Source organism: Azorhizobium sp. AG788 (assembly GCF_943371865.1).
Classification (GTDB): Bacteria; Pseudomonadota; Alphaproteobacteria; order Rhizobiales; family Xanthobacteraceae; genus Azorhizobium.
The window spans coordinates 115,139-172,809 of record NZ_CALRWL010000001.1 but is presented as its reverse complement, the minus strand read 5'-3'; the positions used below and the strand labels follow the sequence as shown (position 1 = coordinate 172,809).

The 57,671-nt window shown below is 67.1% G+C and carries 47 protein-coding genes (2 of these 47 running past the window's edge); 23 read left to right on the top strand and 24 right to left on the bottom strand.

What is annotated here, in order from left to right:
* The 8 genes from AAG816_RS00735 to AAG816_RS00700 form a co-directional block, all read right to left on the bottom strand.
* On the bottom strand, window positions 1-416 hold the 5' portion of the coding sequence (locus tag AAG816_RS00735; protein WP_341987380.1) for an SRPBCC domain-containing protein. Its footprint begins 97 nt before the window's first position; only the first 416 of its 513 coding nucleotides appear in the window; it begins with the start codon at window positions 414-416; its stop codon lies off the left edge, out of view.
* Window positions 417-482: 66 nt separating this feature from the next.
* Window positions 483-1,736, bottom strand: a complete 1,254-nt coding sequence (locus tag AAG816_RS00730; RefSeq protein WP_341987379.1) for an RNA polymerase sigma factor — start codon at window positions 1,734-1,736, stop codon at window positions 483-485.
* A gap of 22 nt (window positions 1,737-1,758) precedes the next feature.
* Window positions 1,759-2,127, bottom strand: a complete 369-nt coding sequence (locus AAG816_RS00725; RefSeq protein WP_341987378.1) for a YciI family protein — start codon at window positions 2,125-2,127, stop codon at window positions 1,759-1,761.
* A gap of 82 nt (window positions 2,128-2,209) precedes the next feature.
* Window positions 2,210-3,526, bottom strand: coding sequence for a four-carbon acid sugar kinase family protein (locus tag AAG816_RS00720; protein ID WP_341987377.1), 1,317 nt, complete (start codon window positions 3,524-3,526; stop codon window positions 2,210-2,212).
* Window positions 3,523-4,806 (bottom strand): ribulose-bisphosphate carboxylase large subunit family protein, encoded by a 1,284-nt coding sequence (locus AAG816_RS00715; protein ID WP_341987376.1) that lies wholly within the window; start codon window positions 4,804-4,806, stop codon window positions 3,523-3,525. Before AAG816_RS00715 ends, AAG816_RS00720 begins: the two co-directional genes overlap by 4 nt.
* An 8-nt stretch (window positions 4,807-4,814) precedes the next feature.
* The gene (locus AAG816_RS00710; protein WP_341987375.1) at window positions 4,815-5,354 is read right to left on the bottom strand and encodes a VOC family protein; all 540 of its coding nucleotides are present in this window, start codon (window positions 5,352-5,354) and stop codon (window positions 4,815-4,817) included.
* Between the two features lie 31 nt (window positions 5,355-5,385).
* A complete protein-coding gene (locus AAG816_RS00705) occupies window positions 5,386-7,254 on the bottom strand; it encodes a TRAP transporter large permease subunit (protein WP_341987374.1) in 1,869 nt (622 codons plus the stop codon).
* Between the two features lie 43 nt (window positions 7,255-7,297).
* Entirely contained in the window at window positions 7,298-8,314 is a 1,017-nt protein-coding gene (locus AAG816_RS00700; protein WP_341987373.1) for a TRAP transporter substrate-binding protein, read from the bottom strand.
* A gap of 104 nt (window positions 8,315-8,418) precedes the next feature.
* Here AAG816_RS00700 and AAG816_RS00695 point away from each other — a divergent pair, with 104 nt between their 5' ends.
* Window positions 8,419-9,471: a LacI family DNA-binding transcriptional regulator gene (locus AAG816_RS00695; RefSeq protein WP_341987372.1), complete on the top strand. Its 1,053-nt coding sequence runs from the start codon at window positions 8,419-8,421 to the stop codon at window positions 9,469-9,471.
* Between the two features lie 7 nt (window positions 9,472-9,478).
* Here AAG816_RS00695 and AAG816_RS00690 read toward each other — a convergent pair whose 3' ends face one another.
* From AAG816_RS00690 to AAG816_RS00670, 5 genes are all read right to left on the bottom strand, one after another.
* The gene (locus AAG816_RS00690; protein WP_341987370.1) at window positions 9,479-10,765 is read right to left on the bottom strand and encodes an NAD(P)/FAD-dependent oxidoreductase; all 1,287 of its coding nucleotides are present in this window, start codon (window positions 10,763-10,765) and stop codon (window positions 9,479-9,481) included.
* Between the two features lie 49 nt (window positions 10,766-10,814).
* Complete coding sequence (locus AAG816_RS00685) at window positions 10,815-11,546, bottom strand: amino acid ABC transporter ATP-binding protein (RefSeq protein ID WP_341987556.1); 732 nt, start codon at window positions 11,544-11,546, stop codon at window positions 10,815-10,817.
* A gap of 31 nt (window positions 11,547-11,577) precedes the next feature.
* The gene (locus tag AAG816_RS00680; protein ID WP_341987369.1) at window positions 11,578-12,270 is read right to left on the bottom strand and encodes an ABC transporter permease subunit; all 693 of its coding nucleotides are present in this window, start codon (window positions 12,268-12,270) and stop codon (window positions 11,578-11,580) included.
* Window positions 12,271-12,273: 3 nt separating this feature from the next.
* Complete coding sequence (locus AAG816_RS00675; protein WP_341987368.1) at window positions 12,274-13,005, bottom strand: amino acid ABC transporter permease; 732 nt, start codon at window positions 13,003-13,005, stop codon at window positions 12,274-12,276.
* A gap of 75 nt (window positions 13,006-13,080) precedes the next feature.
* A complete protein-coding gene (locus AAG816_RS00670) occupies window positions 13,081-13,962 on the bottom strand; it encodes an amino acid ABC transporter substrate-binding protein (protein ID WP_341987555.1) in 882 nt (293 codons plus the stop codon).
* Window positions 13,963-14,404: 442 nt separating this feature from the next.
* Here AAG816_RS00670 and AAG816_RS00665 point away from each other — a divergent pair, with 442 nt between their 5' ends.
* The 6 genes from AAG816_RS00665 (at window position 14,405) to AAG816_RS00640 (ending at window position 20,346) form a co-directional block, all read left to right on the top strand.
* A complete protein-coding gene (locus AAG816_RS00665; RefSeq protein WP_341987367.1) occupies window positions 14,405-15,106 on the top strand; it encodes a helix-turn-helix domain-containing protein in 702 nt (233 codons plus the stop codon).
* Window position 15,107: 1 nt separating this feature from the next.
* Window positions 15,108-16,343 carry an amidohydrolase family protein gene (locus tag AAG816_RS00660; protein WP_341987366.1) on the top strand — a complete coding sequence of 412 codons (1,236 nt, stop codon included), beginning with the start codon at window positions 15,108-15,110 and terminating at the stop codon, window positions 16,341-16,343.
* A 62-nt stretch (window positions 16,344-16,405) separates the two neighbouring features.
* A complete protein-coding gene (locus AAG816_RS00655) occupies window positions 16,406-17,626 on the top strand; it encodes an ABC transporter substrate-binding protein (RefSeq protein ID WP_341987364.1) in 1,221 nt (406 codons plus the stop codon).
* 208 nt (window positions 17,627-17,834) lie between these two features.
* Complete coding sequence (locus AAG816_RS00650) at window positions 17,835-18,701, top strand: branched-chain amino acid ABC transporter permease (RefSeq protein WP_341987363.1); 867 nt, start codon at window positions 17,835-17,837, stop codon at window positions 18,699-18,701.
* Window positions 18,701-19,588, top strand: a complete 888-nt coding sequence (locus AAG816_RS00645; RefSeq protein ID WP_341987362.1) for a branched-chain amino acid ABC transporter permease — start codon at window positions 18,701-18,703, stop codon at window positions 19,586-19,588. Before AAG816_RS00650 ends, AAG816_RS00645 begins: the two co-directional genes overlap by 1 nt.
* The gene (locus tag AAG816_RS00640) at window positions 19,585-20,346 is read left to right on the top strand and encodes an ABC transporter ATP-binding protein (protein ID WP_341987361.1); all 762 of its coding nucleotides are present in this window, start codon (window positions 19,585-19,587) and stop codon (window positions 20,344-20,346) included. The genes AAG816_RS00645 and AAG816_RS00640 overlap by 4 nt, the downstream gene beginning before the upstream one ends.
* Window positions 20,347-20,419: 73 nt before the next feature.
* Here the strand turns inward: AAG816_RS00640 and AAG816_RS00635 are convergent, their stop codons facing one another.
* A complete protein-coding gene (locus AAG816_RS00635) occupies window positions 20,420-22,033 on the bottom strand; it encodes an FkbM family methyltransferase (protein ID WP_341987360.1) in 1,614 nt (537 codons plus the stop codon).
* Window positions 22,034-22,368: 335 nt separating this feature from the next.
* Between AAG816_RS00635 and AAG816_RS00630 the strand changes: the two genes are divergently transcribed.
* Window positions 22,369-23,064 carry an ABC transporter ATP-binding protein gene (locus AAG816_RS00630; protein WP_341987359.1) on the top strand — a complete coding sequence of 232 codons (696 nt, stop codon included), beginning with the start codon at window positions 22,369-22,371 and terminating at the stop codon, window positions 23,062-23,064.
* Between the two features lie 17 nt (window positions 23,065-23,081).
* On the opposite strand, the gene AAG816_RS00625 is transcribed toward AAG816_RS00630, so the two are convergent.
* Complete coding sequence (locus AAG816_RS00625; RefSeq protein WP_341987554.1) at window positions 23,082-23,972, bottom strand: LysR substrate-binding domain-containing protein; 891 nt, start codon at window positions 23,970-23,972, stop codon at window positions 23,082-23,084.
* A gap of 107 nt (window positions 23,973-24,079) precedes the next feature.
* Here AAG816_RS00625 and AAG816_RS00620 point away from each other — a divergent pair, with 107 nt between their 5' ends.
* The 9 genes from AAG816_RS00620 (at window position 24,080) to AAG816_RS00580 (ending at window position 36,846) form a co-directional block, all read left to right on the top strand.
* On the top strand, window positions 24,080-24,829 hold the full coding sequence (locus AAG816_RS00620; protein WP_341987358.1) for an SDR family NAD(P)-dependent oxidoreductase: 750 nt from the start codon (window positions 24,080-24,082) through the stop codon (window positions 24,827-24,829).
* A 63-nt stretch (window positions 24,830-24,892) separates the two neighbouring features.
* Window positions 24,893-25,738: a transketolase gene (locus AAG816_RS00615; RefSeq protein WP_341987357.1), complete on the top strand. Its 846-nt coding sequence runs from the start codon at window positions 24,893-24,895 to the stop codon at window positions 25,736-25,738.
* Window positions 25,735-26,769: a transketolase family protein gene (locus AAG816_RS00610; RefSeq protein WP_341987356.1), complete on the top strand. Its 1,035-nt coding sequence runs from the start codon at window positions 25,735-25,737 to the stop codon at window positions 26,767-26,769. The genes AAG816_RS00615 and AAG816_RS00610 overlap by 4 nt, the downstream gene beginning before the upstream one ends.
* A 135-nt stretch (window positions 26,770-26,904) precedes the next feature.
* The gene (locus AAG816_RS00605; RefSeq protein ID WP_341987354.1) at window positions 26,905-27,786 is read left to right on the top strand and encodes an NAD(P)-dependent oxidoreductase; all 882 of its coding nucleotides are present in this window, start codon (window positions 26,905-26,907) and stop codon (window positions 27,784-27,786) included.
* Between the two features lie 123 nt (window positions 27,787-27,909).
* Complete coding sequence (locus AAG816_RS00600; RefSeq protein ID WP_341987353.1) at window positions 27,910-28,944, top strand: TRAP transporter substrate-binding protein; 1,035 nt, start codon at window positions 27,910-27,912, stop codon at window positions 28,942-28,944.
* 4 nt (window positions 28,945-28,948) lie between these two features.
* Window positions 28,949-30,832, top strand: coding sequence for a TRAP transporter large permease subunit (locus AAG816_RS00595; RefSeq protein WP_341987352.1), 1,884 nt, complete (start codon window positions 28,949-28,951; stop codon window positions 30,830-30,832).
* 62 nt (window positions 30,833-30,894) lie between these two features.
* Complete coding sequence (gene tkt, locus AAG816_RS00590) at window positions 30,895-32,904, top strand: transketolase (protein ID WP_341987351.1); 2,010 nt, start codon at window positions 30,895-30,897, stop codon at window positions 32,902-32,904.
* 19 nt (window positions 32,905-32,923) lie between these two features.
* Window positions 32,924-33,910 (top strand): D-2-hydroxyacid dehydrogenase, encoded by a 987-nt coding sequence (locus AAG816_RS00585; RefSeq protein WP_341987350.1) that lies wholly within the window; start codon window positions 32,924-32,926, stop codon window positions 33,908-33,910.
* 92 nt (window positions 33,911-34,002) lie between these two features.
* Window positions 34,003-36,846 carry a DUF4114 domain-containing protein gene (locus AAG816_RS00580; protein ID WP_341987349.1) on the top strand — a complete coding sequence of 948 codons (2,844 nt, stop codon included), beginning with the start codon at window positions 34,003-34,005 and terminating at the stop codon, window positions 36,844-36,846.
* Between the two features lie 45 nt (window positions 36,847-36,891).
* Here the strand turns inward: AAG816_RS00580 and AAG816_RS00575 are convergent, their stop codons facing one another.
* Window positions 36,892-38,475: a Na/Pi symporter gene (locus AAG816_RS00575; protein ID WP_341987553.1), complete on the bottom strand. Its 1,584-nt coding sequence runs from the start codon at window positions 38,473-38,475 to the stop codon at window positions 36,892-36,894.
* 507 nt (window positions 38,476-38,982) lie between these two features.
* On the opposite strand from AAG816_RS00575, the gene AAG816_RS00570 reads away from it, so the two are divergent.
* Genes AAG816_RS00570 through AAG816_RS00545 form a run of 6 tightly spaced genes read left to right on the top strand, consistent with a single transcriptional unit; the run spans window position 38,983 to window position 46,498 of the window.
* Window positions 38,983-39,903 (top strand): MoxR family ATPase, encoded by a 921-nt coding sequence (locus AAG816_RS00570; RefSeq protein WP_341987551.1) that lies wholly within the window; start codon window positions 38,983-38,985, stop codon window positions 39,901-39,903.
* 25 nt (window positions 39,904-39,928) lie between these two features.
* Entirely contained in the window at window positions 39,929-40,885 is a 957-nt protein-coding gene (locus tag AAG816_RS00565) for a DUF58 domain-containing protein (protein ID WP_341987348.1), read from the top strand.
* Complete coding sequence (locus AAG816_RS00560) at window positions 40,885-41,448, top strand: DUF4381 domain-containing protein (protein WP_341987346.1); 564 nt, start codon at window positions 40,885-40,887, stop codon at window positions 41,446-41,448. Before AAG816_RS00565 ends, AAG816_RS00560 begins: the two co-directional genes overlap by 1 nt.
* On the top strand, window positions 41,445-42,467 hold the full coding sequence (locus AAG816_RS00555) for a VWA domain-containing protein (RefSeq protein ID WP_341987345.1): 1,023 nt from the start codon (window positions 41,445-41,447) through the stop codon (window positions 42,465-42,467). The genes AAG816_RS00560 and AAG816_RS00555 overlap by 4 nt, the downstream gene beginning before the upstream one ends.
* Entirely contained in the window at window positions 42,464-44,608 is a 2,145-nt protein-coding gene (locus AAG816_RS00550; protein WP_341987343.1) for a VWA domain-containing protein, read from the top strand. Before AAG816_RS00555 ends, AAG816_RS00550 begins: the two co-directional genes overlap by 4 nt.
* 3 nt (window positions 44,609-44,611) lie before the next feature.
* Entirely contained in the window at window positions 44,612-46,498 is a 1,887-nt protein-coding gene (locus tag AAG816_RS00545) for a BatD family protein (protein WP_341987342.1), read from the top strand.
* 7 nt (window positions 46,499-46,505) lie between these two features.
* On the opposite strand, the gene AAG816_RS00540 is transcribed toward AAG816_RS00545, so the two are convergent.
* The 8 genes from AAG816_RS00540 to AAG816_RS00505 form a co-directional block, all read right to left on the bottom strand.
* Window positions 46,506-47,015, bottom strand: a complete 510-nt coding sequence (locus AAG816_RS00540; protein ID WP_341987341.1) for an acetone carboxylase subunit gamma — start codon at window positions 47,013-47,015, stop codon at window positions 46,506-46,508.
* Window positions 47,016-47,080: 65 nt separating this feature from the next.
* The gene (locus tag AAG816_RS00535; protein ID WP_341987340.1) at window positions 47,081-49,411 is read right to left on the bottom strand and encodes a hydantoinase B/oxoprolinase family protein; all 2,331 of its coding nucleotides are present in this window, start codon (window positions 49,409-49,411) and stop codon (window positions 47,081-47,083) included.
* 42 nt (window positions 49,412-49,453) lie between these two features.
* A complete protein-coding gene (locus tag AAG816_RS00530; RefSeq protein WP_341987339.1) occupies window positions 49,454-51,607 on the bottom strand; it encodes a hydantoinase/oxoprolinase family protein in 2,154 nt (717 codons plus the stop codon).
* A 210-nt stretch (window positions 51,608-51,817) separates the two neighbouring features.
* Window positions 51,818-53,764, bottom strand: a complete 1,947-nt coding sequence (locus AAG816_RS00525; RefSeq protein WP_341987338.1) for a sigma-54-dependent Fis family transcriptional regulator — start codon at window positions 53,762-53,764, stop codon at window positions 51,818-51,820.
* 249 nt (window positions 53,765-54,013) lie between these two features.
* Window positions 54,014-55,510 carry a tripartite tricarboxylate transporter permease gene (locus AAG816_RS00520; protein ID WP_341987336.1) on the bottom strand — a complete coding sequence of 499 codons (1,497 nt, stop codon included), beginning with the start codon at window positions 55,508-55,510 and terminating at the stop codon, window positions 54,014-54,016.
* A complete protein-coding gene (locus AAG816_RS00515; RefSeq protein WP_341987335.1) occupies window positions 55,510-55,974 on the bottom strand; it encodes a tripartite tricarboxylate transporter TctB family protein in 465 nt (154 codons plus the stop codon). The genes AAG816_RS00520 and AAG816_RS00515 overlap by 1 nt, the downstream gene beginning before the upstream one ends.
* Before the next feature lie 31 nt (window positions 55,975-56,005).
* Window positions 56,006-56,974 carry a tripartite tricarboxylate transporter substrate binding protein gene (locus AAG816_RS00510; RefSeq protein ID WP_341987333.1) on the bottom strand — a complete coding sequence of 323 codons (969 nt, stop codon included), beginning with the start codon at window positions 56,972-56,974 and terminating at the stop codon, window positions 56,006-56,008.
* 156 nt (window positions 56,975-57,130) lie between these two features.
* Window positions 57,131-57,671, bottom strand: partial view of a zinc-dependent alcohol dehydrogenase family protein gene (locus tag AAG816_RS00505; protein WP_341987331.1) — the 3' portion only. 587 nt of this gene lie beyond the right edge of the window; only the last 541 of its 1,128 coding nucleotides appear in the window; the start codon falls outside the window, past its right edge — the gene reads right to left on this strand; it ends in the stop codon at window positions 57,131-57,133.

Sequence of the window (57,671 nt, the reverse complement as noted above, 5' to 3'; positions counted from 1 at the left end):
GCGCTGGCCTCGAAGGGCACTGAGCGCAAGGTCAGCAGCGTCTGGTCCCCCTTCGCCTCGAAGGCGACGGTGCACAGCATCTCCGCCGGCCAGGTGGGTGCCATGGGATGGCGGGAGAGGCCGCCCTGGGGGTCGGAGAAGGCATTGAGCCATTCCAGCCGCTCCGGCGCGTCGACGGCGCGGATCACCCAGCGGCCCCACATCGTGCCGCCTATGGGCATGGCCATGCCATAATGGAACAGACCGCCGGGGCGCAGATCGAGGGTGCAACTCTGCATGGTGAGGCCGACCGGGCCCCACCACTGCTTGAGTTGCTCCAGCAGGGTGAACGCCGCCCACACCGCATCGCGCGGAGCCGGCAGAAGACGGGCGATCTCGAAGGTCTTGGATGATGGGCCTGACGCGGCGCTGGGCATGGGGCTCTCCTGATGGGGCTCGACCCGGCGCAGTGCCGGGCCGGAGGGGACGCGTTGGGTGTTGCTTTACGGTGCGGCTGCCTGTTGTTCCAGCCGGTCCAGATGCATGCGGATATGGGCCGCCTCGGCGGCGGTGCCGGCCAGGGCGATGGCCTGATCAAAGGCGGCGCGGGCGTCATCGGTGCGGCCCAGTTGCAGCAGCAGGCCGCCCTTGACCCCGAAGAAATAGAAATAGCCCGACAGGCGCGGCGCCAACGGCTCCACCAGCGCCAAAGCGGCGGCCGGCCCGGACACCTTCGCCACCGCCACCGCCCGGTTCAGCGTGATGACCGGCGAGGGATTGAGATGCTCCAGGGCGCCGTAAAGCCGCTCGATCTGCACCCAGTCGGTGTCTTGCGGCGTGGCGGCGCGCACATGCAGCGCGGCGATGGCGGACTGGATCTGATAGGCGCCGGGGGCGCGGTGGCGCATGGCCTTGTCGATCAGCGCCAGCCCCTCGGCAATGAGCGTGGTGTCCCACCGGCTGCGGTCCTGATCCTCCAGCAGCACGATGGCGCCACGCGCGTCCAGGCGCGCGGCGGCGCGGGCGTGCTGGAGCAGCATCAAAGCGGTGAGGCCCATCACCTCCGGCTCGGCAGGAAACAGCCGCAGCAGCAGCCGCGCCAGCCGGATCGCCTCCTCGCACAGGCCGGCGCGCAGCGGCACGTCGCCGCCGGTGGCGGAATAGCCTTCGGTGAAAATCAGGTAGAGCATGGCCGCCACCGCCCCCAACCGCTGCGCCCGCTCCACCGGCCCCGGCGGCTCGAACGGCACGCCGGCCCCCGCAATGCGGGCCTTGGCGCGGGTGATGCGCTGCTCCATGGCGCTTTCGCTCACCAGGAAGGCCCGCGCGATCTGCTTCACCGACAGGCCGGAGACGATGCGCAGCGCCAAAGCGATCTGCTGGGTGGCCGGCAGCTCGGGATGGCAGCAGATGAACATCAGCCGCAGCACGTCATCGCGATAATGCGCCCCATCCAGCCGCTCGGCGGCCTGGGTCTCCGCATCGTCCATTTCGGAGAGCACCGCCTCCTCCGGCAGCGGCATCTCCCGCTGGCGGCGGCGGGTACCGTCGATGCCCGCATTGCGCCCCACCATGATCAGCCAGGCGACGGGATCGCGCGGCGGGCCGTTCTCGGGCCAGTGCTTCAGCGCCCGCAGGCAGGCGTCCTGCACCGCCTCCTCGGCAAGGTCCAGATCGCGAAAATAGCGCAGCAGCGCCGCCACCGCCTGCGGCCGCGCGGCGGCCAGCGCCCCGTGGATCCAGGCCATGTCAGTCATGGGGCGCACTCATGGGAGGCGCTCACGGGGTGCCATGGGGGAAGAACAGCGCGATGGGGCGGACCTCATAGGCGCCGCCCGGATTGGCCTTGGCCAGATCCCGGGTGATGTCCAGCACCTCCTCCAGGCTCTGCGCCTCCACCACGTAGAAGCCCAGCAATTGCTCACGGGTTTCCGCGAACGGGCCGTCGATGACCAGCGGCGGATCGCTGTCCTTGCGCAGTGTGGTGGCGGTGGTGGTGGGCATCAGCCGCACCACCGGCCCCAGCCGCCCGGAGGCGGCGATCTTCTCATGGACCACTGCCAGCTTGGCCATGACCGCATCGTCCTCGGCCTTGGTCCAGCCGCAGACCACATCCTCATGGTTGTAGCAAAGGATGGCATATTGCATCAGGGCACGCTCCCGGTTTCCCCAAGGACGCCGGAGTATGCCCTGAGCCGACACGCCCCGCATGGGGACGCGACAGAAATTGTCAGCCGCCGTGGATCAGCCGCTCGAACAGATCGTCCGAGCCCATCTGGCCGCCCTTCAGCATCAGTTCGATCCCGTCCAGCGCCGCATCGTCGCTATGCACCCGGCACAGGGCCACGCCCGGCGACGGCGCGCCCAGGAATGACAGGCCCCACAGATCCAGCCCCTGCACCGCCCGGCTGGAGGTATCGCCCCCGGCAATGCCCAGACGCCCCACCGGCGCGCGCTGCAAGATCCGGGTCAGGAAGGTCGCCGTGGCCGCCGCCACCACGGCGGGCGGCACATCGGCGGCGGCGGCGCCGGCCTGCGGTGCGGTGGAGGCGAGCACCGAGCGGCCGGCCAGCAGGTGCGCGGCGATGGCCTCGGCCTGGGTGTCCCCATAAGCGGGATCGGCGGCGAGGCGGGCGGCATCCACCGGCACCTGCACATAGGACAGGGCCAGATCCCGCTGGCGGCGGGTCACCGGCGACAGGCTGCCGGCCAGCAGAAACACCGGCCCCGGCGCGGGCGCGAGCGGCGCTGCCAGGGCAACGGTTGCGCCCCAGTGCGCACACAGCGCCTGGGCCACGCTGGAGGCGCCGATGGCCAGCAGCGGCTGGCGCTGCGCCGCCTGCCAGATCAGCCGCCCCACGACCGCCAGATCCTCAGGGCGGGAGATGTCGCATAGCACCGCCTCCGGGCCGCCGGCCAGCAGCGCGGCCAGTTGCGCATCCAGCGCCGCCGCATCGTCCCCGTAGGCGGGATAATGCAGGCCGGCGATGGCGCCAAAGCCCTGGAGCGCCAGATGCCGGCGCAAGTCCGCTTCCGCCATGGGCGTCACCGGATGCACGCTCATGGTGGGGTGACGGTCGATGCGATGCACCACCCCGCCGGTGCCGGCGGCGGCAAACAGCGTGCTGAAGGTGCAATAGCGCCCGATGTTCGGCTGGCCGCCGACGATGGGCAGCAGCGCATTGGCAAACGCCCCCGGCACCGCGGCCCGCAGTGCCCGCGCCGCGACGGAGATATTGCCCACATGGGGGGCGCTGTCGAAGGTGGAGCAGCATTTGTAATGCAGCACCCGCACCCCGAGATCGGCGAAGAAGGCGCCCACCGGAGTGAGTTCCGCGGTCATCTCATCCGGCGCCATGGCCCGCGAGGCCCCGGCAATGCCCACCGCATCCAGCGGCCCCGCCCGCTCCAGTTGCGCCGCCGTCGGCAGGCCACGGAACAGCAGCGCCCGCTGCCCGCGCTGGGCCAGCACGGCGAGGGTATCGCTGGCGCCGGTGAAATCGTCGCCATACCAGCCGATCTTGGGCGCGGGCTGCACGACGATCACGCTTTGCCGAAGAAGGCCAGCGCGTGGCGCAGTTCGCTCTGGCTGGCGGCAGCGTCTTCCAGGCTTTCCCCCGCCATCACCGCTTCCCACGCCTGGCGGATGCTGGCGACGCCCGCCGCCGGCCCGTCCGGATGGGCCATGATGCCGCCCCCGGCCATGAACAACAGGTCGCCGTCGCCCGCCGCCGCATAAGTGACCGGCGCGGTTCCGGCCCATTGGCCGGAGGAGAAGGCGGGCATCACCCGGTCGTCCACCTCATCGTTCAGCAAGGCGAGGCAATCGCGGGCGCTCTCCACCACCTCCGCATCCTCCTGGGCGAACTTGCCCTGGAGGCCGTGCACATGCATGTGGTCCACCCCCGCGAGGCGCCAGAGCACCTGATAGGCCTGGAACGAAATGCCCAGCAGCGGCTGGCGCGAGAGCGCGCCAAAGCCGTTGCGATGGCCATGCAGCACCAGATCCGTGGAGCGCCGCAAGGTCTGGATGGCGGAGAAGCCGCACCAGTTGAGACTCGCCATGACGCAAGTGCCGCCCTCCCGCGCCACCAGATCCGCATGGCGGCGCATGGCGTCGGTCTCGTCGGTGATGTTGAAGGCCACCATCACGGTCTTGCCGGTGCGGTCCGCATGGTCGCGCACCCGCCGCATCACCGCCGGCACCCGTTCCGCCAAGGGGGCGTGGACGGGATCGGCGCAGATTTCGTCATCCTTGATGAAATCCAGCCCGGCGGCGCAGAGCTGGCCCACCAGATCGCCGGTCTCCTCCGCCGACAGCCCGACGTTCGGCTTGATGATGGAGCCCACCAGAGGCCCTGCCCCCACGCCGGTCAGGCGGCGGGTGCCGGCCACGCCCTGGCGCGGCAGGTCAAAGCTGCGGCGGTAGGCGCCGGGCAGCGCGAGGCGCTCCAGCCGCATGCCGGTGACTTCGCCCAGATCGAACAGATTGCCGGCCACCGTGGCGGCAAGGTTCGGCAGGTTGACGCCGATATTGCCCAGCGGAAACGACAGGGTGATGCGCGCGCGCCGGTACGGCCCCCCGGTTCCGCGCCGCGCCAGATAGGCATTGGGCAGGCTGGGTTCGCCCACCGATCCCAAGTCCTGCACCGCGACCACCGTGGCCCGCGAGCGGGCGCGCAGATCGTCGGTCTCGCCATGCACCCGGGTGAAGGTGCCGCTGGACTGTTCCCCCGCCATCACCTCCGCCACCTTGGCGGGATCGAGCGGGGTCTCGATCAGATAGGTGGCTTCCAGATGGCGCGGATCAGGATGGGTCGCGTCCATGGCCCGCCTCAGAGGGTGGAGAGATCGGGGAAGGGCCGCACCGGATCGGAGCCGTCCCAGCCTTCCGAAGCCTCGCGGATCAGCTTGAACAACTTGCCCTTGGGACCGGCCACTTCGGACAGCTCGATCACCGTGCCGGGGTGATATTCGGTATCGAAATAGACGAAGCGCCCCTTCTCGCCCACTTCGCCGCTCATCACCGCCTTGAAGCCCTGGGCGGTGAGGCGGGCGAGATCCGCATCATAGTTCTCCGTCCAATAGGCCACGTGCTGGAGGCCGGTATTCCCGGCCTGCAGGAAGTCGCGATACATGGAGGGGGCGTCGTTGCGGGTCTGGATCAGCTCCATCTGCAACGGGCCGGAATTGGCCAGCGCCACCGAGTTGTGCACCTCGTAGCGCTCACCACGATAGGTATAGTTCATAATCGGGACGCGCGGATTGTAATACCAGGGACCGATGCCGAGAGTGCGGCTCCAGTAGTCCATGGCCGCTTCGATGTCCTTGACCACATATCCGGCCTGCCGGATCTCACCGAAAAATCGGCTCATGACGCCACCTCTGTCTTGCGTGTTCTGAAAATCACAGGAAACCGGTGGAGAGCCAGGGGAAGGCGGCCACGATGATGAGCCCCACCAGCAGCGCCGCCACATAGCCCCAGATGTGCCGGAGGCCCTCGTCGGGATTGATCTTGGAAATGGCGCAGGCGCCGTAATAGCCGACCCCGAACGGCGGGGTGAACAGGCCGATGCCCATGGCGAAGATGACCACCATGGCATAGTGCACCTCGTGCACCCCCGCCGCCTTGGCGATGGGGAACAGCAGCGGGCCGAACAATACGATGGCCGGAATGCCCTCCAGGACGCTGCCCAGGATGATGAAGGCGACGATGGAGATGGCGAGGAAGCCATACGACCCGCCGGGAATGGCGGCCATGGCATGGGCCAGGTTCTGCGAGAAACCGGACTGGGTGAGGCCCCAGGCCATGGCGGTGGCGCTGCCGACGATGAAGATGATGGCGCCGGTGAGCGAAGCGGTCTCGACCAGCATGCCCGGCAGGCGGCGCACATCGAACCGGCGATAGACGAAGATGCCCATGATGGCCGCATAGACGATGCCGATGGTGGAGACTTCGGTGGCGGTGGCCACCCCTTCCACCACCGCCGCGCGGATGACGAACGGCAGCGCGATGGCCGGCACTGCCACCACCGCCAGTTTGCCCACCTCTTTCAGCGAGGGCTTGCGGATATGGCTGAGATCCTCGAAGCGATAGCGCGCCCACACCACCGTGCACAGGCACACCCCCAGCACCAGCGCCGGCACCATGCCGCCGGTGAACAGTGCGGCGATGGATACGCCGGTGACCGAGCCGATGGTGATGAGCACGATGGACGGGGGAATGGTCTCGGTCTGGGCGCCGGTGGCGGCCAGCAGGGCCACCAGATCACCCTCCTTGGCGCCGCGGGCCTTCATCTCGGGAAACAGGATCGGGGCGATGGCCGCCATGTCGGCGATCTTGGAGCCGGAAATGCCCGAGACCAGATACATGGCGCCGATCAGCACATAGGACAGCCCGCCCTTCACGTGCCCCAGCAGGCTGGCGAGAAAGGCGATCATGGCTTTCGCCATGCCGGTCATCTCGATCAGCGCGCCGAGGAAGATGAACAGCGGCACCGCAAGCAGGATGAGATGGCTCATGCCCTCATCCAGCCGGCCCACCATCACCAGCAAGGGGGTGCGGGTGGTGAGCGCCAGATAGCCGAAGGTGGCGAGCGCAAAGGCGAAGGCGATGGGCACGCCGGTGAACACGCACACCCCCACCACGCCCACGAAGAAGATGATGAGATTAAGCTGGCCCAAGGGCTTCAGCATCGGCCCGGCGAGATAGAAGGCGACCAGCATCACGGCGGTGAGGGCCACGGCCACCGCCACGGCGCGCACCGAGCCGAACCGCGCCAGCCGGGCGAAGGAGGCCAGCACCATGAGGGCGAGGCCCACCGGAATGGCGGCGGCACGCCAGACATTGCTGATTTCCAGCGCCGGGGTGACGATGAAGCGCTCCTCGCTGGCATAATCCAGCGCCGGATGCAGGATCAGCCCCAGCACCGCCAAGGGCACGATCACCGCCAGGGCCTCCAGCACCGCGCGGGTCTGCGGGCCCACCAGGCCCAGCATGCCGGTCATGCGCATATGCTCGCCCCGGCGCAGGGCCACCACGGCACCCAGCATGGACAGCCACAGGAACAGGATGGAGGCCAGCTCGTCCGACCACACCAAGGGGGCGTGGAAGACGTAGCGGGCCATCACGCCGGCGAACAGCACCACCACTTCCACTGCCACCAGCAGGGCCGCCGCCATCTCGATCAGCCCGAAAAAGGCCCGATCGAGACGCGCGCCGGCGCCGGTGGCGGCCGGTTCGGCGGCCGCCACGCTGGATAAGGTGCCGGACATGGCCACCTCCGTTCGCAAACAATGAGCAGGTGATGAACAGCGATCAGGCGAGCTTGCCCACGGCGCCTTCGAGCAGGCCCCATACCTCGTCGCCGAAGCGGCCCTTCCACTCCACATAGAAGCCGCTGTCGCGCAATTTGGCGCGGAAGCTGTCCGGCGTGGTGGTGTTGAAGGTGAGGCCGTTCTTCTCCAGATCCGCCTGCACGCCCTGGTTCAGCGCCTTGATGTCGGCGCGCTGGGCGAGGCCCGCGTCATTGATGGCGGAAGCGATGATCTTCTGCAGGTTTTCCGGCAGGCTCTTCCACTCGCGACCGTTGGCGATGAACCAGTAACCGTCCCAGATGTGGTTGGTGAGGGAGGCGTATTTCTGCACTTCGTAAAGCTTGGCCACCTGGATGATCGGCAGGGGATTTTCCTGCGCATCGACGATCTTGGTCTGGAGCGCGGAATAGACTTCCGAGAATTGCAGGCTGGCGGGGGCCGAGCCCAGCGCCTTGAACATGGAGACCGACAGCGGGCTCACCGGCACGCGGATCTTCAGGCCGTCCATGTCCTTGGCGGTGGTGATGGGCGCCTTGGACGAGGTCATCTGGCGGAAGCCGTTGTCCCACATCTTCTCGAAGGCATAGAGGCCGACCTTGGAGATGGCGTTGCGCACATTGGCGCCCAGCGCGCCATCCATGGCCTTCCACACCTGGTCGTAATCGGCGAACGCAAAGCCCACCGCATTGATGGCGGCGGAGGGCACCAGAGTGGCGATCACCAGGGCCGAGGGGGTGAAGAAGGTGACGCCGCCGGAGCGCACCTGCGCCAGCATGTCGGTGTCGCCGCCCAACTGGTTGTTGGGGAAAATCTGGATGGTGACCTGGCCCTTGGTCTCGGTCTCGACCCGCTTGGCGAACTCCTGGGCGCGGATGTTGAGCGGATGGGTCATGGGCAGATTGTTGGCATACTTCAGCTCGTATTCCGCGGCGCGGGCGATGCTGGGCATGCCGATGAGGCCGGCGGCGGACGCGGCGCCCATGGACGCAAGCAGGTGACGGCGGGACAAGATCGGCATGGCTTCCTCCCATATATGATGCTTTTTGATGTCTTCTTCTTGGCTCTAGGGAATGTTATGAACCCTGTGTCCGCGCAGTCAATTTGAAAGAATGATGGTTTTTGATGTCTTCCGATGTGCCGCCATCATCCCTGGAGCGCCCCGCTCTCGCCCGACTGCCGGATGTGGCCCGGCGCGCCGGCGTGTCCACCGCCACCGTGGACCGGGTGCTGAACGGGCGCCCGGGCGTGCGCCCGGTGACGGTGCAGCGGGTGCTCAAGGCGGCCACGGAGCTGAACTATGTTCTGGAGAGCGACCTGCCCGCGGCGCTGGCGCCGCTGCGGCTGGTGTTCCTGTTGCCGGCGGGCACCAACCGCTTTCTCGCGCTGCTGGGCCGGCTGATCGCCGCCTCCGGGCCGGATCTGGCGGAGCGCAACATCCAGGCGCGGGTGGAATTCATCAAGAGCTTCAGCCCCGAGCTGCTGGCCCGTGCCCTGACACAGCACGGCAGAAACGCCGACGGCATCGCCTTCATGGCCCTGGAGCATCCCGCCGTACGCGAGGCGGTGAACGCGCTGGCGGACAAGGGCGTGCCCACGGTGACGCTGATCTCGGACCTGGGCGGGGCGCGGCGGGTGGCCTGCGTCGGCCTCGACAACCGCTCGGCCGGTCGCACGGCGGGCTATCTCATCGCCCGCTTCATCGGCGCCCGCAAGGCCAAGGTGGCGATGATCGCCGGCTCATTATCCTATCGCGCCCATGAGGAGCGGGAGATGGGCTTCCTGCATCTGTTCGAGGAGATGTTCCCGCAGATCGAGGTGGTGGGCCTGCGCGAGGGCCAGGACGACGAAGCCCGCAACTATCGCCAGACCCGGCAGTTCCTGGCCCAGCATCCCGATCTTGCGGGCCTCTACAATATCGGCGGCGGCGCGGCGGGCGTGGGCAAGGCGCTGCGGGACATGCGCCGCTCCGACGTGGTGTTCGTGGGCCACGGCCTCACCCCCGACACCCGCGCCCTGCTGCTGGACGGCACCATGGATGCGGTCATCACCCAGAATCCGGAGAGCGCCATCGCCAGTTGCGTCGCCATCTTCTCCAATCTGCGAGCGGGGCGCGAGGCAACGGCAGGGATCGCCCCGCCGCGCATCGACATCGTGCTGCGCGAAAACCTGCCGTAGCCGGGGATCACTCCTCCGGCGGGGAGGTGCGCTCGGGGAGGCTGCGGACATCGCGCTGGGTGATGAGGCGGGCGCTGTGGTGGCCGATGAGGAAGATCCACAACCAGCTCATGGCGACGATCAGGCGGCTGCGGGCGCCGATCAGGAAATAGATGTGCGCCAGGCCCCAGATCCACCAGGCGAGCCAACCCTTCAGCCGCAAGCCGCCATATTCGATCACCGCCACGCTGCGGCCAATGGTGGCGAGATTGCCCATGTGGCGGTAGGCGAACGGCCCCGGCACCGGCTGCCCCGCCAGCCGGGCGCGGATCACCCGCGCCACGTAGGCGCCCTGCTGCTTGGCCGCCGGCGCGATGCCCGGCACCGGCTTGCCGTCGGCCGTCAGCGCCGCGGCGGTGTCGCCGATGACGAAGATCTCCGGTGCGCCCGGCACGCTCATGTCCGGCGCCACCATGACCCGGCCGGCGCGATCCGCCGGGGTGTCGAGCCAGATCGCCGCCGGCGAGGCCTGCACCCCCGCCGCCCAGATCAGCGTGCGGCTCGGCACCACCTGGGTGCCGATGGTCACGCCTTCCGCGTCGCAGGCGGTCACCGCTTCGCCGGTGCGCACCTCGACCCCGAGCCGCTCCAGTTCGCGGGCGGTATAGGTTGACAATTCGGGGCTGAACGCCGCCAGCACCCGGGGGCCGGCCTCGATCAGCAGGATGCGGGCCTGGCGGGTGTCGATGTTGCGGAATTCCGGCACCAGTGCCGTCTTGGCCAGATCGGCGATGATGCCGGCCAGTTCCACGCCGGTGGGGCCGGCGCCGATGATGCAGAAGGTCAGCAAGGCCGCGCGGCGGGCAGGATCCGCCTCCAGTTCCGCTTCCTCGAACGCCATCAGCACCCGGCGGCGGATGGTGGTGGCATCCTCCAGCGTCTTCAGGCCGGGGGCGAACGGCTCCCATTCGTCATGGCCGAAATAGGCATGCCGGGCGCCGGTGGCCAGCACCAGCGTGTCGTAGCCGATGGCCTGTCCACCGGCCAGCATCACCTGCCGCGCGGCGCGCTCCACGCCGGTCACCTCGCCCAGCAGGGTGGTCACGTCCGGGCGGTCGCGGAACACGTGGCGGATGGGCCAGGCGATCTCCGAGGTCGCCAGCAGCGTGGTGGCGACCTGATAGAGCAGCGGCTGGAACAGATGGTGATTGCGCTGGTCGATCAGCGTGATGCGCACCGGCGCGCCGCGCAGGTCCTGAACCAGTTGCAGGCCGCCGAAGCCGCCGCCGACCACCACCACATGATGCTTATCCATGCGCGCGCCCTTGCCCGCCGCCCGTTCGCGGCCGGCGCATCAGACAGGATCAATGCGACAGGATCTTGGACAGAAACGTTTGCGCCCGCTCGCTGCGGGGGCTGCCGAAGAAATCCTCCTTCAGCGCGTCCTCCACGATCTCGCCCGCATCCATGAACACCACCCGGTTGGCCACCTTGCGGGCAAAGCCCATTTCGTGGGTCACCACCATCATGGTCATGCCCTCGGTGGCCAGTTCCACCATCACGTCCAGCACCTCGGTGATCATCTCCGGATCCAGGGCCGAGGTGGGCTCGTCGAACAGCATGCACACCGGGTCCATCACCAGGGCGCGGGCGATGGCGACCCGCTGCTGCTGGCCGCCGGAGAGCTGGCCGGGATATTTCTGCGCCTGCACCTTCAGCCCCACCCGATCCAGCAGCGCCTCGGCTTTCGCCATGGCGGCATCATGGGAGCGGCCCAGCACCTTCTCCTGGCCGAGACACAGATTCTCGATGATGCGCAGATGCGGAAACAGCTCGAAATGCTGGAACACCATGCCCACCCGTGCCCGCAGCTTGGGCAGATTGGTCTTGGGGGAATTGACGGTGATGCCGTCCACCACGATCTCGCCGTTCTGGATGGTCTCCAGCGCATTCACGGTCTTGATGAGCGTGGACTTACCCGAGCCGGACGGCCCGCACACCACGATCACCTCGCCCTTGGCCACTTCCGTGGTGCAATCCTTCAGCACCTGGAACTGCGGGCCATACCATTTGCTGACATTGCGCAGAGAGATCATCGCCATGGGAGGCCTGCCTTGAAGAAACCGCTCATCGCACGATGCTGATGCGGCGCTGGAGCCGCTTCACGCACATGGATGCGGTGAAGGAGATGATGAAATAGACCGCGGCGGCGAACAGGTACATTTCCGTCAGCCGGCCGTCGCGCTGCGCCACCTTGGAGGCGGCGCCGAGAAAATCGGTAATGGAGAGCACATAGACCAGGGACGTATCCTGGAACAGGACGATGGTCTGGGTGAAGATCACCGGCAGCATGTTCCGGAACGCCTGCGGCAGCACCACATAGGTCATCACCTGGCGATAGGTGAGGCCGATGGCATAGCCCGCCCCCACCTGCCCGCGCGGGATCGACTGGATGCCGGCGCGCATGATCTCGGAGAAATAGGCCGCCTCGAACAAGGTGAAGGTGATGATGCAGGAGGACAGCGCCCCCACCTGGATCGGCCGGTCGGTGCCCAGCGCCCACTGCCCGATATAGGGCATGAGGAAGTAGAACAGGAAGATCACCAGAACGAGCGGCAGCGCCCGCATCACGTTCGCATAGCCCGCCGCGATGGCGGGCAGCACCGGCAGGCTGGAGAGCCGCAGCATGGCGATCACCGTGCCCAGCAGCACCCCGCCCACGGTGGCGATGGCGGTGAGGGTCAAGGTGAAGCTCATGCCATCCAGGAACAGATAGGGCAGTGAGCGCCAGATCACGTTGAAGTCGAAATCGCTGAACACCGCTCACCTCGCCGCGTTGAAGCCGGGCACCGCCAGACGTCGCTCCAGGGCGCGCATTCCGATGGTGACCACGGCATTGAGAGCCAGGTAGATGACGGTGGCGGCGGTGAAGGCCTCGAACACGTGGAAGGTGAATTCCTGCATGGAGCGGGCGCTGGCGGTCAGCTCCATCAGGCCGATGGTGAGCGCCACCGAGGTATTCTTGATGGTGTTGAGGAATTCCGAGGTCAATGGCGGCAGCACGATGCGATAGGCCATGGGCAGCAATATGTAGCGATAGGTCTGCGCCGGGGTGAGGCCGATGGCGGTGCCGGCCATGCGCTGGCCCTTGGGCAAGGCCAGGATGCCCGCGCTCACCTGCGTCGCCACCCGCGCCGACATATAGAGGCCGATGGCCACCACCGCCGTATAGAACGGCCCTAAGCGCAATTGCTTGACCCACACGCCCCAATCGTGCGGCAGCAGTTCCGGGATCACGAAGAACCACAGGAACAATTGCACCAGCAACGGGATGTTGCGGAACAGTTCGATATAGGCATCGCCCAGCAGCACCAGACCCTTGTGCGGCAGCGTGCGCAGCACGCCGATGGCGGAGCCGAACACCAGCGCCACCGCCCACGCGCACAGCGAGGTGACGATGGTCCAGCGCAGACCGTTCATCAGCATGTCGAAATAGGTGCCCACCCCTTCGGGGGAGGCCGCCCACAGGACACCCCAGTCCCAATGATAATTCACGCCTCAGTCCCCCGTGCCCCATCCCTCAGCGGTCCATCCGGGGCGGCGGCCCACGCCGCCCCGGATGCAGTCCGATCAATAAGCGGCGGGATCACCGCTGTCGGTGGGGGCGGCGAACGCCTTCTTCAGCGGCGCGCCCAGGGGCACGTTGAGGTTGAGGCTCTTGGGCGGGATCGGGCTCAGGAACCACTTGTTGTAGACGGTGACGATCTCCGGGCTCTTGTAGAGCGCGGCGGTGGCGCCATCGGCGACGGCCTTGAACGGGGCATCCTCGCGGCGCAGCATGATGCCGTAGGGCTCCGGCAGCGAGAACGCATCCTCGGAGATCACATAGGCCTTGGGGTCCTTGGAGCCAGCCACCAGGCTGGCCAGCAGGATGTCGTCCATCACGAACGCCACCGCGCGGTCGGTCTCCACCATCAGGAAGGCTTCCGCATGGTCTTTCGCCGGGACGATGTTGATGTTGAGGCCCTTGGCGGCATTGGCCTCGGTGACCTGCTTGATGTTGGTGGTGCCGGAGGTGGACACCACGGTCTTGCCCGCCAGATCGGCGATGGACTTGATGTTGCTCGCCTTCTTGGAGACGAAGCGGCTAGCGGTGAGGAAGTGGGTGTTGGTGAAGGACACCTGCTTCTGGCGGTCCACATTGTTGGTGGTGGAGCCGCACTCCAGATCCACGGTGCCGTTGGCGATCAACGGGATGCGGGTGGCGGAGGTCACCGGATTATACTTCACCTCCAGCTTGTCCAGCTTGAGGTTGGACTTCACCGCCGCGACGATGGCGGCGCAGATGTCCATGGCGAAGCCCACCGGCTTCTGGGCGTCATCCAGATAGGAGAAGGGCACCGAGGATTCCCGATAGCCGATGGTGATGGTGCCGGTTTCCTTGATCTTCTTCAGGGTGCCGGTGAGCTCCTGGGCGGAGGCCTGCCCTGCGACGAGGGCGCCGGCCATCATCAAAGAGCCGGCCAGCAAAAACCTGCGGATGGTCATGTGTGATCTCCTCTGGTGCATTCTTCTTGTGGAGGTCGTGGTGGGAAGGCCGTGGTGGCATGGCGGACCACGGCGGCGGCACCCGGCCGCCAACCCGTCCCGACCCGGCCGCGGGCCCTGAGGCCAAGACGCAAAGCCAGCCCTGCCGCGGGGCCACGTCGGGCCAGCGGGATCCTCAAGGCCAAGGTTGCGTCATCCATTCGCGGGCGGCGTCCTTCGACACGGGAAAGGCATGGTAGCGCAAACCCGCGCCAATGCCATGCCGTAACTGGAGGCGCCCGTCCGCGGGAACTGGCTGGGATTGAGGCAATGCCCCGTCGCCCCGCACAAATAAACAGACTTGATTGTTTGTAAGTTGCATGGCTTGCTGGGTCATCGACCACCCGCCTACCCCCTGGAGTCCCCGGTGCCGGAGCGACGCAGACGATCCCAGCACGAGCGCACCGCCGAGACCTCGGCGCGGCTGCTGACGGCGACCGTGGATCTGCTGCACGATTCCGGCTTCTCGCGCCTGTCCACGCCGCAGATCGCCGCCCAGGCCGGCGTGTCGCGCGGGGCGCTCACCCATCACTTCGCCACCAAGGAAGCCCTGGTCACCGACGCCATCAACCACATGCTGGAGCGGGTCACCCAAGATCTGCACCGCTTTGCGGAAGACTTCGCCACCCGCGGCGGCACCAGCGACGAGATCGTCGACTACATCTGGCAGATGATGTCCGATCGCCTGTTCTATGTGACCATGGAATACCTGCCTGAAGCCCGGCACAATGACGAGTTCAAGGACAGCCTGATTCCGGTGGTCAAGAACTTCCATGCGGGCCTGGACGCCATCTGGATGGCGCTGGCGGCGCGGCGCGGCGCGGAGCCGACCCACACCCGCACGGTGATGAATGCCACCATGTGCCTGGTGCGCGGCATGATCGCCCAGACCGTTCTGCGCGAGGACCCCGCTTATTACGCCGAATTGCTCGGATTCTGGAAGGCGCAAGTCCGCCAGTTGTTTCCCGACGAGCCGGCGCGCCGGACCGCGCCCGCGCCCGAACCATCCCCTGCCCGCCCCGCGTCCCGACGCGGCCGCGCGGCCGAACGCAGCCCGGAGCCCCATTGACATGACCGCCCTTCTCTTCACCAACGCCCGCATCGTCGATGGCACCGCACCCGAGCGCGGCGCGCCGATGGATGTGCTGGTCGAGGCCGGCCGCATCCGCGAGGTGGCACCCAAGATCACGTCCGCTGCGGCCGAAACCGTGGATCTGGGCGGACGCACGCTGATGCCGGGCCTGATCGACGCCCATGTGCACACCATCGCCTGCCTCGCGGATCTGGGCGCCAATGCCAAGCTGCCAGACAGCCTGGTGACCGTGCGCGCCATGAAGCTGATGGGCGAGATGCTGATGCGCGGCTTCACCACCGTGCGCGACGTGGGCGGCGCCGACCACGGGCTGAAGGTGGCGGCGGCGGAAGGCTTCTTCCCCGCTCCGCGCCTCAATATTTCCGGCAAGGCCCTGAGCCAGACCGGCGGCCATTGCGATTTCCGCGGCCCCTATGATGATCGCGAGACCATCAAGACCGGCTTTGCGCTGGGCGCGCTGGGCCGGGTGTGCGACGGCGTGCCGGAAATGCGCAAGGCGGCCCGCGAGGAGATCAAGGGCGGCGCGCAATTCATCAAGATCATGGCCAATGGCGGCGTCGCCTCGCCCACGGACCCGATCCATTTCCTGGGCTTTGCCCGCGAGGAACTGCTCGCGGTGGTGGAAGAGGCGGAAAATGCCGGCACCTATGTCTCGGCCCATCTCTATACGGACGCCGCCATCCGCCGCGCGGTGGAATGCGGCGTGCATTCGCTGGAGCATTGCAATCTGATCCAGGCGGAGACCGCCAAGTTCGCCGCCGCCCAGGGCGCCATCGCGGTGCCGACGCTCGTGACCTATGACAAGCTCTCCAGCGAGGGCGCGGCCATGGGCTTCCCGGCCAATTCGGTGGCCAAGATCGACAGCGTGCGCCTCGCCGGCATGGAATCCATCGCCATCATGCGCGAGGCCGGCCTGCCCATGGCCTATGGCTCCGACCTGCTGGGCCAGATGCATCGCCACCAGTCGGAAGAATTCGTGCTGCGCGGGCAGGTGATGCCGGCCCATGAGGTGATCGCCGCCGCCACTTTCATCGCCGCCCGCCTGCTGCGCATGGAAGGCCAGATCGGCTGCATTGCCCCCGGCGCCTTTGCCGACCTGGTGGTGGTGGACGGCGACCCGCTCGCCGACCTCGCGCTGCTCACCCACCAGGGCCGGCACATGCCGATCATCCTGCAGGGCGGCGCGTTCGTGAAGCGCACCGCGCTGAACTGACCGTCAAAACGCTGAACCATAAGAAACCAAACATCATCTTCCAGACTGAAGGGACCAAAACCGTGACCCTCTCCCGTCGCCAGACCCTCGCCGGCCTTGCCGGTGCGCTCCTGCTGCCCGCGCTGACCCGCGCCGCCAGCGCCCAGACCGCCGTCTTCCGCATCGGCGCCCTCAATCCCGTCACCGGGGCCGGCGCGCCCTACGGCTCGGGCATGCAGAAGATGATCCTGGCCGCCACCGAGATGGTGAACGCCGCCGGCGGCGCCGCCGGCCGCATGCTGGAGGTCTCTGCCGAGGACAGCCAGACCCAGCCGCAGGCGGCGGTTCTGGCCGCCAAGAAGCTGATCGAAGTCAACAAGGTGCAGGCGATCCTGGGCACCTGGGCCTCGGGCGTGTCTTTGGCCGTGGCCCCGCTGACCAATGATGCCGGCATCCTGTTGATGAACACCTCCGGCGCCCCGGCGCTCTCCGTGCCGCCCGCCAATGCCAAGGGCCTGCTATTCCGCTTCCAGGCCACCAACGACCGCTTCGGCCGCGCGTTCGCCGAACTGGCCACCAAGGAAGGCTTCAAGCGCCCCGCCACCATGGCGTTCAACAACGCCTCCGGCATCGGCAACACCGAGGGCTTCCGCAAGGCGTGGGAGGCCAAGGGCGGCAAGGTGGTGGAAAACATCGTCTATGAGCCCAACCAGCCCAGCTACCGCGCCGAACTGCAGAAGGTGCTGGCGGCCAAGCCCGACGTCATCGTCATGGGCTCCTATCTGGCCGACACCACCATCATCCTGCGCGAATGGTTCCAGACCGGCGACGCCACCAAGTTCATCATCCCCGCCTGGGCCGCCAATCCGGACCTGGTGAAGGCCCTCGGCCCCGAGGTGACGGAGGGCATCTTCTCGGTGGATTCCATCTCCAACGAGGGATCGGCCGCCTACAAGGCGTTCGACGCCGCCTATCAGAAGACCATGGGCCAGCCGGGCGCCAACAATGTCTATGCGGCCATGACCTGGGACATGGTGGTGGTGCTGGCCCTGGCCATGGAAGCCGCCGGCCCCGGCGCCGACGTGGCCGCCATCTCCGCCAAGCTGCGCGAGGTCTCCGGCCCCGGCGGAACCCAGGTGGCCACCTTCGCGGAAGGCAAGGCGGCGCTGAAGTCCGGCAAGATCGACTATCAGGGCGCCTCCTCCATCCTGGACTTCGACCAGTATGGCGACGTGACCCCGGACTTCGCGGTCTCCGTGATCTCCAAGGGCAAGATCGAGCGCAAGTCGGTCATCAAGCTCTGAGCTTTGCCTGACACCCCGACGCCTGCATCTGCGGGCGTCGGGGCCCTCTACCGGCGGCGCCCGCCCGCGCCACCGTCCTCCCCTTTGCCCTCCCCGTCCGGTCCACCGGGCGCGGGAGAAGGATGTTCGCCGTGCCCATCGCCTCGCCGCCGTCTCTCTCCTGCGCGCCGCCTCTCCAGGCCGGCGCCCCCGTGTCCGCGAGGTCCGCATGAGCGGCTTTCTCGAACTGGCCATCAGCGGCCTCATGTCCGGCTTGGTGATCGGGCTGGCGGCGCTGGCGCTGACTTTGGTGTTCGGCGTCGCCCGCTTCGCCAATGCGGCCACCGGCGATTTCATGACCACCGGCGCCTATGCCGCTTTGCTGGGAGTGAGCGCGTCCGGCTCGCTGATCGTCGGCGGTGCCGTGGGCATGATGGTGGGTGCCCTGGTGGGCATCGCCTCTTATGTGCTGGTGTTCCGCACCCTGGAGGGGCGCTCCTCGGTCTCGGCGCTCTTGGCCTCCATCGGCATCGGCTTTGTCATCCGCGCCGTGCTGGGGGTGGTCTATGGCCATGGCCAGCAGGTGTTCCAACTGCCTCTGGTGCGCCCCTGGCGCTTCGGCGACCTGCGCATCCAGCCCAATGATCTGAAGATCGGCATCACCGCGTTGCTGGCGCTGCTGGCGGTGTTCCTGGTGCTGCACGCCACCCCCATCGGCCGGCGCATGCGGGCGGTGGCGGATGATCCCATGCTGGCGCGGGTGTCGGGCATCGCGCCGCGCCAGGTGATGCTGGCGCTATGGGCGCTGGGTGGGGCGGTGGCGGCGCTCGCCGGCGTCTTGCTGGGCATCAAGACCGTGGTGTCGCCGGAAATGGGCTGGGACATGCTGATCCCGGTGTTCGCCGCCGCCATCCTGGGCGGCATCGGCCACCCGGTGGGCGCGGTGCTGGCGGGGGTGATCCTCGGCGTATTGCAGGAACTGGCCACGCCCTATGTGGGCTTCACCTACAAACTCGCATTGGCGTTCGTCATTCTGTTGGTTGTGCTGCTGGTGCGGCCGCGCGGCCTGTTCGGCCGGGTCGAGGGGGTGCGCTGATGGATGCCTATCTGACCGCCATCGCCATCATCACGGCGATCTATGTGCTGCTCGCTCTGGGGCTGAACCTCCAGTACGGCCTCACCGGCCTGATCAATTTCGGCCACGTCGGCTTCTTCTGCATCGGCGCCTATACCACCGCCATCCTGTCCGAACATGGCGTGCCGCTGGTGGTGACCTTCCCGCTGGCGGCGGCCTTCGCCATGGCGGCCGCCTGGCCGCTGGGGCTGGTGAGCATCCGGCTGCGGGAGGACTATTTCGCCATCGTCTCGCTGGGCTTTTCCGAAGTGGTGCGGCTGGTGGCCACCAGTGAGCGCTGGCTCACCAATGGCGTGCAGGGCATCGCCGGCATTCCCAAGCTGTTCGCCGGCTGGCTGACCGGGGCGGCGCAATCGTACGCGGTGCTAGGCCTACTGGTGGTATTCAACATCCTGGCCATCCTCGCCATGCTGCGCATCGTGCGCTCGCCATTCGGCCGCATGATCGAGGCCATCCGCGACAATGAGGAAGCGGTCAAAGCCCTGGGCAAGGATCCGGCGGTGTTCAAGATCCAGGTGCTGGTGCTGGGCGCGGCGCTGGCCGGCCTCGCCGGCGCGGTCTATGCCCATTACATCGGCTACATCTCGCCCGAGCAGTTCCTGCCGCTGATCACCTTCCAGATCTGGATGGCCATCATCATGGGCGGCGTCGGCCGCATCTCCGGCGCCCTGGTGGGCTCGGCGATCCTGATGCTGTTCCTGGAAGGCTCGCGCTTCCTGCGCGACGTGATGCCCTTCATCTCGGAAGTGTCCATGGCCAGCGTGCGCCTCGGCGCCGTGGGCCTGGCGCTGATCTTGTTCACCATGTACCGCCCGCAGGGCCTGATGGGGGATTTCACCCGCAAATGACCCTCTCCATCCAAGGACTGACCAAGGCCTATGGCGGCCTGCGCGTGGTGGACGACGTGCGCTTCGAAGTGCCCGCCGGCGCCCTGGTGGGCGTCATCGGCCCCAATGGCGCCGGCAAATCCACCTTGTTCTCGCTGATCACCGGCTTCCTGGCGGCGGACGCCGGGGATGTGGCTTTCGAGGGCCGCTCGGTGGGGCGGGCGTCGCCCATGGAGCGGGCGCGGGCCGGCATGGTGCGCACCTTCCAGGTGCCGCGCGAATTCACCCATCTCACCGTGCGCGAAAACCTCATGGCCGCCGCCCCCAGCCAATCGGGCGAGCGGCTGATCGACACCTTCTTCCGCCCCGGGCGGGTGAAGGCGGAGGAAGCGGCCATCGCGCTGGAGGTGGCGGAGACCATCGCCTTCCTGCGATTGGAGAAGGTGGCGGAGGTGCCCGCCGGGCGCCTGTCCGGGGGCCAGAAGAAGCTGGTGGAACTGGGGCGCGCTTTGATGACCGGCGCCCGCATGATCCTGCTGGACGAGCCCTTTGCCGGCGTGAACCCGGTGCTGATCGAGGAGCTCTCGGTGCGCATTCAGGAATTGAACGGGCGCGGCATCGGCTTCCTGATCATCGAGCACGATCTGGCGGCGCTCAACAAGCTGGTCTCCACGCTGCATGTGATGGACCGCGGCCAGCTGATCTGCTCCGGCGCACCAGACGCCGTGCTCCGCGACCCGCGGGTGCGCGACGCCTATCTCGGCGGCGCGGCGGCCTGATGCCCCGCATCGCGCCCCGCCCCTTGGAACCGTGTTCGCTGCACGCGACCGGCGGACGGGGCTCGGATGCCACTCATGAGCCCGATGGCCTCTTGCCGTCGCTCTTCCCCCAGCCGCGCAGGGGCTTGGTGATGCGCCACGACAGGCTGTCCGCGACCCGCCGCAGTATCGCCTCCAGGTGGTCGGCCCGCGCCCCATGCGCCTGGGTCCGTTCCGCCTCCTCGGCCAGACGGACCTGCAGGTCGTGCCGGACTTTCTCAAGCTCCACCACCCGCCGCATCGCCGCCTGGAGCCGTTCCTCCATGCGAGCCAGTGCCGCCTCCAACCCGGCCATCTCGCCCGCCAATTGCGCCGCCGCAGCGGTGGCCTGCCCATGCGCCTCCCGCGACGCCTGGAGCGCGGACAGCGCTTGGGCGTGGGCGACCTGCTCCTGCTCCAAGTGCATTTCGGCGGCTGCCGCCCGCGCAGCCTGCGCCGCCAGTGCCTGCCCCTGCGCGACCGCCTCCCCCTCAAGCTCGCCGACGCGCGCTTCGAGCGCCTGCACCTGGGCCGACCGGCTTTCCAGCGCCGCCTCAAGGCCGGCCTTCTCCTGCTCCAGGACGCCGACGCGCCCTTCGGCCCCCTGCGCACGTGCGACCTGCTCCACCAGCGCGGCTTCTAGCCCAGCCTTCTCCCGGCTCAGTTCAACGATCCTCGCCTCGGCCGCCCTCCCCCTGGCGTCCTCCGCCTGCACCGCTGCCGCAAGCGCGATCTTATCCTGCTCCAGTATGCCGATGCGCTCTTCGGCCCCCTGTGCACGCGAGACCTGCTCCGCCAGCGCGGCTTCAAGCCCGGCCTTTTCTTGGCTCAGTTCGACGATCTTCGCCTCGGCCGCCTGCCCCCTGGCGTCCTCCGCCTGCACCACCGCGGCAAGTCGCGCGCTCTCCTGCTCAAGCACCCGCAGGCGCTCAACCGCGCGCTCCTCGGCCGCTTCGCGGGCTTGCCGCAGGATCGTTTCGTCATGCAAGGCGCAAATGACGAAATCATCAAACACATTGGGCGGGAATTTAAATCGTTCGCGCCGCTCGGCGTGCTCGAATGCCAAATAATACCTGTTCAATCCATCTGCATAAACAAATTCGTAATTCTGAGAGAGAATCAAATGCTCCCATTCATCTGAATCTTCGATCTGCGTCATCGGCTTTGTTGCCTCGACGACGATGATCCAAGGGCGAACGGCTTGCAGGTCCATGCCCTCTAGGACATATCTCGTGCCACCCTCGACATCGATCTTCATGAAATGGACCGGAGCGTCGACATGCTTTTGGCAGATGGTGGCGAGAGTCACTGCCTCCACTTCGGTTTCGATATTCAAATAGCCATTAACCTGGTGACATTCGGCGATATCCTGTTCCGTCGTGGAGATACCGGTTCCTTCAAACTCAAAAAACCGCACCACACCGTCTCGATTCGAGACGACCGCCTTGATATTCAAATCTCGGGGACGGTCCTGGCATAGCTTTTCAAAATATGAGCTTGACGGTTCAATATTGATGCCCCGCCAGCCCAAGTCATAGAACCGCTTGGTGACCGAATGAAATCGGGGGTCATTTGCTCCCACATCGATGTAAAAGCCGCAAGCCACGTCACTCAGACTTCGATGGAGCAGAACGTCTTCAAAATTCTGAGCATAAGAAATCTGCGTCAACCTACGTCCTCCCACCCGGTCCAAGCCCGCGACTTGTCACACCCGTCCCGCATGCAGCAGCGCCAGACTAGCGGATTTTCCGATTGTCGACGCGTTTTCCGTACCGTGACCTTCAAACGTCACAACCATAAGAAGCCCAGGCAGCCCGCGGCGCTGCGTCCGCGACGAACCCGAGGAATCCCAATGCGCCCCGATCCCACGCACACCACGTCCTCTCCAGGCATCCTGGGTCGGGCCGTATGCTCTATTGGCGCGACAATCGCCCATGGCCAAAGGCGCGGCGTCACTGTGCCCCTCACAATCCCCAGTAATTTTCGCCGCGGAGGCCTTGTCTGATGCTGACCATCGAGAACCTTGCCGGCGGCTATGGCGAAGTGAACATCCTCAACGGCATCGACCTGACGCTGGCGGCCGGCGAGATCCTCACCGTGGCCGGCACCAATGGCGCGGGCAAATCCACCCTCGCAAAGGCGGTGGTGGGCCTGTTGCCGCGCGTGACCGGACGGGTCCTGCTGTCCGGCGAGGATATCACCCGCATGCCGGCGGAACGCCGGGCACGGGCCGGCATCGGCTATGTGCCGCAGGTGGCGAATGTGTTTCCCTCACTCTCCATCACCGAGAATCTGGCGGTGGTGGAAGGGGTGAGCGACCAGAAGGCCCGCATCGCCGAATTGCTGGAGATGTTCCCGGCGCTGGCGGAGCGGCGGCGTTCGCGGGCGGGAAGCCTCTCCGGGGGCGAGCGGCAGCAATTGGCGTTCGCGCGGGCCCTGATGACCCGCCCCACGGTGATCGTGCTGGACGAGCCCACCGCCGCCCTCTCTCCCGCCATGGTCGGGGAGAGCTTCGCCCGCATCGCCGCGCTGGCGAAGACCGGCACGGCGGTGCTGCTGATCGAACAGCGGGCGCGGCAGGCGCTGGCGATCTCGGCGCGGGGCGCCATCCTCGACGGCGGCAAGGTGGCCTTGAGCGGCGAGGCCGGCCCCTTGCTGGCGGATGAGCGGGCGGCCAAGCTCTATCTCGGCCAGGCCTGAACGCGAGCGCAGCGTGCTCAGGGCTTGGGCGGTTCCAGCCCCAGTTCCTGTGCCAGCCAGTCGGAAAACATGCGCACCGCCCGCCGGGGCTTGGCCTTGGGCGGGAACACCAGGAAGTGGCCCACATAGCTGACATCGCGGGCGATGCCGGCCAGCGGCGCCACCAGGCGGCCATCGGCCAGTTCGCGCTCGGCAAGGCGGGTGGATTCCAGCGTCACCCCCAGCCCGTCCACCGCAGCGGCAATGGCCATGAAGCTGCGGTCGAACCTGCTGCCGCGCGGGCTCGGCGGGCTGAGGCCATTGGCCAGGAACCAGGCATTCCAGCGCACCCGCTTGTGCTCGCTCTCGATCAGGTCCTGGTCCAGCAGGTCATCGGGCGCGCGGATGCTGGCCGCCAGTTCCGGCGAGCAGAGCGGGCGCACGGTCTCCTCGCCCAAAGGCAGCACGCTCAGGCCCTCCTGGTGCGGTGGGCCGTAGCAGATGTCCGCATCAAATTCATCAGTATGGAAGCGCGGATAGTCGGTGCTGGCGGACAGCCGCACCGTGAGGCCCGGCTGCTCGGCGATCAGCCGGCGCAGGCGCGGCATCAGCCACTGCGCCGCCATCGAGGGCGCACAGTGCAGGCGCAACACATTGCCCGAGCGCGCCCCCACCATCTCCAGCCCGTGCCGCACCTCGTCAAAGGCGCTGGAGACGCGCCGGTACAAGGCTTCGCCGCCGGGATTGAGCCGCACGGTGCGGCCCTCGCGCTCGAACAGCGCCACCCCGATCAGATCCTCCAATTTGCGGATGGCATGGCTGACCGCACTGGGGGAAATGCCCAGTTCCTCCCCGGCGCTGCGGAAGGAGCCGGTGCGGGCGGCGGCCTCGAAGGCCCGCAGATTGCCGAGGGGAAGAGTTTTCATCACCCAATAGATGAACACGATTCATCGATACGAGCAATTTTTGCGTTTTTCCTCTGCGCTCCGGCGCACCAATATGCCGGCAATCAAAAAGCATATCGGGAGGATGAGACGTGCTGCTTCAAGGCAAGATCGCCGTGATTTCGGGCGCCGCGGGACCGCGCGGCATTGGCTTTGCCACGGCGAAGACCTTCGCGGCCCAGGGCGCCACCGTGGCCATTCTCGATCTGGACGGCGAAGGCGCCAAGCGCGCGGCGGCGGAACTGGGCGCGGGCCACATCGGCCTGGCCTGCAACGTCACCGACAAGGCCGACTGTGCCCGCGCCATCGGCGACGTGCTCGCCGCCACCGGCAAGATCGACATTCTGATCAACAATGCCGGCATCACCCAGGCCATCAAGGTGTGGGACATCGATCCGGAAAGCTGGGACCGCATCCAGGACGTGAATTTGCGCGGCGTGCTCTATCTCTCGCAGGCGGTGATGCCGCACATGCGCGAGCGCAAGGCCGGCGCCATCGCCTGCATGTCGTCGGTCTCCGCCCAGCGCGGCGGTGGCATTCTCGGCGGCGCGCATTATTCCGCCGCCAAGGCCGGTGTGCTGGGGCTGGCCAAGGCCATGGCCCGCGAACTGGGCAATGATGGCATCCGGGTCAACTGCGTCACCCCCGGCCTGATCCAGACCGACATCAATGCCGGCAAGATCTCCGACGAGAACCGCGTGAAGATTCTCGAGAACATCCCGCTCAATCGCTTGGGCGTGCCGCAGGACGTGGCGAACATCTTCCTGTTCCTCGCCTCGGACCTCTCCGCTTATGTCACCGGCGCGGTGATCGACGTCAATGGCGGCATGCTGATCCACTGATCAGGCGCCGGATGTGGCCCGCGCGGCCGTCCGCGCGGGCCCCCTCTCAACGGGATCGAACCGATGACTTCTGCCTCCCTCGGGCATAATCGGCAATTGGCCGAGAAAGCCCATGACATCCGCAAGACCGCGCTGGAGATGGGCAAGGTCCAGGGCCAGGGCTATATCGCCCAGGCGCTGGACGTGGCCGACATTCTGGCGGTGGCTTATTTCCACGCCATGACCTATCGCCCGGAAGATCCCGAATGGGAGGGGCGCGACCGTTTCTATCTCTCCATCGGCCATTATGCGATCGCGCTCTATGCGGTGCTGATCGAGGCCGGCGTGGTGCCGCGCGAGGAACTGGAGACCTATGGCGGCGATGACAGCCGCCTGCCCATGTCGGGCATGGCCGCCTATACGCCGGGCATGGAGATCACCGGCGGCTCGCTGGGCCAGGGCCTGCCCATCGCCATCGGTGCCTGCCTCGGCCTGAAGCGCAAGGGCTCGAAATCGTTCGTCTACAATTTGTTGTCCGACGGCGAACTGGGCGAAGGCTCCACCTGGGAGGCGGCGCTGTCCGGCGCCCATTGGAAGCTGGACAATCTCATCGCCATTGTGGACGTGAACAACCAGCAGGCGGACGGCCCGTCCTCGCAGGTCTTGTCCTGCGAGCCTTTGCTGGACAAATGGAACGCCTTCGGCTGGTTCAGCCAGCGGGTGAACGGCAATGATCTGGACGCTCTCGTGAAGGCGTTCGATGCCGCCCGCGCCCATCCCGGCCCGCAGCCCCGCGTCATCATCTGCGACACGCTGATGGGCAAGGGCGTGTCCTTCCTGGAAGCGCGCGAGAAGAACCATTTCATCCGGGTCGATGCCGACGAATGGGACACGGCCATGACCGTCCTCGATGCGGAGTTCGCGTCATGAGCAGCAAGAAAGCCTTCGCCGCCCCGCTCGCCAAGGGGGAGGCCGGCAAGCCGCGCCTCACCACCTCGGCGATGATCGCCTCCATCGCCTCCGAGGGCCAGCGCACCAAGGCGGCCCCGTTCGGCCATGCGCTGGCGGAACTGGCGCGCAGCCGGCCGGAAATCGTCGGCCTCACGGCAGATCTGGGCAAATACACTGATCTGCACATCTTCGGACAGGCCCATCCGGAGCGCTATTACCAGATGGGCATGGCTGAGCAACTGCTCATGTCCGCCGCCGCCGGCATGGCACGGGAAGGCTGCATTCCGTTCGCCACCACCTATGCGGTGTTCGCGGCGCGCCGGGCCTATGACTTCATCTGCATGGCCATTGCGGAAGAAAATCTCCCGGTGAAGATCGTCTGCGCCTTGCCCGGCCTCACCACCGGCTATGGCCCCAGCCATCAGGCGACCGACGATCTCGCCATCTTCCGGGCGATGCCGAACCTCACCATCATCGATCCCTGCGATGCGCTGGACATCGAGCAGGCCGTGCCGGCCATCGTGGAGCATAACGGCCCGGTCTATATGCGCTTGCTGCGCGGCAATGTGCCGATGGTGCTGGACGAATATGACTATCGCTTCCAGCTCGGCAAGGCGGCCCTGTTGCGCGATGGCGCCGACGTGCTGTTCATCTCCACCGGCTTCATGACCATGCGGGCGCTGGAGGCGGCGGACGCCTTGCGCGCCGACAGGATCGAGGCCGGCGTGCTGCATGTGCCCACCCTCAAGCCCCTGGATGAGACCGCCATTCTGGCTGCCTGCGCCAAGCCGGGGCGCATGGTGGTGATCGCGGAAAACCACTCGGTGGTCGGCGGCCTCGGCGAAGCGGTGGCCGGCGTGCTCATGCGCAATGGCGTGCATCCGCCCTTCCGCCATGTGGGCCTGCCCGATGCCTTCCTGGATGCGGGCGCCCTGCCCACGCTGCACGATCGCTACGGCATCTCCACCACGACCGTCACGGCGCGCGTGAAGGACTGGCTGGCGCGCTGATTTCTGCGCCGACCCCGCCCGTTACGGGCCATGCCATCACCGGTCCGCGCGCGGCACAGCGCGCGGGTCTCAAGGCCGAGATCGCCCGACAGAGGCGGCCGGCCGGAAGGGTCCTGAGGACCTGCGGGAGGAAGAATGACCACCATCGGCTTCATCGGCCTCGGCGCCATGGGTCTGCCCATGGCCCAGAACCTTGTGGCGCGCGGCTTTTCCGTCCGCGGCTTCGATTTACGCCCCGCCGCCCGCGCCGCTCTGGCAACAGCCGGCGGCAGCGACGCTCCTTCGGCGGCGGAGGCCACCCACGGCGCCGATGCCGCCGTGCTCATGGTGGTGGATGCCGCCCAGGCGGAGCAGATCCTGTTCACCGATGGCGCCCTCGCCGCCCTCGCACCCGGCGCCATGGTGCTGCTGATGGCCACCTGCCCGCCCGCCGCGGTGGCGGCAATTGCCGCGCGGGTGGTGGCGGCGGGGTTCGGCTTCATGGATGCGCCGGTGTCCGGCGGCGTGGTGGGCGCCACCGCCGCCAGCCTCACCATCATGGCCGCGGCGCCCATGGAGACCTTCGCCACCGCCAGGCCGATCCTCGACGCCATGGGCGGCAAGGTGGTGCATGTGGGCGAAGCGCCCGGCCAGGGCGCCACCGCCAAGGCGGTGAACCAGTTGCTCTGCGGCGCCCATCTGGCGGTGGCCGCCGAGGCGCTGTCGCTGGCGGAGCGCCTCGGCGTGGATATGCACGTCATGCTGGACATCGTCGGTGGGTCCGCCGCGTCCAGCTGGATGCTGGGCGATCGCGGCCCGCGCATGCTGGAGGAGACACCCGCGGTCACCAGCGCGGTGGACATCTTCGTCAAGGACTTGGGCATCGTGCTGGAGGCCGGGCGCGGCGCCAAGACGGCGCTTCCCCTAGCGGCGCTGGCTCACCAGCTTTTTCTCTCCGTCTCCGGCCGCGGCCTCGGCGCCGCCGACGACAGCCAGGTGATCCGCGCCTATCGCAACCTGCAAGGGCACGGCGGCTAGCCGGGTCGCGGGCTTCAATTATCTCGTTTCAGTCGCCAGCCCAAACGCCAGCCAAGCCGCACAAGCGGCACTCAACAACCAGAAACGCCGCACAAGCGGCATCCAAAAGCCAGGGAGTGACCCATGACCCAGACGCCAAAAATCCCCGCCGCAGGCCTCACCCGCCGCCATCTGCTCGCCGCCGCCGCCGCGGTGCCCATGGCCGGCCTCCTGACCCGCCGCGCCCAGGCGGCGGAATTCAATTACAAGCTGGCCACCGGGCAAGACCCCACCCACCCGGTGAACATCCGCGCCCAGGAGGCGGCGGATCGCATCCGCGAGGCCACCAAGGGCCGCATGGACATCAAGATCTTCCCGGCCAATCAGCTCGGCTCGGATACCGATCTGCTGGCGCAGGTGCGCAGCGGCGGCGTGGAGTTCTTCAACCTCTCCACCTCCATCCTGGCAACGCTGGTGCCCGTGGCCGGCATCGTCAACACCGGCTTCGCCTTCCCTGACTATGCCACCGTCTGGAAGGCCATGGACGGGCAACTGGGCACCTATATCCGCGACCAGATCGGCAAGGCCGGGCTCGTGGCGCCCATGAAGCTGTGGGACAACGGCTTCCGCCAGATCACCTCCTCCACCCGCGAGATCAAGACCCCGGACGACCTGAAGGGCTTCAAGATCCGCGTCCCGCCGGCGCCGATGCTGACCTCGGTGTTCAAGTCGCTGGAGGCCAGCGCCACCCCGATCAATTTCAATGAGTTGTATTCCGCGCTCCAGACCAAGGTGGTGGAGGGCCAGGAAAACCCGCTGGCGATCATCGCCTCCGCCCGCCTCTATGAAGTGCAGAAATACTGCTCCATGACCGGCCATGTGTGGGACGGCTATGTGATGCTCGGCAATCGCCGCTCCTGGGCCGCTTTGCCGGAAGACGTGCGCGCCGTGGTCATTCGCGAGTTCGACGCCTCCGGCCTGTCCGAGCGTGCCGATATCGCGGCGCTGAGCCAGTCCCTGCGCCAGGATCTCACCGCCAAGGGCGTCACCTTCCTGGATGTGAACCGCGAACTGTTCCGCGCCGCTCTGGCCAAGACCAGCTTCTATGGCGACTGGCGCGTGAAGTATGGCGACGAAGCCTGGGGCCTGCTGGAAGCCGCCGTCGGCAAGCTCGGGTGAGGCCATGGCACACGCGATCCTCGAGCCGGCAACGGCAGACACGGGCGCCGGTGCCGCCTGGCGCCGGGGCGTCCTCAAGGTGGAGCGGGGCCTGATCCGGCTGGTGGAGGTGCCCGCAGCCTTGCTGGTGCTGGCGGAGGTGGTCATCCTCTTCGTCGGCGTGGTGATGCGCTATTTCCTGCATCTGCCCATCGTCTGGTCCGATGAACTGGCCTCCGTGCTGTTCATCTGGCTGGCCATGCTGGGCTCGGTGATCGCGTTCCAGCGCGGCGACCATATGCGCATGACCGCATTGGTCGGCGCCGTGCCGCCGCACTGGCGCTCCGTGCTCGAAACGCTGGCGGTGGCCGCGCCGCTGATCTTCCTGGCGGCGGTGTTCCATCCCAGCGTTGAATATGCCGAGGACGAGATGTTCGTGACCCTGCCGGGTCTCGATGTCCCCAACACCTGGAAGGCGGCGGCCCTGCCCGTGGGCCTCGGCCTCATGGGCCTGATGGGCGTGCTCAAGCTGCTGCGCACGCCCTCGCTGGTGCGCGTCGCCGGCGTCGCGCTGGCGCTGGCGGCCATGGTGGCGCTGGGCTATCTGGCCGCCCCCTGGCTGAAGACCATCGGCAACTACAATCTGGTGATCTTCTTCGTGGGGCTGGTGGCGGCGGCGGTGTTTGCCGGCGTGCCCATCGCCTTCTCCTTCGGGCTGGCGACGGTGGCCTATCTCACCTTCACCACCTCGGCGCCTTTGGTGGTGGTGGTGGGCCGCATGGATGAAGGCATGAGCCATCTCATCCTGCTCTCCGTGCCGCTGTTCGTGTTCCTCGGCATGTTGATCGAGATGACTGGCATGGCGCGGGCCATGGTGGGCTTCCTCGCCAGCCTGCTGGGTCATGTGCGCGGCGGCCTGTCCTATGTGCTCATCGGCGCCATGTATCTGGTCTCGGGCATTTCCGGCTCCAAGGCGGCGGACATGGCGGCGGTGTGCCCGGTGCTGTTTCCGGAAATGATCAAGCGCGGCGCCAAGCCCGGCGATCTGGTGGCGCTTCTGGCCGCCACCGGGGCGCAGACCGAGACCATCCCGCCCTCGCTGGTGCTCATCACCATCGGCTCGGTGACGGGCGTGTCCATCGCCGCCCTGTTCACCGGCGGCATGCTGCCGGGCCTGGTGCTGGGTCTCGCCTTGTGCCTGCTGGTGCGCTGGCGCTATCGCAATGAGGATCTGTCCGGCGTCACCAAGGCGACGTTGCGGCAGATCATGATGGCGCTGCTGATCGCCGCCCCCGCCGTGGCGCTGCCGTTCGTGATCCGTGGCGCGGTGATGGAGGGGGTCGCCACCGCCACCGAGGTCTCCACCATCGGCATCATCTATTCGGTGGCGGTGGGCCTGCTGATCTATCGCCAGTTCGACTGGAGCCGGATCATCCCCATGCTCACCGATACGGCGGCGCTGTCCGGGGCGATCCTGCTGATCATCGGCGCAGCAACCGGCATGGCCTGGGCGCTCACCCAATCCGGCTTCTCGCAGGAACTGGCGCGGGTGATGGCCGGGCTTCCCGGCGGCGCGGCCACCTTCATGGTGGTGTCCATCATCGCCTTCATCATCCTAGGCTCGGTGCTGGAAGGCATTCCCTCCATCGTGCTGTTCGGACCGCTGCTGTTCCCCATCGCCCGCAGCGTGGGCATCCATGAGGTGCACTATGCCATGGTGGTGATCCTGGCCATGGGCGTCGGCCTGTTCGCGCCGCCGTTCGGCGTCGGCTATTACTGCGCCACCGCCATCGGCGGCGTCAGCCCGGACGAAGGCATGAAGCCCATCGTCGGCTACATGGCCGCCCTGCTGATCGGCCTGGCTTTGGTGGCCGCCATTCCCTGGATCTCCATCGGCTTCCTCTCCTGAGGCCGACCTCCCTTTGAACCAAAGCCCGCGCCCTCCGGCGCGGGCCAATGAGGACGCTTGTCATGTCGATGCTGCACCCCCACCCTCCGGCGGCGGCCGGCGTCACCTCCCGCCAGATGGCCGATGCCATCCGCTTCCTGGCGCTGGACGCCATCGAGCGCGCCGGCGACGGCCACCCCGGCGCACCCTTGGGCGGCGCGGAAGTGGCGACCGCCTTGTTCACCCGCCACCTGAAGTGTAACCCCGCCGACCCGCTGTGGGCCGACCGCGACCGCTTCGTGCTGTCCAATGGCCACGGCTCCATGCTGCTCTATGCGCTGGGCCATCTCTCCGGTTATGCGGGCCTGCCGATGGAGCAGATCCGCCGTTTCCGTGACTTGGGTTCGCACACCCACGGCCATCCCGAGCGCAATCCGGAGCTGGGCATCGAGGTCACCACCGGGCCACTCGGCCAGGGCATCGCCAATGCGGTGGGCATGGCGGTGGCGGAAGCCTGGTTGTCGGCCACCTTCGGCGCCGACATCGTCGATCACCGCACCTATGCTCTGGTGGGCGACGGCTGCCTGATGGAAGGCATCGGCCATGAGGTGATCTCGCTGGCCGGTCACCTCAAGCTCGGCAAGCTGTGCTTTCTGTGGGACGACAACCGGATGACCGATGACGGGGTCACCGATTTCTCCATCTCGGAAGACGTGCGCGCCCGCTTCCGCATCGCCGGCTGGCAGGTGATCGATGCCGACGGTCATGACGTGGAGGCCGTGGACGCCGCCTTGATCCTGGCGCGATCGGATCCGCGCCCCACCATGATCGCCTGCACCACCACCATCGGCAAAGGCCTGCCCCGGCTGGAAGGCCAGCGCGGCGCCCATGGTGGGCGGGTGTTCGCCCAGGATCTGCTGGAAGCCCGCGCCGCCGCCGGCTGGACCGCCGGCCCGTTCGAGGTGCCGCAGCCGGTGGCGGAGGCTTGGCGCGCGAGCGTCGAGGGCCGCAACCTGCCGGTCTATACCGCGTGGCAAGCCCGTCTCGCCGCCTTGCCGCAAGCGCAGCGGGCGCTGTTCGAGCGCCTCATGCGCGGCGAACTGCCGGACGGCTGGGTGGACACCTTGCGCGCCCATGCCCGCGCGCTGGCAGCCGGTGCTCCGGCGCAATCCTCCAATCAGGCCACCGCCGATATCGTCGACCTGCTGGCCGGCGTCATCCCGGAGCTGTTCCCCGGCGCGCCGGACCTGGAAGGCCCCACCAATTGCAAGCGCGTGCTCAGCGCCTTCACCGCCGACGACCCCGGTGGGCGCTATCTGCACTATGGCATTCGCGAGCATGCCATGGGGGCGATGATGAACGGCATGGTGGCCCATGGCGGCCTGCTGCCGCTGGGCGCCACCTATCTGGTGTTCTCCGATTACATGCGCCCCGCGTTGCGCATGTCCGCGCTCATGGACCTGCCGGTGATCACCATCTACAGCCACGACAGCATCGGCATCGGCAAGAACGGCCCCACCCACCAGCCGGTGGAGTTCCTGGCGTCTCTCCGCGCCATGCCGAACATGGCGGTGTTCCGCCCCGCCGATGCGGTGGAAACGGCGGAATGCTGGGAGGCGGCGTTGCAGCGCCGCCACGGCCCCTCCTCCATGATCTGCTCGCGCCAAGCCTTGCCGCCGCTCCGCACCGAGGCGAGCGAGAATCGCAGCGCGCGCGGCGCCTATGTGCTGGCGGAGTCGGAAGGCAGCGCCCGCCGCGTGACCTTGCTGGCCACCGGCTCGGAAGTGGCGATCGCCCTGGCGGCGCGGGACAAGCTCCAGGCGGAAGGCGTGCCGACCGCCGTGGTGTCCATGCCCTGCTGGGAGCTGTTCGAGACCCAGGATGCCGCCTATCGCGCGGCGGTGCTCGGCAAAGGAACCGTGCGGGTAGCCGTGGAGGCGGCGGTGAAGCTGGGCTGGGAGCGCTGGATCGGCGAAGATGGCGGTTTCATCGGCATGAGCGGCTTCGGCGCCTCCGGTCCCGGCGACGAACTGTTCGCGCATTTCGGCATCACGGCCGAAGCTGTGGTCGCAGCCGCGCGCGACCAGCTGTGACCGAGCCGCGTTGAGGGAGATGACCATGGCACACCCGGATCACCACATCGTCTTCCTTGACCGCGCCACGCTGGCGCCCGAAATCGTCCTGCGGCGCCCGGCCTTCGCCCATGGCTGGACCGAGCATGCCCAGACCGCCGCCCATGAGGCGGTGGAGCGGGCGCGCGATGCCACCATCCTGATCCTCAACAAGGTGTCCTTGACGGCCGATGCGATCGCGCACTTGCCGAACCTCAAGCTGGTGGCGGTGGCCGCCACTGGCACCGACTGCGTGGATAAAGGGGCGTGTGAGGACGCGGGCATCGCGGTCTGCAATGTGCGCGGCTATGCGGGCGCCACCGTTCCCGAACATACATTCGCTTTGATTCTGGCACTCTCGCGCTCACTCATCCCCTATCGCGCCGACGTGCTGGCAGGCGAATGGCAGAAGGCCGGCCAGTTCTGCTTCTTCACCCACCCCATCGGGGATCTCGCCGGCCGGCGGCTGGGCATCTTCGGCTCCGGCGACCTCGGCCGGCAGGTGGCGGCCCTGGGCCGGGCATTCGGCATGGATGTGGTGTTCTCGGACCGCAAGGGCGCAGTACAGGCCCGCGCCGGCACCATGCCGTTCGCGCAAGTGATCGAAACCGCCGACGTGCTCACCCTGCATTGCCCTTTGACCGAGGACACCCGCGGCCTCATCGCCGCCCCGGAATTCGCCCGCATGCACCGCAAGCCGCTCCTCATCAACACCGCCCGCGGCGGGCTGGTGGATGAAGAAGATCTGGAGCGCGCCCTCGCTTCCGGGCAGGTCTCGGGGGCCGGCTTCGACGTCACCTTGCCGGAGCCGCCGCCGCTGGACAGCCCATTGATGCGCATCGCCACGCGGCCCAATGTCATCGTCACGCCCCACACCGCCTGGGCCTCTCGCGAGGCCCAGCAGGCCTTGGCGGACCAGCTCATCGGCACGATCGAGGCGTTCGCGGCCGGGCAGCGGGCCCAGCTTCTGGTCCAGGGCCGGCGTTAGGATCGGCGCCTTTAATTGCACCATTATACCGTTGTGTGCCGCTCCATTTTCGCGCACTCTGGCCGGGCTGGCATGGGTGTGGGGCTTAGGGCATGGCGGTCCAGACCATTGCGAACTCGTCGTTCCTGGATTTTTCCGGCTACCGGCAGACGACGGCCACCACGGTGGAGGCGGCCTATGGCATCGACCCGTCCTCCATCGGCACCGCCCATCTCAATGTCGCGCTGGTTCTGGCCCGCGCCAATGATCCCACCGCATTGCTCAACAGCGACTGGGCGACCCGCCAGCAGACCCTCGCCACGCTGAATGCCAACGGCACCTTGTGGTCCACCTATGGGGCCGACCAACTGCAATACAACAGCGTGGTCAGCGCGCTGACCACCATGGGCATCCCCGTCCTGGGCGATGCGGCAGGCAGCGACGGCTACATCTCCTCGGCCGCCTCGCGCACCATCTGGGTCAGCCTCGACTCCAGTCACTTCCAGACGTTGTTCCAGACCGCTCTGGTCGGCGGCACCTATGGCAATAATTATTCGCTGCAGTATTGGAACGGCAACCTGTCCCTGCCCACGGAATGGAATGTGGTGGGCATCGCCCCGGACGAAAGCGCCGTGCCCACTGCCAGCACGCTGTCCGGCAGCGCGACGGCAACCCTGAGTCAAGGTCCGCAAAGCCCGGGCAATGCCGCAAGCCAGACCGCCGCCTATTTTCCCGGCCAGATCGCCAGCACCGCCTACAACTTTCCTCTGGCGGGAACGAGCGTGGCGACGGGAACCGTCGGCCTGCTGGAGCCGGGCATTGGCGATGCCATGCCGGACAAAACCACCATCACCTTCCAGCAAGGCATGGACAATTACCGCGCCACCGCCGGCCTCACCACAAGCGGCACCTATTACAGCGTCACCAACAACGGACAATCCTACAGCTCCGGGAATGGGCTCGAGCGGTCGCTGGATGCGGGCGTCATCGCCTCGGCCGCGCCTCAGAGCACCATCGGGCTCTACACCGGCTCGGGAACCCAACACGGCGCGCAATCCAGCACCTACTCGGCCTATCAGGCCGCCTTCTGGGATCTGCTGAACAATCCCGCCGTCATCTCCTCCTCCTGGGGAGACGTGCAGCAATCCACACCTGGTTCGGTGTTCCAGGAAGCCACCTTGGGCCTGTTCGTGGATGCGGCCCTGCGCAACATCACCGCCTTCGCGGCGGTGGGTGACGGCGGCTCCGGCGACCAGATGGCCAACGGCCTGACCAATCTGGCCTATTCCTATTCCAGCGCGCTTGGCATCCTGGTGGGCGGCACCTCGCTCAGCACCAGCGCCACCGCCAGCACCGATGCCACCCTTGCCGCGATCCTGGCTTCGATCGCGGCGGGCGATCTGGGTACCATCTGGCAATTGATCTCCGGAGGACTCACCCAGTTGCCGCAAGCGGGTTCCAGCGCCACGGTCATCGAGACCGCATGGAACCAATATGTCCTGAACGGGTCGGAGCTGAAGCCGGGCTATCTGCCCAACAATACCGGTACGGGCGGCGTCGACCCCACCCAGGCGACGCCCTGGTACCAGACCGCCTTCGGCCTCACCCCCACCACCTCGGACCCCTTGGCCCAGGTCGGTCGCGGTGCGCCCGATGTGGCGGCGCTGGCCGGCGGCAACATGCTCTACATCGTGCCGCCGCCGGGCATGACCACAACCGCAGCTTCCAACTGGAACGACTTCGGCACCAGCGCCGCCTCGCCGCTCTGGGCCGCCCTGTGGGCGCAGATGAACGCCATCTTCAATGACCAGGGCCTGCCGAATCTCGGCTATTCCAACGATCTGCTCTATATCGCCGCCGTGGTGGCGCCGGCGTCGTTCAACGACATCACCATCGGCTCCAACGCCTCGTCTTATACGCTGGGCGGCAGCATCAGCACGCCGGGCGCCAGCGGCGGGGTCACCGCCACCGGCTTCGGCTATTCCGCCGGCGCCGGCTATGATCTGGTGACCGGCCTCGGCACGCCCAATGGCGAGCTTCTGGCGCGAGCCCTCACCGCCATCGCCCACGCCCAGATGTATTTCGACACCCCGCAGGTGCTCGGCCAAAGCGCGTCCGGCACCTGGGTGGCGCCGGTGACGGAGAGCCTGCTGTTCCAGCCCATGCTCACCGGGACCACCCACGTGGACCTGGCGGTGGGGAGTTCAGGATATGGCTATGACGGGCACGCCAGCGGCAGCTTTGCCTGGACCAGCCAGTTGGCCCAGCAGGCGCTGCAATCGGACTTCTCCGCGCAACTGATCACCTTGTTCGATGCGCAATCCCAATCCACGCCCTTGCAGGTGACGGCGCAGGCCGGAGCCGGGCTGCAGGTGAACCTCCATGGCGCCGCCACGACGACGCCGCAGGCGAGTCTGTCATCGCCTTACGGCTTCGTCGACTTCGTCTCGGCCGACAGCAGCGAGGCGGTGCAGGTGGCGCGCACGGTGATGGTGGCGGAAACCGCCGGCGCGGCCAATGACCAGGAGGCGGTGGTGCGCCTGCGTCAGGTGGGCACCTATGATCTGGATGTGCTGTTCTTCAAAGTGGATGACTATTCCGGCACCATCGGCGACCTCGCCCCAGGCCAATCGGGCTACGACGGGGCGGTGCTGGCCCGTGCGTACCAGGCGGCGTCAGGGTCCAGCTGGATCGACGGCCCCGGTTTCGGCGGCTACGCCCAGACCGAGATCGCCCATGTCAACGCCGGCGACCTGATCGCCATGGCGCTGACCACCAATGGCCACACCTATTATGCGTTCACCGCCGCAAACCCGGACGCCGCCACCCATGTCTGGAACTATGGCCTCAACACCTATGGGTGGGAGGACACCTTCGGCGGCGGCGACCGCGACTATAACGATCTGGTGGTGCAGCTGGATTTCACCTCCACCGCCGGCCATGGCTATCTGATCTGAGGCGCGACGAGATGCAGCGGGGGCGATGGATGGTGCGCGGCAACCTCACTTCGCCAGGCTGATGGCGTAGCGGTTAAGCAGCCAGACCACCTGCTCGAACACGTCGGCGGAATTCCACACCGCCTGACGCTGCAAGGTGGTCAAATCGGGCGCGCGCTGCCACAGGTCATCGCGCAACTTTTTCATGAGTGCGGAGCGGTCTGCGGTGATCGCCGCCAGGACCGTGGGCGACATCTCGTCGAAGCTGGCCACCTCATCCGCCACCGCGCGGGTCATGGCATGGGCCGCTTCCGCAAGGGTGGTGGAGAATGTCGCCGCCGCCGACACGCCCTTCAGGCCCTCGAGCCCTTGGGCCAAGGTGCCCAAGGCCTCCTGAAGGCTCTTGAGCACCTGGTTGGCATTCCACATGGCCAAGAGGCGGTCCAGGTCTTCCGGCTGACCCGGCATCTGCAGGCGCTTCTTCAGGAAGGCATTGATGGTCCCGGTCAGTTCGTCACCGGCCTGGCGCAGCACCTTGGGGCTGGCCTTGGCCACGAGGGGCTCCATCTCGTCCACCTCCTCGGACTCGTCGCTGCGCACCTGGCGCAGGAACAGCGGCAGGCGTTGCACCAGGCGCAACTGTTCCTGCTCCACCATGGCGATGGCCGCCGTGGGCTCGATGGCGTCGTTGAACTGAATGTAGCGCGGCTTGCTGAGAGATTCCGCCGGGGTTTCCGGGCTCAGGCGCTCCACCAGCGCGAACAGCGGCGTGCTCAGGGCCGAGGCCACCACCGCCGAGACGATCTGGAACATCCAATGGACGGCGGTCACCTGGAGGGCGGCGTCGCTGGTGATGGACTCCACCAGGGCCTGCACGGTGGGCACCCCGAAAAAGTGCTCTACCATCAGCAGCGGCAGCATCACCGCCACGCCGATCAGTTTGAGCACCAGTTGATAGAGGTTGAGCTGCCGCGCGGTGCCGCTGAGGCCAGCACCCTGAACGATGGCCATGATGCCGGCGCCCAGATTGGCGCCCACCACGATCAGAAACGCCTGGTCGAGGCCGAGAACGCCGCCGCCCACCAGCGCCAGCGCGATCACCGATACCGTCTGCCCCTGGATGACGGCCGCCAGCGCCGTGCCGGCGATGAAGCCCCACAGGTAAAATTCGTTGGCGAACGCCAGCACCGCCCGCAGCGAGACGGAATCGCGCATGGGCACCGAGGCCTGCACCATGAGTTGCACGCCATAAAGCAGCAGCACCAATCCCAAGAGGGCAGCCACGAGATTGCGCCATTTGGCGTTGCGGTCATATCCGAACAGAAACGCCAGCCCGATGAGGCCGATTCCGGTCATGATCACCGCGCCGATGTCCAGCGACACCAGCAGCAGCCGCAAGGTCGAGCCCGCGTAAGACCAAGTGACGATCGGCATGGCGCTGCGCACGGTGGCCGCGCCCGCACTCACCAGCGAGATGACGATGAAGGTCACCGCATTGGTGCTCTGGATCACCGCTCCGGCCGCAATGCCGGTGAGCATCGCCTTCAGGGGATGGCCGGTCGCGCGCGCCACCAACCGGTGAAAGCCGGGCCCTGCCACTTGCTTCATGTTCGCAGTCAGAAACTGCGTCCCGATGAAGACAAAGCCCAATCCGGCGAATAGCCCGATCGCGATATTCAACGCAGCGCCCCCGCGGCTTGTGTGACCAAAGAGGCCGGTCTGCCTCAGGCCGTCTTTATGCGATCCTGTTGCGCTGCACCAGTTGGCGAATGGTCATGACGCGGCACCGGAAGCGCGCGCAGCGCCTCGGAATACCGCGTCGCATCGCCGCGGCGCGCCATAGCACCTCGGCGAAACTACACTTTAAACACGTGCATTTCGCCGTGACAGTCGTTCCGCGGCCGCGGCCTTCCCTGACGCGAGCAGCATCACGCCGCCGCATTTGTCGCTATAAGGCGCATCCACCGTCACACACCTTGCCGCGAGCAGCGAACGGAGATGTTCGGCCCACGCCATCTGTGGGTTATAGAGGCGCTAGGTGGACGACCAATTGGAATGACCTGAGTGATGACTCCGACCCGCGACGCCGCTTTTGCCCAGGTGACACCGCCGGACCATGAGACGCTGCAGCGCGTGTTCGATCGCCTCGCCGCCTACATGAATACCTGCATTCTCGGCCAGCCCGAGTTTGTGGATCTCCTGCTGGTGGCGGTGCTGGCCGACGGCCATCTCCTGGTGGAAGGCGCGCCGGGACTGGCCAAGACCAAGGCCATCAAGGCCCTGGCCAAGGCCATCGACTGCCAGGACCAGCGCATCCAGTTCACCCCGGACCTGCTGCCCTCGGACCTGACCGGCACCGACATCTATCGCCAGGAAACCGGCACCTTCAGCTTTCAGCCCGGACCGGTGTTCCATAATTTCATCCTGGCGGACGAGATCAACCGCGCCCCGGCCAAGGTCCAGGCGGCGCTGCTGGAAGCCATGGCGGAACGTCAGGTCACCGTGGGCAGCACCACCTACAAATTGCCCGACCTGTTCCTGGTGATGGCGACCCAGAACCCCATCGAGCAGGAAGGCACCTATCCGCTGCCCGAAGCCCAGCTGGATCGCTTCCTGCTGCATGTGCGCCTTGACTATCCCGATCTCGCCGCCGAGCGGCAGATCCTGCGGCTGGTGCGCGGCGAGGCCCAGGGCGAAGTGATCGCCTTCGGCCAGAAGATCAGCCAGGCAACCATTTTCGCGGCCCGCCGCGATGCGCTCGCCACCTATATGTCGGAGGCGGTGGAGGAATATATCCTCCAGTTCGTGTTCGCCACCCGTGCACCGGAACTCTATGGCGCGGATCTGGCCGGGGTGGTGGCGTTCGGCGCCAGCCCGCGCGGCACCATCGCGCTGGATCGCTGCGCCCGCGCCCATGCCTGGCTACGGGGCCGCGACTATGTGGTGCCGGAGGATGTGCAGGCCATCGCCAAGTCCGCTTTGCGCCATCGCATCCTGATGACGTTCGAGGCCCAGGCGGACGGCATGAACGCGGATACCTTCATCGACACCCTGCTGGCCCGCGTGCCGGTGGCGTGAACGGGCGCCCGCACGGATGCCCCCGATGACCGACTTCTCCGGTGCCGCCTTCTACGGGCTGGTGGCGCGGCTTGACGAACTGATCGCCACCCGCCCCGGCGGCGCGGACGGCTTTTCGCCCTCCGCGCGGGTGCGCACGCATCAGAACGGCGGCTATCGCTCGGCCTTTCGCGGCCGCGGCATGGAGTTTGACGAGGTCCGTGCCTACCAACCGGGCGACGACATCCGCACCATCGACTGGCGGGTGACGGCCCGCACCGGCCGTACCCATACCAAGCTGTTCCAGGAGGAACGCGAGCGCCCGGTGCTGATCCTGCTGGATGCCCGCACCTTCATGCGCTTTGGGACCCGCGACACCTTCAAGTCGGTTCTGGCGGCTAAGGCCGCGGCGGTTCTCACCTGGGTGTCCATGGAAGGCGGCGACCGTGTGGGGGGCGCCGTGGTCATGCCCTCGGGCATTGTCTCCCATCGCCCCCAGCGCAGCCGGGGGCGGATCCTCGGCTTCGTCAAGGCCATGGCCGAAGCCACCCAGAACGGCTTCGGCGCGCCGCCGCCGCGCCTGGAACCCACCCTCGCGGAAGCCATCGGCCGCCTGCGCCAGGGGTCGCGGCCGGGAACGCTGGTGTTCCTGGTGAGCGATTTCCACGATTTCGATGCCGCCGCCGCCCGCGAGCTGAACCGCCTGTCATTGCAATGCCAGGTCACGAACGTGTTCGTGTTCGATGCCCTTGAGGCCGCTACGCCTCGCGGCGGGCACTATCCGGTCAGCGACGGCGAGGCGATCAGCAGCCTGAATGCGGACAGTGCTGCCGTGCGCGCCGCCTATGCCCAGCGCTTCGCCGCCCGGCGGGATGCGGTGGAAGCCCTCTCCCGCCAGCGCGGCATGGCCTTCATTCCGCTCCAGACTGGGGACGACCCCGCCATCCTCTTGCACCCCGAGCGGATGCAGCGGACGCGCAGCGGCGTGCGGGGGGCGGCCTGATGCCCGAGATCAAAACCCCGCCCGCCGCCGCGCCGGCCCCCTGGCTCAACGCCCCGCCCATCGACCCGCAGGCCGCCCCCTCCACCGAGCCGCCCGCCGATCCTTTGGCGGAGCTGCGCGATATTCATCTGCCGCCAGAGGTGTCGTTCTGGCCTCCAGCCCCGGGCTGGTGGATCGTCGCCGGGCTGGTGGTGCTGGCGCTGCTGGGCCTGGCCTATCTGGAATGGCGCCGACGACAGACCCTGTCCTATCGCGCCGTGAAGGCCTTGGAAGCCATCGGGCAGGACCATGCGCGCTATCCCGATTCCCGCGCCGTGGCGGCGGAAGCCGCCGTTCTAATCCGGCGCGTCGTGCTCAGCCGCCCGGGGCGAGCCGAAGTGGCGGCCCTGACCGGAGAGGCCTGGCAGGGCTATCTCGCCAAAGGCAAGGCCGGCGTGCCGGCGGACATCCGCGCCTTCCTGGCCAAGGCGCCCTATCTGCCGCCCCAGGCCCCGGCCTCGGCAAACGTGGACCGCACCGCTTTGGTGGCGTCGCTGCGACGCTGGATCAAGGCCAACGCATGATCCAGTTCCAATGGCTCTGGGCGCTGGCCCTCCTCCCCCTTCCCCTGCTGGTGCGCTGGTTGGTGCCTGCCGCCCCGCGCACCCGCGCCGGGGCATTGCGGGTTCCGTTCTTCGCGGAGATCGGCAAGGCTGGACTTGCCTCGGCAAAACCACCGCGCCGCATCTGGACCCTGGCGGCCATGGGCCTGATCTGGCTGCTATTGGTGGCCGCCGCCGCCCGCCCTGCCTATGTGGGCGCACCGGTGCCGGTGCCGGTGGAAGGGCGAGACCTGATGATGGCGGTGGACCTGTCCGGCTCCATGTCCCGGCAGGACCTGACCCATGACGGCGTCCCCACCGATCGCCTGACGGTGGTGAAGGCGGTGGCGGATGACTTCATCGCCCGCCGCACCGGCGACCGGGTGGGGCTGATCCTGTTCAGTTCTCGCGCTTACGTCCAGACGCCGCTGACCTTCGACCGCAAAGTGGTGCGCGAATTGTTGCGTTCCTCCTCCATCGGCCTCACCGGCCAGGAGACCGCCATCGGCGACGCGATCGGGCTGGCGGTGAAAACCCTGCGCAACCGCCCGGCCGATGAGCGGGTGCTGGTGCTGCTCACCGACGGCGCCAACAATTCCGGCGTTCTCGACCCCATCCAGGCGGCGGAGGTGGCGGCGCAAAACCAAGTGAAGATCTACACCATCGGCGTGGGCGCCGATGCCTTCGCCGTCGGGCAGCGTACGGTGAACCCCTCGTTCGATCTGGACGAAGAGGCGTTGGCCAAGATCGCGGAGCTGACCGGCGGGCGCTATTTCCGCGCCCGCGATGCCCAGGGCCTCGCCGCCATTTATGACGATATCGCGCGGATGGAGCCGGTGGCGGGCGATCCCTTGTACCTCAGCCCCACAGTGTCCCTGTTCCAATGGCCGCTGGGGGCGGCGCTGGTGCTCAGCCTCGGGCTGGGCGGCCTCATGCTTCGCCCCGCCGGTGGCCACCGCCGGGCTGCCGCCGCCGCGACAGCGGAGGGAGCACAGCCATGATGCCGTTGCCACCGCCTCTGGCGGACTTCCATTTCCTGCGACCGGAATGGCTCCTGGCCGTAGTGCCGGCACTTCTCCTGGCGGTGCTGGCGTGGCGGCGGATCGGCGCCGGGCGCAACCCCTGGCGCGGACTGGTGGATGCCCATTTGCTGAAACATCTGGCGTTGCAGGAGACCGCGCGGGGCCGCCGCTGGCCGATCTCCGTTTTGCTGCTCGGCTGGATGTTGGCCTGTCTCGCCATGGCCGGTCCCACCTGGCAGAAACTGCCCACCCCGGCCCTGGACCATCTCGACCCGACGGTGATCGTGCTGAGTCTGGCCCAGTCCATGAACGCCCCGGACCAGAACCCCACCCGGCTTCTGGCGGCGCGGCACAAGGTGGACGACATCCTTGCCCGCATGCGCGGCGGTCAGGTGGCGCTGGTGATCTTCGCCGATGCCCCCTTCGTGGCCGCGCCCCTGACCGAGGACGGGCGGGTGATCGCCCAGATGGTGCCGGAACTGGCCACCGACCTGATGCCGGTTCTGGACGACCGGCCGGATCTGGCCATCGCCACGGCGGTGGATCTGCTGCGCAACGCCGGCGCGCGCACCGGGCGCATCGTGCTCATCGGCGACGGAACCGGCGACCGTCCTGGCCGCACCCAGGAGGCCGCCGCGGCGGCGGTGAAGGCGGGCTATACGGTGAGCGCGATCGGCGTCGGCACCCCCGAGAAGACCCCGCTGCTGTCCTATGACGGGGGAACCGTGCGCAATCGCGACGGTACCGTGCGCGCCACCCAGATGGAGGACGAGCGCCTCACCCAGCTGGCGCGCACGGGCCACGGCCGCTTCACCCGCATTGCCGCCGACGACAGCGACCTCGACACCATTTTTGCCAAAGTGCCCGGTGCCTTGGGCACCAGCCAGTTGCAGAACAGCGGCCTGTCCGCCGACCAGTGGCTCGACCGGGGGCCCTGGCTGGTCGTTGCGCTCGCGTTTCTCGCCTCCTTGGCCTTCCGCCGGGGCTGGATCGCCGTGCTGCTTCTGGCGGCGGGCCTGTCCGGTGCGATCGCGCCGCGCACCGCCTCCGCCGCCCCGCCCACGGGCGCCGTCTCCACCGACCCAGCTTCTCAGGATGACGTGTTCGCCCCGCCGCCGCAGGCCTCCGGCGCCGCCGCCGCGCCGAGCACCGGCAGCCGCTGGGACAATCTGTGGCGCACCCCCGACCAGCAGGGGGCCCGCGCCTTTGAAAACGGCGCCTATGACGCCGCCGCGCGCAGCTTCAAGGATCCCGCCTGGCAGGCCAGCAGCCAGTACAAGTCCGGCGACTACGCCACGGCGGCGTCAGGCTTCGAGCGGCAGCCCGGTGGCGACTACAATCGCGGCAATGCATTGGCCCGCGCCGGCAAGCTGGAAGATGCGCTGAGCGCCTATGACGCTGCCATCGCCGCCAATCCCAATGACGAGGACGCGATCTTCAATCGCGACCTGGTACAGCGGCTGCTGGATGCGCAGAAGCAGCAGGACAAGGACAAAGACAAGGACAAGGACAAGGGTCAGGGTCAGGGCCAGGATCAGGACAAGGATAAGTCCCCCGGATCGGACAAGGGCGACCAGAAGAAGCCCGGCGATGATAAGTCCGGGCAGGACAAGCCGGGTCAGGACAAGCCTGGAAAGGACCAGAAGGACCAAGCGGGCGATCAGGGCCAGAAGCAGCCCGACCCCAAGGGTTCGCCCGCGGACAAGCCGAACAAGCCCGAGCCCAAGAAACCGGAGCCCGCAAAACCGGAGCCCCAGAAGCCCGAGCCGGCCAAGCCGGACCCGGCTGGAAAGCCCAGCCAGCCCGCCAAGCCGGAACCGGGCAAGGACGCGCCGGGCAAGCCCGCGCCGCCGCAGGGCAGCCCGCCGCCACCACCTGCGCCGCCGCCACCGCCACCGCAAACCCCACCGCCGCCTGCCCAGCCGCCGCAGACGCCGCCGCCACGCGCCGATCAGCCGCCGACGGCAGCGGGCGCGCTCGCGCGTCCGCTGGATGCGCAGCAGCAGCAGAATAGCGAGCAGGCCCTGCGCATGGTGCCGGACGACCCCACCGGCCTGTTGCGCGCCCGCATTCGCAGCCACTATCTGGGGGGCATTGTTCCCGTGCAGGGAGTGGACTGAGCCGTGAGCCGCCCGATACCCGTTCGCCCCAACCGGTGGCGCGCCACGCTCAGTGGCGTGATGCTGGGCTGCGCCCTGCTGGCGCTCGCCCTTGGGCCGGCGCTGGCGGCGACCCTCAACGCCACAGTGGACCGGTCTTCCATCGTGGCCGGCGAGACGGTGGAATATGTGCTAAGCCTGACCGGCGGCGACGGCCGCGAACCGCCGGATCTCTCGCCCTTGACCCGAGATTTCGAGGTGGTGGGCCAGGGCCGGCGCAGCCGCAACATGATCGTCGATGGCAAGCGGGTTCAGGTGAATGAATGGGTGCTGAGCCTTGCCCCCCGTAAGAGCGGCAAGATCACCATTCCGCCCCTCTCGGTGGCCGGGCTGAGCTCGCCTGCGGTGCCGATCCAGGTGGTGCCGTCGGCCACCGGCAATACGGTGGAGGACCGGCCGCTGTTCGTGCGCATGGAGGCGGGCGACGTGGCGCCCTTCGTGCAGAGCGAAGTGCCCATTTCGGTGCGGATCTATGACAGCGTCGGCCTGCGGCCCGGCTCATCCTGGAGCAAGCCGACGGCGCAGGGTGCGACCTTTGTGGAGCAAGGCGACCAGCGCAGCTATATCCGCACCATCGGCAAGCAGCGCTACCGCGTCACCGAACAGGCCTATCTCATGCGCCCGCAGAAGAGCGGGCCGATCGAGATCGAGCCGGTGACACTGAACGCCAAGGTGCCCGGCTATTCCGGCAACAGTGCCTCGTCCGAGATGGCGCAACTGCTCGGCCGGGGTGGCGTGCCCACCCCGTGGCTGAACAATACGCCCGATTTCGCCCGCGACCTCACCTTGAAGTCCAATGCCGTCACAGTGACGGTTCAGGACCGCCCGGCGGCGGCCACGGGCTGGTTCCTGCCCTCCCGTGGGGTGACCATCGCCAGCCGCTGGTCGCAGCCGCCGGAGACCGCGAAGGTGGGCGATACCCTGACCCGCACCATTCGCCTGGAAGCGCGTGGCACCGCCGCCAACCAGTTGCCGCCCATCGTGCCACCCGAGGTGGCGGGATTGCGCCAATATGAGGAGGCCAGCCGCGCGGAGAGCCGCCCGGTGCAGGGCGAGGCCGGTGCCATCCTGATGAAGACGATTTCGGTGGTGCCCACCCACGCCGGTGAATTCACCTTGCCGGCCATCGAGGTGCCGTGGTGGAACGTCGATACCAAGAAGCAGGAACTCGCCCTGCTGCCCGCGGAAACCTTCCAGGTGCAGCCCGGCGCGGTCGCGCGCGCCCCGGCTCCTGCCACCGCGGACGCGGGCCCGGGTTCCGCGCCCATGGCAACTGGCGCCGCACCTGCGGCACCGCAGGACGATCTGACCGCCCGCGTCCTCGCCCTGCTGGCTCTGCTCAGCCGCGATCGGCTAATGGCGCTGACGGTGTTGCTCCTCGGCGGCTTGGGCATAGGCTTGCTCTGGACCGGAGTTCGCCGGGCCCGGCAGCGACGCAATACGCCCGCCCCGCGGCCCCAGTCCTCCGTGCTGCCCGCAGGCGCCGTGGCGCGCGTCCAGCCGTCACGGCCTCGCGTCGCCAAGGCCCGCACGGTGGCGGCGGCGGAAGCGGCGCTCCAGGCCGCCTGCGCGGTCAATGATGCCGCCGGCGCGCACCGCGCCTTCCTGGATTGGCTCGGCTTCATGCCCCCGGCCGCAGGGCCGGTTCAGCCGTCCTTGGCCGGCCCCCTGTCAACCTCGGAGATGGCCGCCGGTGTCGAAGCGCTCTGCGCGCACCTCTATGGGGGAGCCGCCACACCCTGGCAGGGACGCAGCTTCATGGCCGCCTGGCGCTTGGAAAAGCGCGCGCGGCAGCGGTCGCAAAAGACCGTCCGCCGCGCGCGTCTGGCGCCGCTCTATCCGGCGGCCTGAGCGCCCCTCACGCCGCTTCCACCCGCTCCGGCACCGGCAGGCCGAGCCAGTCCTTGTAGAAGGTGTCGATGTCCGGCTCGAAGTCGCGGATCACCGGATACCAGGGGGTGGGCGCCTCCACATCATGCAAGGTACCGCATTCCGGGCAATAATATTCCCGCAGCACCTGCCAGCTTGAGGTGGGGGTCATCAGGCGCGGATAGATTTCCTCCATCTTCTCCGGCGTGTCGCGCACATGCACGCGGGCGAACAGCTTCCAGTTCTCCCGCCAGTCGCAGAAATCGTGGCCGCATTCGCAGCGGATCTTCCACTGCTTGGTATCCTTGCGCTGGACCATGTAGAGCTTGGGGCCGAGCGGCAGGATGATCTTGTCATCCCACGGCATGCGCTGCTGCAGGATCTCCAGATAGATGGAAAAGCGCTCCGGGTCCTTCGGGGTGGCGAGCATCTGGTGCAGGGTATCGTGATCGATCTTGCCGTCCACCAGATCGGCGATCTTGGCGCGGGTATAGGCCATGGTGTCCTCCTGATTTCTTGATCATTGCGGCGGATGGCACCGGCGAGCCGCCGGTGCCGGATGCGCTATTGCTCAACGAACTGGACGGTCTTCACGTCGGGCAGCTCGGAGACGTCCATGTGGTAATGGGAGCCGTAGTGCGGGATGCCGATCTCTTCCTCCAGCAGCTTCCAATCCGCCGGCAGGTCCCAGAAGGTCTGGAAATCCTTGAAGAAGCGCGGCCCAAGCTTGAAGGAGGAGGCGAACATCTGCTTGACGTGGTCGCCCGCGTCCTTGGCCAGGATCTTCTCCCGCTCGCCCTTCATCCACTCGCGGGTGGGCACCGACTTTGCCAGCCGCTCGGCGCGGATCTCCTTGCGCCGCGCGGTTGTCGCCGCGATGTCCGCCGTGAAGGCGCCGTCCGCCCCCTTTGCCGCCACCACGCCATAAACCTGGAGGGCGAATCGCTCGATCAGATAGCCGCCGTTGATGTCATCCACCACACTCTGCGGATCGCGGTCGATGGGATCGCCGAAGCCGGGGCCGCCGCGCATGTAGTTGAGATAGAGGTCGTAATCCTTGAACATCTCCTCGGTGGTGATCGCCTGCTTATCGCGCTTGATCTTGGCATCGGGGATCATGGCATCCCAGGTCGGGTTCTGCGGGTCGGTGTCGCCGCCGAACGGGAGCGGCGCACCGGAGGCGATCAGCTCCTTCAGCCCGGTATCATGGGCGGCGAAGCGATAGCCGGAGGCGGCGGGATAGCCGCCCATCAGGCCCCAATCGGAGGTGATGTGGCCATTACCCATGAAGAACATGGTCCAGTCCTTGGCGTTCCAGACCATGCGCAGGCTCTCGAAGCCACAGCCGCCGCGATACTTGCCGGCGCCGCCCGACGAGGCCTTGATCTGGCGGCCCAGATAGATGAGCGGCTCCGCCAGTTCCCAGATCTCCATGTCGCCCATGTCGCCTTCCGGATTCCAGATGGCGGCGGCATGGGAGAGGCCGTCATGCACCGCGGTCGCCCCGGTGCCGTTGGCGGCGCATTCGAACGAATTCACCGCATGGATCTCGTCATACTGGTTGAAGCCGCCGCCCTGCAGCCAGTTGGAGGTGTTGGCATTGCCGGCATTCACCTCCTCCAGATAGCCGCGCCCGAAATAGGAGCGGGACAGGCCGCGCCACAGCGCCGTCCAGGACGACACCAGGAAGTGCCAGGAATAAGAGAAGGCGACGCGGCGGTCGTCCGGGTTCATCCAGGTGCCCTTGGGCAGCCGGAACTCGGTGCCGTAGGCCGCGCCGTCATTGATCATTTCCGAGGGGATCAGCGTCTGGGTCATCATCACCCAGATGCCCGAAGTGAAGCTCACCTGATGGGCATTATAGGTGTGCCAGCCCCAGCGGCTGGCGCCTTCGAAATCGAGCCGCCAGGTGCCGTCGCCGCGGATGGTGATCTCCGAGGGCGAATGCATGATGGTGTCGAGCTTGGCGAAATCGGACGGCACCCGCACGTCCTCATGGGCGTAAGGCACGTCCACGAAGCCCACCTGCCGGTAGGTGCCGGGAATGGTCATGGCCTTGATGCGGTTCTGCAACCCCTGGCGGCCGTGCTCCACCGCCTCATAGGCGAATTTCCAATAGGCCTCGATGCCTTCTTCCGCGACCACTTCTTCCACCAGCTTGCGGATCATGTGGCAGCCGGCGATGCGGGTGCGTTCGTCCAGCATCCAATAGCGCGTGGTGCGCACCATGCGCTGGCTTTCGTGCAGCCAGTCGCGGAACAAAGTGTCGTTGGCCCCCACCTTGCGGCAGGTGATCTGATAGCCGTCGCCGAAGCGCTGCACCTGCCCCGTGGACATGGAGCCGGGACCCACCGAGCCGGTGTCGATGACGTGGGTGACGCCGCCCACCCAGCCGATCAATTCGCCCTCCCAGAAGATGGGCACGATGGTATGAATGTCGCAGGGATGCACGTTGCCGATCAGGCAATCGTTGTTGCAGAACAGATCCTTGTCATGGATGCCGGGATTGCTCTCCCAGTCATTCTCGATCATGTATTTGATCGCCGCACCCATGGTGCCCACATGGATGATGATGCCGGTGGAGGTCAGGATGCTGTCGCCCGCCGCATTATAGAGGGTGAAGCACAGTTCGCCCTCCTGCTCGACGATGGGCGAGGCGGCGATCTTCTTGGCGGTCTCGCGCGCATCCACCACCCCGGCCCGCAGGCGGGAGAACAGCTTGTTGTAATGGATGGGCTGGGTGTCGCGCAGTTCCAGCTTCTCCAAGCCCGCATAGTGCTTGGTGCGCTTGGTCGCCTCCATCAGGCGGTCACGATGCTCTTTCAGCGTTTCCCCGCCGCGCACGATGCCGCGCGTGGCGCCTTGGGCGCCCTGGGGCCGGACATTGACGTTCATCTTGGCGTTTCCTTGATTTGATTGGGGATGGACAGGCCGGGCTCAGACTTCCTTGAGATGGAAGAGGCGGTGGCCGTCGAGGAAGGTCTCAAACCCGTCCGGCACCACGAAGGTGGTGGCATCGGATTCAATGATGGCGGGGCCGGCGACGCGGTTGCCGGGGCGCAGGCTTTCCATCCGGTAGAGCTGCGCATCCACCCAGCGCTTCTTGCGATAGAACTTGCGGGTGCCGAGGAAGGCGTCGGCCGGCGGGGTCTCGCCCTCCAGGGGCTCCTTGGGGATCTTCGGCTTCTGGATCGGCACCGAGCCGCGCATGATGGCGCCGGTGACCGAATAGCCCAGCTCCGGCGAGCGGGCAGAGGCCGCATAGACCCGGCCGTAGGTGGCGTTGAACGCATCCACCAGCTTGGCCCAGTCCTGCGCGGTGTCGGCGGACGGCAGCGGCGACTCGATCTCCAGATCGTTGAGCTGGCCGCGATACTGCATGCGGTAGCCGGGCTGGAGCGTCACCTGGTCGGCGTCGTAGCCATTGAGCTTGAACTCCTCCAGCACATTGTGGGTGAGTTCATCCCACGCCGCCTGAAGGGTCTTGGACGCCTTCTCCGACAAAGCGTCGGAGGCATCCGGCGCCAGGTTGATGTCCAGGGACTTGTCGTAGCGATATTCGAAATCCGCGGCCGCGCAGCCGAAGGCGGAGAAGCCCGCCGCCCAGGCCGGCACGATCACGTCCTCGAAGCCGAGACCCTCCGTATAGCCATAGGTGTGCACCGGGCCGGCGCCGCCATAGGAGAAGCAGACGAAGCTCTGCGGGCTGTAGCCCTTGGCTGAGATCATCGAGCGCAGATAGTCGCGCAGGTCGCTGTCCAGCAGCTCGATCACGCCCGCCGCCGCATCCTCCACCGACAGGCCCAAGGGATCGGCCACCTGTTTCTTGATGGCATCCACCGAGCGCTGGCGATCCAGTTTCACCGCCCCACCGAGGAAGTTGTCCGGGTTCAGGTAGCCCAGCACCATGTGGCAGTCGGAGATGGTCACGGTCTCGATGCCGCTCTCCTTCCAGCACACGCCCACCCGGTAACCGGCACTATCCGGCCCCAGCTTGATGGCCTTGGTGTAGGGATCGAGCCGGATGAAGGAGCCGGCCCCCGCGCCCACGCTGTCCATGGCCACCAGAGGCAGCGACAGCACCAGGCGCGCCATGTCCGGGTCGTTCTTGATGGTCAGCTCGCCCTGGGTGATCAACGCCACGTCGAACGAGGTGCCGCCGATGTCGGAGCAGGCGATGTTGTTGTAGCCGAGCACTTCGCCGAGATATTTGGCGCCGATGACGCCGCCGATGGGGCCGGAGACGATGGTGCGGGCCAGTTCCTTCGCCTTCCAGGAGATGGTGCCGCCATGGGTGGCCATCACCCGGAAATCGAACTTGGTGCCATGCTCCTTGAAGGCGTCGGAGATCTTCTTCAGCGTCTGCCGCGAGGGCTCGGCCGCATAGCCTTCCAGGATGGTGGTGTTGGTGCGGTGGGTTTCCTTGCGAACGGGGTAATAATCCGCCGAGGCGAACACCGGGATCGCCTTGCCGCTCTTGGCGATTTCCTCGATGACGATGTCGCGCACCCGGCGCTCATGGGCCGGGTTCTTGTAGGAATGCAGCAGGCTGATGACGATGCCTTCCACATCCGCCGCGATCAAATCGCGGGCGGCGGCGCGGGCGGTCTCCTCCCGCAGCGGGATGACCACGGTGCCGAACATGTCGATGCGCTCGGCCACCCCGCGGGTGAGATTGCGCGGCACCAGCGGCGGGTCATAGCGATGGGTGTTGAGGTGGATGCGATCCTCATAGGCATAGCCCAGATAGCACTGGATCGCCCGGCCCATGCGGTGGAAGTCCTCCATGCCCGCATTGACGATCAGGCCGCATTTCAGCCCCTTGCGCTGGACCACGCGGTTCAGCATGGCGGTGCCGGAATAGACGCCGGTCTGGAGGCCCTGAAGCCCCTCCGCCAGCGACAGGCCCCAGCTGCCGAGCCCATCCTCGCTGGAGGCGATGAGGCCGAGGGCCTCATTCTGCGGAGTGCTCTGCGCCTTGCCGACGACGAAATCGCCATCGGAATCGACGAAGAACGTATCGGTCATGGTGCCACCGGCATCAATGCCGAGCACTTGGACGCTTCTGACGTGCCGTGCCTGGATGTTCACGCGTGTCCTCCTGTCCGAGCCGGCTTCTGCTGAGCCGGGCTATCTGGAAAGGGGCACAAGGCGTGCCAGTTTACTGGGCAGCTGGTCAGTTCAACTCTTGCAATACCTTACCGCGCCTGCACAGTTTTCGCTTTGCGTCTGCGAACGTCCGAATATCGAACTGTGCGCGACGCGGGCGTCCAGAGGGCGGACACCGAGCAGGAACAGCGCTCAGTTCTTGAGGGCCCGCCCGTCGCCATATTCGGCCAGGCGCACATAAAGCGTCGAGCGGGCGATGCCCAGGCGCCGCGCCGCTTCGGTGAGGTTGCCGCCGCAGGCATTGACCTGGGCGAGAATGGCCGCCCGTTCAGCCGCCTTCAGATCCACACCCGACAGCGGTGCGGGGCTATCATTGCCGCTATTGAGCGGTCCGGCACTACTCGGAGATTGCGCAAGGTGGGGCGTCGCCAGCACCTCGGGCGGCAGGTCGTGTTCGTCCAGCCGGTCGCCTTCCGCCAAGGCGACCAGCGTATCCACCACATTGCGCAGCTCGCGAATATTGCCGGGCCAGCCATAGGCCTGCATGCGCTCCAATGCCTTGGCAGAAAAGACTGGCGCGCTCCGCCTCAGGCGGGCTGCCGCCACATCAGCGAACCTCCGTGCCAGCAGCACCACATCGGCGCCCCGCTCCCGCAGCGGTGGAATCCGCAACCGCGCGGCGGCGATGCGATAGTAGAGATCGCGGCGGAACCGCCCCGCCTCCACTTCCGCCAGCAGATCGCGATTGGTCATGGCCAGGATGCGGATAGTGACCCGGCGGCCCTCATGCTCGCCCACGCGATAGACCACGCCATCCTCCAGCACCCGCAGCAGATAGGATTGCAGGTCGAGGGGCATTTCGCCGATCTCATCCAGGCACAGGATTCCGCCATCGGCTTTCTCGATCTTGCCGGCGCGGCCATGTTCGTCGGCCCCCGTGAAGGCGCCTTTGGCATAGCCGAACAGTTCGCTGGCGATCAGCTCCCGGGCCATGCCGCCGCAATTCACCGGCACGAACGGCCCGTCGGGATCGGGGCTGGCGCCCTTGATGGCGCGGGCGAACAATTCCTTGCCGACGCCGGTTTCCCCCTCGATGAGGATGGGCAGACTGTTGGCCGCCAGCCGCCGCGCGCGCTCGCGCGCCGCGTGCAGCGCCGGGTCGTTGCCGAGGATCTGCTCGAAGGCGAGCCCCTCCTCTCCGGCGGGACGGGACACCGCTGCCGGCGATGCCGACCGGCGTCGGGCGGGATGCAGAACGATGAGGCAGCCGACCACCGCCTCATCCCGCTTCACCACCTCCAGGCTCGCATTGGGGAAGCGGCGGCGGCAATTGGCCTCCCATGCCTCCTGGGAGGCGGTGCCGATCATCTGGCGGATGTCGCTCGCCAGTCCACTGCCGGGCGCGCCGGCCTTGTGCGCCGCATGCACCAGCATGCCCCGCCGATCCACCACCAAGATGTCTTCACTCAGCCAGATGGAACGCTTCGACACGAAATGCCGCAACAGCACTTCATGCTCCATCTTCGCGCCACGACCGAGAGAGGCCTCGATCTCCTGGCCAATTGCCACCGCCAGCGACAGGCTTTGCGGATTGAACGAGGCCGCCGGCCCCGAGATATCCACCACGCCGAGCAGTTCGCCATCCAGGGGATGGCGCACCGGCGTGGCGGCGCAGGTCCAGCGCTGTACCTCCTCGCAGAAATGCTCGGCACCGCAGATCTCCACCGAACGGCCATCCGCCAGAGCGGTGCCGATGGCATTGGTGCCGATGGTGGCCTCATCCCACCGCCCGCCAGTCTCCAGATGGTTGCGCCGCCCCTTGTCCATGACCCGCGGATCACCGGCGGTCTCGACAATGAAGCCGCTGGCGTCGGCCAGGATCATCATGGAGGCGGCATCGGCCAGGAAGCGGGTGGAGCGCTCCAGCGCGGGCCGGGCGGCTCCCACCAGAGCGGCATTTTGCGATCGCCGGCGGAAGATCTCCGGCGCGTCGGCCAGCGGCGCCTCGGTGCGTCCGGCGCCGACGCCGAGCGTTCGCGAGCGTTCCCAGGATGCCAGCAATGTCGCGGGGACGCCGGCTGGCGGGCGCCCGTCGGTGAGGAATGTTTCCCAGGCCAAACGGATGTCCCGTTGGTCCATGTCGCGTCCTTCCCTACGGGGTGCGCAAGGGCAAAGCCCCCGCGTCCGGCCCAGCGGAAGCGTGACCATGGCCTGACGGTGCCCTGATGACACGCGCGTCCGCCTCAGGGACTAAACCGTCAGCGCGGTGGGACCTTGCCACCGCAGCCAACACCTCCGGCTGCATTTCCTCATGGCGGGCTTCTGTGGCCCGCACGGGCACAGTTAATGCGCTATCCGCGAGGATCGCAAGCCGGCGACCACTGGGTTTCAGCTGGTCTGGGGCGCCGCCTTGCTCTTGCGCAGCCAGGTCCACAGCGGCAGCAGCAGGACCAGGATGGTCACGGCGCCGAGCCCTGCGGAGATCGGTCGCTGGAAGAAGCCCAGCAGGTCGCCGTCGGACTTGATCATGGAGGTCACGAAGCTCTCCTCCAGCATCTTGCCCAGCACGATGCCCAGCACGCACGGCGCGATGGGCACGTCATGCTCTTCCATGAAGAACCCCAGCACACCGAAGCCCAGCATGAGCAGGATGCCATAGACCGAATTGTTCACCGCAAACGCCCCGACGATGCAGAACAGCAGGATCAACGGCATCAGGATGCGCCTGGGCACCCGCAGCAAGGCCGTCCCCGCCTTCAGCGCCATCAGGCCCAACGGCACCATGGCGATATTGGCGATGATGAAGATGAAGAAGACCGCGTAGATGGATTCGGGGTTGTTGAGGAACAGGGTCGGCCCAGGATTGAGCCCCTTCAGATAGAGCACGCCGATGACGATGGCGGTGATGCTGTCGCCCGGAATGCCGAACACGAGGGCCGGAACCCAGGCCCCCGCCAGGGCGGCATTGTTCGACGACGTGCTCTCGATGATGCCTTCCACATGCCCGGTGCCGAATTTCTCCGGGGTCTTGGAGAACCTGCGGCTCATGGCATAGGAGACCCAGGCGGCGATGTCCGCCCCGGCGCCCGGAAGAATGCCGATGGCCGTTCCTGTGATGTTGCCCCGCACCTGCTGCGGCCAATATTTGATGAGCATGGTGCCCCAGCCGCGCAGCGGATTGCCCAGCGCGGTCTGCTTCACATCCCAGTCCTTGGCGCCGGCGGCCATGGTGCGGATAACCTCGGAGACCGCAAACAGGCCGATCATGGCCGGGATGAAATCCACTCCACTCATGAGGTCGGTATTGCCCAGCGTAAAGCGCGGGATGCCGCCGGGATTGTCCAGACCGATGGAGGCCACGAACAAGCCGATGAACAGGGATATCAATCCCTTCACCGGCGATCCCGAACCGATGAAGATGGCGCAGGTCAGCCCTAGCAGGGCCAGCCAGAAATATTCGAACGAGGAGAATCCCAGCGCCACTTCCGCCAACAAGGGGGCGCTGACAATCAGAACCGCCGTGCCGAACAGTCCGCCCAAAGCGGAGAACAGCACATTGGCCCCCAGCGCCACTTCCGCCTGCCCCTTGCGGGTCATGGCATAGCACTCATCGGTATAAGCGGCGGAGGCGGGCGTTCCCGGCATCCGCATGAGCGTGCTGGGAATATCGCCGGCGAAGATGGCCATGGCGGAACAGGAGATCATGGCCCCCACCGCGGAGATGGGATCCATGAAGAAGGTGATCGGCACCAGCAGCGCGATGGCCATGGTGGCCGTCAGGCCCGGGATCGCCCCCACCACCAGGCCGAAGGCCGCCGCGAGCAGAATGGTCAGCAACACGTTCCAGTGCAGGACCAGGCCAATTCCGGTCTCGATCGCAGCCATCACAACAGGCCCTCAAGGACGCCGCGCGGCAGCGGCACCCGCAGGCCGTGGGCGAAGGCGTAATAGACGCAAAGGGTGGCGAAGAGCGCCACAGGGCCGGCCACCACCGGCCGCACCTTCAGCAACAGGAACAGCGCCAGCAGCAGCACGGTGGACGCCACGATGAAGCCGGCGAGCGGCGCCAGCACGATATAGAGCGCGACGGCCCCCAAGGTGCCGAGGGCCCGCATCAGCGCCGGCCATTCGCGCGCCCATCCCAGGCTCGCCACCGGGCCCGGACCGGCCCGCATCGCCTGCGCCGCCAGGACAAGGCCGCACAGAAACAATCCCGCAGCGGTGACCATGGGAAAGACGTCGGCCCCGAACTTCTGGCCCGGAATCGGTGGCAAGGTGGATGCCGCGGCGGCCAAGGCCGCGGCTCCGATCATCACCAGAATGGCGAGAACCAGATCGTTGACGCGCATGGGCTGAGCCCTCCGGACGCCGGAACCCCGACTATTTCGCGATCCCGACCTCTTTCATCACCGCGCCCAGCGCGGCATCGCTCTCGGCCATGAAGGTGCCGAAGGCGGCCCCTTCCGCCCAGCGCCCGCCGAAGCCGCGATTGGTGAGGAAGTCCTGGTATTCCTTGCTTTCATAGGCTTTCTTCAACGCCGCCCCGAGCTTGTCGGTGACGTCCTTCGGAAGGCCCTTGGGTCCGGCAATGCCGCGCCAGGCGCCGATGGTCCAATCGCTGCCGGTAGCCTCCTTCAAGGTTGGCACGTCCGGCATCAGCTTGGAACGCTCCTTGCCCATCACTGCGAGGCTTCTCACCCGCCCGGCGTCAATCAGCGAACGCGCCTCGGGCAGCGAACAGGTGACGATCTGCACGCCGCCGGCCATCAAATCCTGCAGGCCGGGGGCAGCGCCCTGGCTCGGCACCCAGGGCACGCTGGACGGCTCCACCTTCAGCGAGGATAGCATCCCGGCCAGGGCCAAATGCCAGATGCCGCCCTGCCCGGTGCCAGATGCCTTGAATTTCCCGGGGCTCTTCTTGACGTCGTCAATGACGTCCTTTGCGGTCTTGTAGGGAGAATCCGCCCGCACCTGCAGGCCGGCCGCGTCTTCGTTCACCAGCGCCAAAGGCGTGTAAGAACTCGAATCGAGCTTGGTGAGGCCCTGCCAATGCATCATGCCGATTTCGACGGTCAGCAGGCCGATGGTGTAGCCGTCCGGCGGAGCATCCGCGATCGCCTGATGACCGACAACGCCCTGTCCGCCGGTGCGATTGACCACCGCCACCGGCTGGCCAAGATCCCGCTCCAGCAGCGATCCGATCATCCGTGCCACCGCATCGGTGCCGCCGCCTGCCCCCCAGGGCACGATCAGCGAGATCGGCCGATCCGGATAGGCCGCGCCTGCAGCCGTGAGCGGAACGACGCTGGACATGACAAGGCCGAACCCGGCCAGAAGCAGGCGTTTCATGCGTTTCCCCCATGCGAGGCTTCAGCCCCTGTTGCCTTTGCATCGGCCTGATTTGGCGTAGCCTTGGAATGCAAAGACGTTCTAATCGTTTTAACGACCCTATGAGCCGCATTTCCTATAGTCAACGTCCAGCGCGAAAATTGCCGCCCGGAAGGGTCAGAAGGTGATGACGTGGCGCACCACTTTGCCCTGGTCCAGCAGGTCGAACGCGGCATTGATCTCGTCCAACGGCCCGGTGCCGGACAGCAGTTTTTCCACCGGCAGTCGCCCGCGCTGGTTCAAGGCGATGTAGCGCGGAATATCCCGCGCCGGGACGCAGCTGCCCATGTAGCTGCCGCGGATCACCCGTTCCTCGCCCACCAGATGCACCGGCGCCAGCGAGATCCGCGCATTGGGATTGGCCAAACCGGCGGTCGCCGTCGTGCCGCCGCGGCGGGTGATCTTATAGGCCAGTTCGAACGCCGGAGCGGAGCCCGCCATCTCCACCGCATGATCCACGCCGCCGCTGGTGGCCGCGCGCACCGCTTCCACCACATCGGGATCGCTCGCCAGAAAGGCGTCGGTGGCGCCGAGGGACAGCGCGAGATCCAATTTGGCCCGAGACAGATCCAGGGCGATCACCCGTTCCGCCCCTGCGGCCACAGCGCCAAGAACCGAGGACAGGCCGACCCCGCCCAGCCCCACCACCGCCACGCTC

Coding starts and splice junctions, on each gene's coding strand:
- AAG816_RS00730 (WP_341987379.1), bottom strand. CDS start 1,736: ATGACTGACATGGCCTGGATCCACGGGGCGCTGGCCGCCGCGCGGCCG.
- AAG816_RS00725 (WP_341987378.1), bottom strand. CDS start 2,127: ATGCAATATGCCATCCTTTGCTACAACCATGAGGATGTGGTCTGCGGC.
- AAG816_RS00715 (WP_341987376.1), bottom strand. CDS start 4,806: ATGGACGCGACCCATCCTGATCCGCGCCATCTGGAAGCCACCTATCTG.
- AAG816_RS00710 (WP_341987375.1), bottom strand. CDS start 5,354: ATGAGCCGATTTTTCGGTGAGATCCGGCAGGCCGGATATGTGGTCAAG.
- AAG816_RS00705 (WP_341987374.1), bottom strand. CDS start 7,254: ATGTCCGGCACCTTATCCAGCGTGGCGGCCGCCGAACCGGCCGCCACC.
- AAG816_RS00700 (WP_341987373.1), bottom strand. CDS start 8,314: ATGCCGATCTTGTCCCGCCGTCACCTGCTTGCGTCCATGGGCGCCGCG.
- AAG816_RS00695 (WP_341987372.1), top strand. CDS start 8,419: ATGTCTTCCGATGTGCCGCCATCATCCCTGGAGCGCCCCGCTCTCGCC.
- AAG816_RS00690 (WP_341987370.1), bottom strand. CDS start 10,765: ATGGATAAGCATCATGTGGTGGTGGTCGGCGGCGGCTTCGGCGGCCTG.
- AAG816_RS00685 (WP_341987556.1), bottom strand. CDS start 11,546: ATGATCTCTCTGCGCAATGTCAGCAAATGGTATGGCCCGCAGTTCCAG.
- AAG816_RS00670 (WP_341987555.1), bottom strand. CDS start 13,962: ATGATGGCCGGCGCCCTCGTCGCAGGGCAGGCCTCCGCCCAGGAGCTC.
- AAG816_RS00660 (WP_341987366.1), top strand. CDS start 15,108: ATGACCGCCCTTCTCTTCACCAACGCCCGCATCGTCGATGGCACCGCA.
- AAG816_RS00650 (WP_341987363.1), top strand. CDS start 17,835: ATGAGCGGCTTTCTCGAACTGGCCATCAGCGGCCTCATGTCCGGCTTG.
- AAG816_RS00645 (WP_341987362.1), top strand. CDS start 18,701: ATGGATGCCTATCTGACCGCCATCGCCATCATCACGGCGATCTATGTG.
- AAG816_RS00640 (WP_341987361.1), top strand. CDS start 19,585: ATGACCCTCTCCATCCAAGGACTGACCAAGGCCTATGGCGGCCTGCGC.
- AAG816_RS00630 (WP_341987359.1), top strand. CDS start 22,369: ATGCTGACCATCGAGAACCTTGCCGGCGGCTATGGCGAAGTGAACATC.
- AAG816_RS00615 (WP_341987357.1), top strand. CDS start 24,893: ATGACTTCTGCCTCCCTCGGGCATAATCGGCAATTGGCCGAGAAAGCC.
- AAG816_RS00610 (WP_341987356.1), top strand. CDS start 25,735: ATGAGCAGCAAGAAAGCCTTCGCCGCCCCGCTCGCCAAGGGGGAGGCC.
- AAG816_RS00605 (WP_341987354.1), top strand. CDS start 26,905: ATGACCACCATCGGCTTCATCGGCCTCGGCGCCATGGGTCTGCCCATG.
- AAG816_RS00600 (WP_341987353.1), top strand. CDS start 27,910: ATGACCCAGACGCCAAAAATCCCCGCCGCAGGCCTCACCCGCCGCCAT.
- AAG816_RS00595 (WP_341987352.1), top strand. CDS start 28,949: ATGGCACACGCGATCCTCGAGCCGGCAACGGCAGACACGGGCGCCGGT.
- tkt (WP_341987351.1), top strand. CDS start 30,895: ATGTCGATGCTGCACCCCCACCCTCCGGCGGCGGCCGGCGTCACCTCC.
- AAG816_RS00585 (WP_341987350.1), top strand. CDS start 32,924: ATGACCATGGCACACCCGGATCACCACATCGTCTTCCTTGACCGCGCC.
- AAG816_RS00580 (WP_341987349.1), top strand. CDS start 34,003: ATGGCGGTCCAGACCATTGCGAACTCGTCGTTCCTGGATTTTTCCGGC.
- AAG816_RS00570 (WP_341987551.1), top strand. CDS start 38,983: ATGAATACCTGCATTCTCGGCCAGCCCGAGTTTGTGGATCTCCTGCTG.
- AAG816_RS00565 (WP_341987348.1), top strand. CDS start 39,929: ATGACCGACTTCTCCGGTGCCGCCTTCTACGGGCTGGTGGCGCGGCTT.
- AAG816_RS00560 (WP_341987346.1), top strand. CDS start 40,885: ATGCCCGAGATCAAAACCCCGCCCGCCGCCGCGCCGGCCCCCTGGCTC.
- AAG816_RS00555 (WP_341987345.1), top strand. CDS start 41,445: ATGATCCAGTTCCAATGGCTCTGGGCGCTGGCCCTCCTCCCCCTTCCC.
- AAG816_RS00550 (WP_341987343.1), top strand. CDS start 42,464: ATGATGCCGTTGCCACCGCCTCTGGCGGACTTCCATTTCCTGCGACCG.
- AAG816_RS00540 (WP_341987341.1), bottom strand. CDS start 47,015: ATGGCCTATACCCGCGCCAAGATCGCCGATCTGGTGGACGGCAAGATC.
- AAG816_RS00535 (WP_341987340.1), bottom strand. CDS start 49,411: ATGAACGTCAATGTCCGGCCCCAGGGCGCCCAAGGCGCCACGCGCGGC.
- AAG816_RS00525 (WP_341987338.1), bottom strand. CDS start 53,764: ATGGACCAACGGGACATCCGTTTGGCCTGGGAAACATTCCTCACCGAC.
- AAG816_RS00520 (WP_341987336.1), bottom strand. CDS start 55,510: ATGGCTGCGATCGAGACCGGAATTGGCCTGGTCCTGCACTGGAACGTG.
- AAG816_RS00515 (WP_341987335.1), bottom strand. CDS start 55,974: ATGCGCGTCAACGATCTGGTTCTCGCCATTCTGGTGATGATCGGAGCC.
- AAG816_RS00510 (WP_341987333.1), bottom strand. CDS start 56,974: ATGAAACGCCTGCTTCTGGCCGGGTTCGGCCTTGTCATGTCCAGCGTC.